Annotated in this window: 35 protein-coding genes and 1 pseudogene; 15 read left to right on the top strand and 21 right to left on the bottom strand. The window is 67.1% G+C overall.

What is annotated here, in order from left to right; genetic code table 11:
- Nucleotides 1–92: 92 nt before the first annotated feature.
- The 8 genes and pseudogenes from ABIC70_RS27045 to ABIC70_RS27010 all read right to left on the bottom strand — a co-directional run bounded on the left by ABIC70_RS27045 (nt 93) and on the right by ABIC70_RS27010 (nt 6376).
- Nucleotides 93–248, bottom strand: a complete 156-nt coding sequence (locus ABIC70_RS27045) for a transposase (RefSeq protein WP_502916048.1) — start codon at nt 246–248, stop codon at nt 93–95.
- A 50-nt stretch (nt 249–298) separates the two neighbouring features.
- Nucleotides 299–655 (bottom strand): annotated as a pseudogene (locus ABIC70_RS27040) (helix-turn-helix domain-containing protein); the annotation flags it as partial.
- A 133-nt stretch (nt 656–788) separates the two neighbouring features.
- Nucleotides 789–1712 (bottom strand): NAD-dependent epimerase/dehydratase family protein, encoded by a 924-nt coding sequence (locus ABIC70_RS27035; protein WP_502916047.1) that lies wholly within the window; start codon nt 1710–1712, stop codon nt 789–791.
- Nucleotides 1709–2254, bottom strand: coding sequence for a dTDP-4-dehydrorhamnose 3,5-epimerase family protein (locus tag ABIC70_RS27030; RefSeq protein WP_354442154.1), 546 nt, complete (start codon nt 2252–2254; stop codon nt 1709–1711). The genes ABIC70_RS27035 and ABIC70_RS27030 overlap by 4 nt, the downstream gene beginning before the upstream one ends.
- 4 nt (nt 2255–2258) lie before the next feature.
- Complete coding sequence (locus ABIC70_RS27025; protein WP_354442152.1) at nt 2259–3521, bottom strand: methyltransferase domain-containing protein; 1263 nt, start codon at nt 3519–3521, stop codon at nt 2259–2261.
- A complete protein-coding gene (gene rfbG, locus ABIC70_RS27020) occupies nt 3518–4651 on the bottom strand; it encodes a CDP-glucose 4,6-dehydratase (protein WP_354442150.1) in 1134 nt (377 codons plus the stop codon). The genes ABIC70_RS27025 and rfbG overlap by 4 nt, the downstream gene beginning before the upstream one ends.
- Nucleotides 4648–5418: a glucose-1-phosphate cytidylyltransferase gene (rfbF, locus tag ABIC70_RS27015; protein ID WP_354442148.1), complete on the bottom strand. Its 771-nt coding sequence runs from the start codon at nt 5416–5418 to the stop codon at nt 4648–4650. The genes rfbG and rfbF overlap by 4 nt, the downstream gene beginning before the upstream one ends.
- Before the next feature lie 100 nt (nt 5419–5518).
- On the bottom strand, nt 5519–6376 hold the full coding sequence (locus ABIC70_RS27010; protein ID WP_354442146.1) for a hypothetical protein: 858 nt from the start codon (nt 6374–6376) through the stop codon (nt 5519–5521).
- 510 nt (nt 6377–6886) lie between these two features.
- Here ABIC70_RS27010 and ABIC70_RS27005 point away from each other — a divergent pair.
- Together ABIC70_RS27005 and ABIC70_RS27000 are read left to right on the top strand one after the other, a co-directional pair.
- On the top strand, nt 6887–8194 hold the full coding sequence (locus ABIC70_RS27005; RefSeq protein ID WP_354442144.1) for a TylF/MycF/NovP-related O-methyltransferase: 1308 nt from the start codon (nt 6887–6889) through the stop codon (nt 8192–8194).
- Between the two features lie 165 nt (nt 8195–8359).
- Entirely contained in the window at nt 8360–9559 is a 1200-nt protein-coding gene (locus tag ABIC70_RS27000; RefSeq protein ID WP_354442142.1) for a methyltransferase domain-containing protein, read from the top strand.
- Between the two features lie 145 nt (nt 9560–9704).
- On the opposite strand, the gene ABIC70_RS26995 is transcribed toward ABIC70_RS27000, so the two are convergent.
- The 5 genes from ABIC70_RS26995 to ABIC70_RS26975 all read right to left on the bottom strand — a co-directional run bounded on the left by ABIC70_RS26995 (nt 9705) and on the right by ABIC70_RS26975 (nt 15650).
- Nucleotides 9705–10238, bottom strand: coding sequence for a WbuC family cupin fold metalloprotein (locus ABIC70_RS26995; protein WP_354442140.1), 534 nt, complete (start codon nt 10236–10238; stop codon nt 9705–9707).
- 124 nt (nt 10239–10362) lie between these two features.
- Nucleotides 10363–11043, bottom strand: a complete 681-nt coding sequence (locus ABIC70_RS26990) for a class I SAM-dependent methyltransferase (protein ID WP_354442138.1) — start codon at nt 11041–11043, stop codon at nt 10363–10365.
- 37 nt (nt 11044–11080) lie between these two features.
- The gene (locus ABIC70_RS26985; RefSeq protein WP_354442136.1) at nt 11081–12355 is read right to left on the bottom strand and encodes a class I SAM-dependent methyltransferase; all 1275 of its coding nucleotides are present in this window, start codon (nt 12353–12355) and stop codon (nt 11081–11083) included.
- A 139-nt stretch (nt 12356–12494) separates the two neighbouring features.
- Complete coding sequence (locus ABIC70_RS26980; RefSeq protein ID WP_354442134.1) at nt 12495–13382, bottom strand: sugar nucleotide-binding protein; 888 nt, start codon at nt 13380–13382, stop codon at nt 12495–12497.
- Between the two features lie 174 nt (nt 13383–13556).
- Nucleotides 13557–15650: a hypothetical protein gene (locus ABIC70_RS26975; RefSeq protein WP_354442132.1), complete on the bottom strand. Its 2094-nt coding sequence runs from the start codon at nt 15648–15650 to the stop codon at nt 13557–13559.
- A gap of 777 nt (nt 15651–16427) precedes the next feature.
- Between ABIC70_RS26975 and ABIC70_RS26970 the strand changes: the two genes are divergently transcribed.
- Nucleotides 16428–17588, top strand: a complete 1161-nt coding sequence (locus ABIC70_RS26970) for a TIGR04372 family glycosyltransferase (RefSeq protein WP_354442130.1) — start codon at nt 16428–16430, stop codon at nt 17586–17588.
- A gap of 295 nt (nt 17589–17883) precedes the next feature.
- Here ABIC70_RS26970 and ABIC70_RS26965 read toward each other — a convergent pair whose 3' ends face one another.
- Nucleotides 17884–18456: a D-glycero-alpha-D-manno-heptose-1,7-bisphosphate 7-phosphatase gene (locus tag ABIC70_RS26965; RefSeq protein ID WP_354442127.1), complete on the bottom strand. Its 573-nt coding sequence runs from the start codon at nt 18454–18456 to the stop codon at nt 17884–17886.
- 85 nt (nt 18457–18541) lie between these two features.
- On the opposite strand from ABIC70_RS26965, the gene ABIC70_RS26960 reads away from it, so the two are divergent.
- The 11 genes from ABIC70_RS26960 to ABIC70_RS26910 all read left to right on the top strand — a co-directional run bounded on the left by ABIC70_RS26960 (nt 18542) and on the right by ABIC70_RS26910 (nt 28976).
- A complete protein-coding gene (locus ABIC70_RS26960; protein ID WP_354442125.1) occupies nt 18542–20323 on the top strand; it encodes a PfkB family carbohydrate kinase in 1782 nt (593 codons plus the stop codon).
- A gap of 21 nt (nt 20324–20344) precedes the next feature.
- Nucleotides 20345–21088, top strand: a complete 744-nt coding sequence (locus tag ABIC70_RS26955) for a nucleotidyltransferase family protein (protein ID WP_354442123.1) — start codon at nt 20345–20347, stop codon at nt 21086–21088.
- Nucleotides 21089–21181: 93 nt separating this feature from the next.
- Complete coding sequence (locus ABIC70_RS26950) at nt 21182–22120, top strand: NAD-dependent epimerase/dehydratase family protein (protein WP_354442121.1); 939 nt, start codon at nt 21182–21184, stop codon at nt 22118–22120.
- A complete protein-coding gene (locus ABIC70_RS26945; RefSeq protein ID WP_354442119.1) occupies nt 22117–22716 on the top strand; it encodes an SIS domain-containing protein in 600 nt (199 codons plus the stop codon). Before ABIC70_RS26950 ends, ABIC70_RS26945 begins: the two co-directional genes overlap by 4 nt.
- Nucleotides 22713–23708 (top strand): dTDP-glucose 4,6-dehydratase, encoded by a 996-nt coding sequence (locus ABIC70_RS26940; protein ID WP_354442117.1) that lies wholly within the window; start codon nt 22713–22715, stop codon nt 23706–23708. The genes ABIC70_RS26945 and ABIC70_RS26940 overlap by 4 nt, the downstream gene beginning before the upstream one ends.
- A 44-nt stretch (nt 23709–23752) precedes the next feature.
- Nucleotides 23753–24595: a transketolase gene (locus ABIC70_RS26935; RefSeq protein WP_354442115.1), complete on the top strand. Its 843-nt coding sequence runs from the start codon at nt 23753–23755 to the stop codon at nt 24593–24595.
- Entirely contained in the window at nt 24592–25512 is a 921-nt protein-coding gene (locus tag ABIC70_RS26930) for a transketolase family protein (RefSeq protein WP_354442113.1), read from the top strand. Before ABIC70_RS26935 ends, ABIC70_RS26930 begins: the two co-directional genes overlap by 4 nt.
- 50 nt (nt 25513–25562) lie before the next feature.
- Complete coding sequence (locus ABIC70_RS26925; RefSeq protein ID WP_354442111.1) at nt 25563–26603, top strand: zinc-binding dehydrogenase; 1041 nt, start codon at nt 25563–25565, stop codon at nt 26601–26603.
- Between the two features lie 4 nt (nt 26604–26607).
- Nucleotides 26608–27231, top strand: coding sequence for a hypothetical protein (locus ABIC70_RS26920; protein WP_354442109.1), 624 nt, complete (start codon nt 26608–26610; stop codon nt 27229–27231).
- Nucleotides 27228–28256, top strand: coding sequence for a phosphotransferase (locus ABIC70_RS26915; protein WP_354442107.1), 1029 nt, complete (start codon nt 27228–27230; stop codon nt 28254–28256). Before ABIC70_RS26920 ends, ABIC70_RS26915 begins: the two co-directional genes overlap by 4 nt.
- Nucleotides 28257–28313: 57 nt before the next feature.
- Nucleotides 28314–28976: a class I SAM-dependent methyltransferase gene (locus tag ABIC70_RS26910; protein WP_354442105.1), complete on the top strand. Its 663-nt coding sequence runs from the start codon at nt 28314–28316 to the stop codon at nt 28974–28976.
- 46 nt (nt 28977–29022) lie between these two features.
- Here the strand turns inward: ABIC70_RS26910 and ABIC70_RS26905 are convergent, their stop codons facing one another.
- Nucleotides 29023–29907, bottom strand: a complete 885-nt coding sequence (locus tag ABIC70_RS26905) for a class I SAM-dependent methyltransferase (RefSeq protein ID WP_354442103.1) — start codon at nt 29905–29907, stop codon at nt 29023–29025.
- A gap of 206 nt (nt 29908–30113) precedes the next feature.
- Nucleotides 30114–31529, bottom strand: a complete 1416-nt coding sequence (locus ABIC70_RS26900) for a coagulation factor 5 8 type domain-containing protein (RefSeq protein ID WP_354442101.1) — start codon at nt 31527–31529, stop codon at nt 30114–30116.
- A 171-nt stretch (nt 31530–31700) separates the two neighbouring features.
- Here ABIC70_RS26900 and ABIC70_RS26895 point away from each other — a divergent pair, with 171 nt between their 5' ends.
- A complete protein-coding gene (locus tag ABIC70_RS26895) occupies nt 31701–33152 on the top strand; it encodes a discoidin domain-containing protein (RefSeq protein ID WP_354442099.1) in 1452 nt (483 codons plus the stop codon).
- Here the strand turns inward: ABIC70_RS26895 and ABIC70_RS26890 are convergent, their stop codons facing one another.
- The 5 genes from ABIC70_RS26890 to gmd all read right to left on the bottom strand — a co-directional run bounded on the left by ABIC70_RS26890 (nt 33153) and on the right by gmd (nt 42959).
- Complete coding sequence (locus ABIC70_RS26890) at nt 33153–33872, bottom strand: CatB-related O-acetyltransferase (protein ID WP_354442097.1); 720 nt, start codon at nt 33870–33872, stop codon at nt 33153–33155. It lies immediately after the preceding gene.
- Nucleotides 33869–37831, bottom strand: a complete 3963-nt coding sequence (locus ABIC70_RS26885) for a glycosyltransferase (protein WP_354442095.1) — start codon at nt 37829–37831, stop codon at nt 33869–33871. The genes ABIC70_RS26890 and ABIC70_RS26885 overlap by 4 nt, the downstream gene beginning before the upstream one ends.
- A gap of 177 nt (nt 37832–38008) precedes the next feature.
- Nucleotides 38009–41230, bottom strand: a complete 3222-nt coding sequence (locus ABIC70_RS26880; protein ID WP_354442093.1) for a hypothetical protein — start codon at nt 41228–41230, stop codon at nt 38009–38011.
- Between the two features lie 250 nt (nt 41231–41480).
- Nucleotides 41481–41837 (bottom strand): hypothetical protein, encoded by a 357-nt coding sequence (locus tag ABIC70_RS26875; RefSeq protein WP_354442091.1) that lies wholly within the window; start codon nt 41835–41837, stop codon nt 41481–41483.
- Between the two features lie 138 nt (nt 41838–41975).
- Complete coding sequence (gene gmd / locus ABIC70_RS26870; protein ID WP_354442089.1) at nt 41976–42959, bottom strand: GDP-mannose 4,6-dehydratase; 984 nt, start codon at nt 42957–42959, stop codon at nt 41976–41978.
- Nucleotides 42960–43248 lie beyond the last annotated feature (289 nt).

Genomic DNA, 43248 nt, shown 5'->3' with positions numbered 1-43248 from the left:
CCGCTCGCGAACCTCAGGGGAAAAGGGTGGGGTATGCTTCGTCATGGCTCCAGTCTCTCAAGAGTTGGAGCCTCCGAAAATCCCGGCGCGATTCACTCACCGCGGTCGGCTTGAGCGACCCAGTTGCGGATGGCCTGGGCGGAGGGCTCGAACTCGCGGGCGAGATCGGCCGGGTCGCGTCCGGCGCGGACCAATTCGACCATCTGGCGGCGGAACTCGGGGGCGTAGGGCGGGCGTGTATGAGGCATGGAGCGCACCTCGTGCGGAAAGTCTGAAGGGCTCCACGAGACCGGGTCAACTCCAGCGCCATCGTGCGGGTGCTCCAGTGCGTGGCGTTGGCCGGTGCCTCTTCCAGAGTGAGGGCGACCAGGCGCTCGACGGCCTCATCGTCGATGCTGCGGGGCGCGCCGGAGCGTAGTGCATCGACCAGCCCCTCCAGCCGATGCGCGGCGAAGCGGGCCCGCCACAGCGCCACCGTCTGGCGGCTGACACCCAGCACCGTAGCCACGCCCAGGTTGGTCGCGCCCGGTTCGGCACAGGCCAGGATGATACGCAGGCGCGAAACCAGCGCCTGCCCGGTCCCGTGTCGCCGCAGCAGGCGCTTTATCTCACCCTGCTCCTGCTCGCTGAGATCGAGAGAGGGCCTTTGGGCCACGCGACATGGCGCACCTCCATCAGGAAGCACCTAACGATCGGCCCATTCGGCTAAACTGTCAAACCTCTTTTAACTCAAACCACTAGCTGAGCTTCAGACAGCCGAAATCTCGGCCGGGACCGGACGGCTAACCTTAGAAGTGTCCGCCATTCCCGCCGCAGCGTCTGGCAGTCGCATTGAGTGTATGAGCGAGGCCGGAGTTGAGGTCGTAGTAAGGGGCGAAGCCCACCTCTTGGTGGAGGCGCTCGACGTCGGCCTCAATGCTAGCCGGCTCGCTTGCCGAGAGGGGGCGGGCACCGAAGTCTATCAGGTCCGGTCGTCCAGTCAGGAGGGCGATTCGTTCTAGGATCACGCGTATTGGGGCCGCAGACCCGGAGCCAATATTGACCGTCCCGACGACCGGCGAGTCGACCAGGGCCGCGAATGCCGCGGCCGCGTCTGCCACGTGGCTGAAGTCCCGACGTTGGTAGCCGGGGCTGGTCCGAAAGCGGGCCCCCGCCGTCAGCAAGCGGATCGCGTCGCCGACCAGCCGGCCCGGCTTTTCGCCCGGTCCGTAAAGGAAGAACAGCCGCCCCCAGGCGAAGGACAGCCCGGTCTCGCCTGCATAGGCCTCTAGGATGCGCCGCGTTCCGTCTTTGGCGGCCCCGTACAGGGTGGCGGGGGCGCACGGCGCGTCCTCGCGTAAGCGGTCGGGGCCCCAGGCGTACTCGGCGCAGGTGCCAGCTGCCACCGCACGAACGCCGCCGGCCTCCCGGAAGGCGCGGACCAAGGCGATGCTCGCCGCGACCCACTCGAGGTTGACGGCCGAGCGCCAGTATAGGCCCGGCTCGGCGTACCAGGCCAAGTGCAACAGATGACTCGCCCGAACGGCGTCGAGGACGTCTCGGACAGACGCCGCGTCCAGCAGGTCGACCGGGTGGAAGGCGACCTCCGCGGCCGGCGGCCGGCGGCCGAGGGCGTGGATCTCGAAGCCGCGGGCCTGGAGCGCCGGGATTGCGTGGGCGCCGACGAACCCGGTCGCGCCGGTGAGCACGATGCGCGGCACGCCCGAACTCACACGACCGGATCCGCGCCGGTCCAGGCCGGGAAGGTGAGGTCGCGCTCACTGATCACCGTCACTGGCTCCGGCCAGACCACGTTGAACGCCGGGTCGTCCCAGCGCAGGCCGCGGGCTGCCTCGGCTACGTAGGTACAGTCGATCATGTAGAGCACCTCCGTCTCGTCGCGCAGCGTCTGGAACCCGTGCGCGATCCCCGCCGGGATGTAGAGCGCGGCCCGGTTCTCGGCGGACAGCTCGACGCTGACGGCCTGTCGGTAGGTCGGCGAGTCCCGGCGCAGGTCGACGATCACGTCGTGGATCGCCCCCATCGTGCAGCGCACGAGCTTGGTCTCGGCGTGTGGCGCCACTGCGTAGTGCATCCCCCGCACCGTGCCGCGCCGCAGGTTGAACGACACGCTCGACTGCCGGAACCGGCCCACCAGCCCGCGCGCAGCCAGTATGTCCTCGCACACCGTCCGTGCGAAGAAGCCGCGCTCGTCCCTATGCGGGCTGAGCCCGATCCGGTAGGCGCCCACGAGCGGCAGCTCATCGAAGGTCACGGGTTCACTCCACCGCGAGACCCGGGATGCAGGTCACGAACTGCCCACCCCAGGCGCGGATCGCCCCCATCTCCTGCGTAATCTCGGCCTTCAGGTTCCAGGGCAGGATCAGCACGTAGTCCGGGCGCATCGCCAGCAGCGCATCCGGCGAGACCACCGGGATCCGGCTGCCGGGCAGAAGCGTGCCCTGCTTGTGCGGTGAGCGGTCGGCCACCGCCTTGACCAGCTCCGGGCCGATCCCACAATAGTTCAGGAAGGTGTTGCCCTTGGCCGCCGCCCCGTAGCCGCAGACCTTCTTGCCCGCCCGACGCTGCTCAATCAGGAACTTGAGGCTCGCGCATTTGATCTCGACCACGGCCTCGGCGAAGCGCCCGTAGCCGTCGGCCGAGAACAGCCCGCCGTTCCGCTCGTCGGCCAGAACCCGCGCCACCGCAGGCGTCGGCGCGTGCGGGCCGTCCGCGTGGCAGAAGAACACGCGCAGCGAGCCGCCGTGGGTCGGCAGCTCTTCCACGTCGAATGCCCGAAGCCCCGACCCTTCGAGGAGCCCCGAGACCACGCCGAGCGACAGGTACGAGAAGTGCTCGTGGTAGATCGTATCGAACTGATTGTGCTCGATCATCCGCAGGAGGTGAGGGAACTCGAAGGTGGCGGCGCCGTCACGCTTGAGCAGCACCTGGAAGCCGGCGATGAAATCGAGGATATCGGGCACGTGGGCGAGCACATTGTTGGCCGTCATCAGGTCGGCGCCGTGCCCCTCGGCGAGCAGCCGCGCGGCGGTGGCGCGGCCGAAGAACGCGACCTCGCTCGGCACGCCATTCTCGCGCGCCACGGCCGCGACGTTGGCCGCGGGTTCGACGCCTAGCACCGGAACGCCCCGGGCTACGAAGTATTGCAGGAGGTATCCGTCGTTGCTGGCGACCTCCACCACCTTGCTGTGCGGCCCCAAGCCGAAGCGCTCGGTCATGGCGACAACGTAGCGCTCCGCGTGGCGCAGCCAGCCGGTCGAGAAGCCCGAGAAGTAGGCATAGTCCGAGAAGATGTGCTCCGGGCTCTCGAACGCCTCGAGTTGGACCAGCCAGCAGCGCTCACAGACATAGGCGTGGAGCGGATAGGCCATCTCCCCCTGCCCCGCCCGCGCGGGCGGCACGTAGGAATTTGCGAGCGGCGACAGGCCGAGATCGGCCACGGTGCGCGCGAGTGGAGCGCCGCAGGCCCGGCAGCAGGCCCGGTTCGGGGCGGCCGGAACCGTATCCATCGCTGCGCTCATGCCCGGTCCCCTGCCCCCGCTCCTGCCAGCGCCTCGTAGCGCGCGATCTGGTCGAGTGTCAGCGCGGCCGCGTTCGCGCCATCGCCTTGGGCCCGGTACCACGCCCCAGTCCAGTCCAGCGCCTCGGCGAGCCGTAGCCGCCGGTCCCAACCGAGATGCGCGCGCGCCTTCGAGGCGTCGACCTTGAGGAAGGTCGCCTCGTGCGGGTGCGTGCCGCCGGTGAGGCGCCACGTTGCTTCGGCACCCCAGCCCCGGGCGAGGCCGGCGACCACCTCGGAGACCGGTTGGCAATCTGCGTCAGCCGGCCCGAAATTCCAGCCTTCGGCGTAGCGCGCACCGTCCTCGCCGCACAGGACCTCAGCCAGGCGAAGGTAACCCGAGAGCGGCTCCAGCACGTGCTGCCAGGGCCGCACCGCGCCCGGCGCGCGGATCTCCACCGGCTCGCCGCGGCCGAAGGCGCGCACCACGTCCGGGACGAGGCGATTCAGCGACCAGTCGCCGCCGCCGATGACGTTGCCGGCCCGTGCGCTCGCGATCCGCGCCGGGTGTCCGCCGTCGCCGAAGAACGAGGCGCGATAGGCGCTGGTCACGAGCTCGGCGCAACCCTTCGAGTTGGAATAGGGATCGCGCCCGCCCATCGGCTCGTCCTCGCGGTAGGCCCAGACCCACTCGCGGTTCTCGTAGGCCTTGTCGCTGGTGACGATCACAACCGCCCGCACCGATGGGCAGGCGCGCACCGCCTCTAAGAGGTGCACCGTACCCATGACATTGCTGGCATAGGTGCCGACCGGGTCGGCGTAGGACGGCCGCACCAGAGCCTGGGCGGCGAGGTGGAGAATGATCTCGGGCCGTACCTCAGCCATGCAGGCGGAGAGTGCCGCGAAATCGCGAACGTCCCCGATCCGGCTGTCGACGCGAGCAGGCAATTCGGCCAGCGCGCACAGGCTCGGGTCGGTCTCCGGTATCCGCGCGAACCCAGTAACCCGCGCGCCGAGGCGAGCGAGCCATAGGCTGAGCCACGCACCCTTGAAGCCGGTGTGCCCGGTGAGCAGCACCCGGCGCCCCGCCCAGAACCCTGGATCGGGGTTGGCTGCGCGCGGTGTCGTCGGGCTCGGGACGACGGTGCTCATGCCCAGATCATCCAGGGAGCGGCCTTGCTCGCCCAGAGCGCCTCAAGCTGGTTCTTATCGCGCAGCGTGTCCATCGCCTGCCAGAATCCGGTGTGGCGGTAAGCCTGGAGCTGACCCTCGCGCGCGAGCCGCTCCAGTGGCTCATCCTCCCACACGGTGGCGTCGCCCGCGACGTAGTCGAGTACCTGCGGGTCGAGGACGAAGAAGCCGCCGTTGATTACGGCGCCGTCGCCTGCCGGCTTCTCGCGGAAATTGCGGATCGCGTCTCCATCAAGCTCCAGGGCGCCGAAGCGGCCAGGGGGCGCCACGGCGGTGAGCGTCGCCAGCCGCCCGTGCGCCGTGTGGAAGGCGGCGAGCGCGGTCAGGTCCACGTCGGAGACGCCGTCGCCGTAGGTCATGAAGAACGGTTCGGTCCCGAGATAGGAGCGCACGCGCCGGAGCCGGCCGCCGGTCATGGTCTCAGGTCCAGTCTCGATCAGCGACACGCTCCAATCTTCCGCGCCGCTGCGGTGGAACTCAATTGCCCCCGTACCGGTCTCGACGGTCACGTCGGACAGGTGGAGGCGGTAGTTGAGAAAGAACTCCTTGATCATGTACCCGCGGTAACCGAGGCAGATCACGAACTCGCGTACGCCATGGGCCGCAAATCCCTTCATGATGTGCCATAGGATCGGTTGGCCGCCGATTTCGACCATCGGCTTCGGGCGCGTCCCTGTCTCCTCTGAGAGGCGCGTCCCGAGTCCGCCCGCCAAGATCACTGCCTTCATTGCGAAAACCCTTGGCCCGCCGGCGCATTCTGCGAGGAGTGCCGCTCGGTTGCACGCTTCGTCGACGGGTGCAAGGGCGCTGGTCCTGCGCGCGGGTCTGTCAGGGCTGGACCCCGGCGGGAGCCGGTTCCGGGAGGATCGACGGCTCGCGCGCGACGGCCCACGTCTTCGCGATCAGAACGCTCCGCTCGGCCGCATTCATCCGCGCGAAGGCGCGGGTCTGGTTGTCGTGGACGAGCAGATTGGCCTGCTCGCCCTGCCGGAACGTCTCGCTCTCCGCCCAGTGCTGGGGCGGGTAGCCGCGCCCGTCGGCGCCGACGATCAGGCATGTCAGGCCTTGGGCGAGGACGCGGCGGGTTAGGCCGTCGGCGCCGCTCTCGATCTGGAAGGTGTCGAGCTTGCCCGCGATGGTGTAGGAGCCCAGGATCTCGGCCGCCCGATCGCGGCGCATGGCGAACGCGTTCGAGCGCAGGTGCGGGTTGGGAAAGGCCGGGAAGGTCGGATTAATATAGTGCAGGCTCTCGTACGAGCCCGTGGCGCTGACCATCCCCACACCGGGCTGAACGAGATTGCGCGCGAGCTTGGCCAGCCAATGGGGCGAGGCGATCTCGGCGTTGGTGTTGAGGAAGCAGACGACCTCCTCCGACAGGCTCGGCAGAGCGTCGATGTAAGCGCCTATGTCGAAGCGCAGGTCGTCGGTGTCGATCGCCGTGAAGGCGAGACCGTCGAAGCTGCGCGCTGCCGCGACCCTTGAAGCCGCGTCCGGAAAACCCTTGAAGATGACATAGAGCCGGTGTCCGCATCCCGCCGGATGGGCTCGGTACGAAGCCGCGAAGGCGCGGAAGCGCGCCTGGTGATCGGCGTCGTATCCACGCGCGAGGTAAACCACGGCGACGTCGCTCTCGGCCTCGGCGCGCCTGGCCGGCAGGTGGCCGGCGTCGTCCGTTTCACGATCCATGCCGTTCGTTCCTGCCATGCTGTCAGCGCCCGTGAGATATGGCCACCGCTGTCGAGGAGGGGCTCCTATAGCGAAATGACCGTGTGTTCGTCGACCGGCGGCCTCGCAGCCGACGGGCGGCCGGCTCGCAGCGCGCCATGCGACTTTGGCCGAACGCACCGGCCGAAATCAGCCATTCCTGCTCGCGGTGCGGACAGGCTCGGCTCCAGGGTCCTGTTCCTGAGCAATTGTCACCGAACCGGCATCTCATCCCGATCATGCGGATCGAAGAGACGCATGGCGCAAGTCTGCCCTCAAGCGGTTACTCGAGCCGACAGGCGGATCCGCTCAGTCCGGAGTTCGCGCCTCACAACACCATCTCTTCTTGATGAAGTTGCCTCGTTTCCGTTAAAGGCGGCAGGGGCGGCTGCATTCGGTGCGTCAAGGCGACCGGGAAGAAATCCGGCCCGCCAGGGGCAACGCCGGGTCGGCATCGCGAGCAACATAATGCAATCATTTGGAGCGCCGTTGATGGAGGGTGAACCAGTCCCGGCAAACGGCGAAGAAGCGAAGATTCTTCAAGACTTCACGGAGATCCGAGCTGACCAGCTCCGCCGAGTGTTGTCGCCAGATGGCAGCTTCGACGAAGCCTTCGATCTCTACAGCTCTGTCGTGGAGCGGGGCCACGTGTTTCCGGCCCGGTGGGCGGCTCGCCTGCTGGAACTCGGCGCGGCATTATCGGAGCGGGCCGACATCCGCGAGAAGATGGCCGCGGTCCGGGCTGGGCTCGATCGGCAGGAGGCGCGCTCGGCGGCGCTCGCGCGGATCTTTGACCAACTCTCCGAGACGGAGATGGCGCTGGCCCAGGCTCTGATCGCGGAAACCGCAACGATTGGGCAGGGGCTGGAACTGTACGCGTCGATGACGGCGCGCGGGATCGGATTTCCTCTGGACTGGGAAGAGAAGCAACTGCGGGCTTGCCTGAAAGCGGAGCCGGAACGGATCGATCTGAATAGCCGCTACCGCACTGTCTTGGTCACGCTCGGCATGCGAGTTCCGCCCGAGATTGAGCAGGCCGTCGCGGAGGCTGCCAAGCGGGAAGAATACGACGTCGACCACCAGCTCGCGGCGAAGAACTACCATCTCAAGACCGGCCTCGACGACGTAGAGGCCGCCTTTCGGGTGATGGTTGAGGAGATCAGACCTTTCACGATGACGTCGATGGAGCGGCTGTACGCCCTGTATAAGGCCGTCCATTACGTGGTCGCCGCGCAAGTCCCGGGTGCGTTCGTCGAATGTGGAGTCTGGCGCGGCGGCAGCATGATGCTCATCGCGCGCGTGCTCGCGAGCCTGAACCGGATGGACCGCGACCTGTTCCTGTTCGACACCTTCGAGGGACTGCCCAGGCCGGATTCCGAGATGGACGTCGACATCTGGGGCAACCGCGCGATCGACGGCTGGCTGCCCAAGCAGGTGAGCGAGACGAGCAGCCACTGGGCAGAGGCCGGATTGGACGAGGTCCGGGCAAACATTGCCTCAACCGGTTATCCGGCTGACCGCGTGCATTTCGTCAAGGGCATGGTCGAGGCGACGATCCCGGATGCGGCGCCCCGGGAGATCGCTCTCCTGCGGCTCGATACAGACTGGTATGCCTCGACCAAGCACGAGATGGTGCATCTGTATCCCCGGCTGTCCCGATCGGGGGTGCTGATCATCGACGATTACGGCCATTTCGAAGGCGCGCGAAGAGCCATTGACGAGTACATTCAAGACAACAGCTTGAATCTGCTGCTTAACCGCGTCGACTACTCTGGCCGCATGGCGTTGAAGACTATGTGACCGCCGTGCCCGGTCGAGGGCCGGGCACGCCAGGTCGCTGCTGGCCTGGCGGGCACTCCGTAGGCATCAGACGGTGGCTCCCCGACCCAGCGCCCTCCTTCCGGCGTCCGGTGAGACATGCTAGACGCGTCCCGAATAACCACCTCCGATCCGGGAAAGATTTGCGTGCTTTGTCTTGTTTGTGAAAGTGACTCCGTCACGACTCAGCTCGACGTAGGAAGTCACCCGGTGTCTTCGTTTTTCCTGGCCGAGCGTTCGGCCGAGGAGCGGACATTCCGACTCACGCTCGGACAATGCGCCGCCTGCGGCACGATCCAGAGCACGGGGATTGTGCCGCACGACGCGCTGGTGCCACCCTACGATTGGCTGTTCGCCCGCGAGCCGGAGGACCATCTCGATACCGTCGTCGAGCAGATCGTCGCCTTGCCGGGCGTCCATCCCGATTGCGTGGTCGGCGCGCTGACCTACAAGGATGACACGACTGTCGACAGGTTCCGGAAACGCGGTTTCTCGAACACGTGGCGGGTCCGGCTGGACGAGGATCTCGGCATCGCCGATCCGGCCGCGAACATTGAGACCGTCCAGAGACTGACGACCCCGGATCGCATGGCCCGCATCGCGGAACGCCGCGGGCCCGCCGACATCCTGATCGTCCGCCACATCCTCGAGCACGCCGAAGATGTGCCCGCCTTCGTCGCCGGCATCGCGGCTCTGGTGAAGCCGGGGGGCCTGATCATGGTCGAGGTACCAGACTGCACGACGAGCCTCAGGCTTCATGATTATTGCATGGTCTGGGAAGAGCACTCGCTCTACCTGACGCCGGCGAGCTTCGAGCCGCTGCTCGCGCTCGGCGGCTTTGAACCCGTTCGAACAGACATCTATCCAATCCCGTTCGAGAACTCGATGGTGCAGATCGCCCGCAAGGTCGGGAGATTCGGTTCGGCCCGGGTGAGCGCGGACGCGCGCGCCGAGCGCGCGCTGTTTTCGAGCTACTGTGAGGACTTCGAACCAACGCGGCGCACGATACGGGACAAGCTCACGCGGCTGCGCGCCGAGAAGGGGCCCATCGCGCTCTTCGGAGCGGGGCACCTAGCGTGCGCCTTCGTCAACTTCCTCGGCGTGGACGATCTCGTCGAATTCGTCGCGGACGACACACCTCAGAAGCAGAACAAGTTCCTGCCCGGCGCGCGGCTCCCGATCCTGCCCTCCTCCGCGTTGGTCGAGCATGGGATCGCCGTCTGCCTCCTCGCGCTCTCGATCAAGAACGAGGACGCCGTCATCGCAAAGAACAGCCCCTTCGTCGAGCGGGGCGGCTTATTCCGTTCGATCTTCAGGGCCAGTCCGCGCTCCATCTTCGCCGGGTAAGGCCGGCCGTTCCGCTGCCCGGGGAGCCGTCCGGTCTCTCCGGCCGTGCAAAACGGGGCGCCGCCGCCTGCGGGGAGTGCCGGCGCCGGCGGGGTCAGGCGCGGCGGCCCCCGACCGATCGGTGACGGGGGCCGGGACGTCGGCCTCATCCACCCTGGCAGGACTGGAGGAGGCGGGCGAGGAAGGCGTGGCCCGCGTCCGGGTCGCTTTCCGGCGGCGCCCAAGCGGCGCCCTCGGTATCGGTCGGATCGAACGGCCCCGTGGTCGTCTCGAGGAAGATGAGCCAATCCGATGAAAACGACAGGGTGTGGAACAGGCCCGCCGGCATCCGGTAGAAGAACGCGCCGCCCGCTTGCGGTGCGGACATGGGGATGCGGTCGGTCAGCGTACCCCGCTCGTCGAACAGCAGGGTCTCGCACCGGCCTTCGAAGATGGCCAGCGTTTCCAGGCGCGACCGGTGGCGATGGGGACGAACGTAGGATGTCCGGTGCATCGCGATGAGCATCTCCTGCTGCCGGTCGGAGGGCTCGGCGTGGAAGCAGAGCCGGCACCGCCGCCGTGGAGAGAGCGCCGCCTGGGCCTTCAGAACGTCGCAGGTCTCAGCCCCGACAGCCCGGAACTGGCCATCCGAGTAGAAGACCTCCGGCGAGACCTGCCTGATGTTCGCGAGTTCGGTCACGTCGCGCTGCCCCTTCGCTCATCGGCTGGGATGGCCGTTCGCAGGGATGGCCCGAGCCTGAACCCCGGCCATGGGCGAGCGGCGCTCGTCCCAGAGCCAGCGCCGCATGCGAGGGATGCGACGGTCAGGACTTCCGACCGGCGCACAGCGCGATGACGTAGTGGGCCATGCGGTGATATCCGGTATGAACGACCTCGTCATTCATGCTGAACATGAAGACATTATGAAAATACTCGGACATCAGCTTCTTCAGGTCGGGGGCGCTCTTGCAGTTCACGTGGCCTTCCTTCGACTGCTGCGAAGCGTAGACCTGGCTTTCAAGGGACGGCATTCCGACGATGGCGGCGCCGTTGGGATCGAGGTTCGCGAAGCAGTTGGTCAGGAACGCACGCTCCTGCGCCGGGTCGATATGTTCCAGGACGTCGAGGGCGTAGACAGCGTCGAAGGCGCCCGGTACCGGACCGTCGAGCATGTCGTGGACGAAGGCATCGAAGCGCCACGGGTCGATCATCCGGTCGTTGACGTCGTCGATGAAGACGGGATCGAAATCGATGGCGGTGAGTTTGCCGACCTCGGCCTGAACGATGCGTGTTCCGAACGCGTCGCCGCAGCCGATCTCCAGCACGCTGCTACGGCCGGACAGCATCTTGGCGGCGAACTTGTAGCGGGCCATCCGGAAGACGATGTGCTTCGGGTCTTCGCACCAGCTCTCACTGCTGCGCAGCCCCATGCGCTCGACGCCGCGCTCACTGGCGGCTTTCACGATGACCTGATACTGCGCTTCTCTGGTCTTTCGCTCGCTCATCGTTCAGCATCCAATTATCGCGTGTGATGGAATTGGCTTAGATCTGGACGTCGCCGTCTTTGTCGACGACTCGCGTCGAGGGGCAAAGGACCACAAAGTGGCCGCCGCGCTCCAAATAGTTTCTGTTGTTCTTGATGATCAATTCCGAGTGAACCCAGGCCAAGATGATGGTGTAATCCGGCATCCGCTTGATCAGTTCGGCCGTGGGTACAACGGGGATGCCGTCGCCGGACTCGTAGGTGCCGACCTTCTGGGGATGGTCGTCGACAATGAAGTCCAGCTTGGACTTGAGGCCGAACTGCGTGATCAGGGTTGGGCCGCTCCGGGCAGCACCGTAACCGGCGACGGTCTTCCCCTCGGCGCGCCACTGCGCGACGAGGGACGAGGCCCGTTCCCGCAGCTGAGTGACCTTGGCCCCGAACGCCCGCAAGGTCTCGACTTGGTCCAGACGGCGCTCGTCTTCGTTGGCGAGAAGGTCGCGCACGGAGGCGTCGATCGGATGCGGGCCGCCCTTCACCTGCACGGTTCCGACCAGAGACCCGTGCTGGATGCGCGCGCGCTCGACCGCGATCAGCTCCAGTCCGTGCCGGTCCAGGAAGGCGATCAGAGGCTTTACGGAGTGATGACTCAGATGTTCGTGGAACAGTGTCGCCACGAGAACGCCGTCGATGATGTCCTGAAGGTACTGGGCCTCGAAGAAGAACAATCCGTCCGGTGCCAGGAGGGTCCTGATGCAGTCGACCATGGAACTGAGATCGTCCGCATGGGCGAAGACATTGAATGCGCAGACCACCTTGGCAGGTCCATGCTCGGCGCGGATCCGCTCGGCGAGGGCCGGGCTCATGTAATCCTGCAGCGTGGGAATACCGGCCGCGTTCGCGCGTTGGACGGCATCGACTGCGGGGTCGATGCCGAGCACCCGGCATTTCGCCTGCTTGAAGGGCTTGAGCAACGAGCCGTCATTGCTGCCGATGTCCACGACGAGGGTGCCTTCGGCGAGGTCGATCTTGCGGGATACCTTCTCGAAGATCTGAGCGAAGTGCTCGGGCATGCCCTTAGCGTCACCCGAGTAGTACGTGTAGGAGCTCCAGAGATAGTCCGGATCGATGACGTCGAGCTGCTGGACGTGGCCGCAGGCGCGGCACATGTAGACATCGATGGGAAACCGCGGCAGAGCCGCAGCCGCCTTCGGATCCGTGCTGTAGCGTTCGGAGAGCGGGATCGGATCCAGATCTACGACGCGCTCAACCTCAGAGGCGTTGCACAGGCGGCAGGTGGTTCGATGCGTAACGCGCGTGTCGGCTGCGCTCATGAAGGGAACTCCTCTCGGTAACCGTCGCACACGCTCAGGCCGTGGCGAATGATCGGACACTCACAGAGCGGGGTCGTGAAGCGGGCCCGCGCTGCGAGCTTCGACGTCCATGAACCCGTCCCCTGTCTCAGGGCAATGTTCAAGCGCGAGGCAAATCGAGATCAGCCAGGACTTCGGCGAAGGGTTGTGGCGCCACGCCGGTCAGATCGGTCGTTCTCGCCATCCCCAGGCCGCTGAACGTCGGCTTGAACGGGATGTTGACTCCCTTCTCGACTGAGGTCGTCGGCTCGATCAGCCGAGGATCGATCCCGCGATGGGCCGCGAGCGCGCGCGCGAAGCTGACGTAATCGATATTTTCCGCACCCGACAGGTGAAGGTTACCAGCCACGCGCGCCTCCCCCACCCGGGCGAGCGCCTCCCCGACGAACCTGACGGAAAGGGGCGCGAAGGTGAGATCAGAGAAGGGCTGGATCGCTTCGTTCCTTGTCCAGGCGGCTGTCCAGGCGGGCAGCGGGGACACGCCGCCGTCGAGGATCTTGGTCAGCCGAACGATGTTGAGCCGGTCGGCCCATCCCATGGCTGACGCCAACGCCCGCACGCGGGCCTCGCCCTCCGATTTCTGGCGCGCATACGGGATACGGGGATCATGCGGATCGTCCTCGTGCGGCCAGGCCCGCTCTCCGCCGAACACGGAATTCGTCGAGATGAACGTTACGAACAACCCTTGGCTCAGCAGTGAAGCGACTGTCCGAGGAATTAATTCCGTATTGATGACTTGCGCGGCTGGATCCTTCTCGCAGCGCTCATAATTAGTCGCGGCGGCGATGACGAAGGCGTAATCAATGCCTTCAGGCGCTCGAAACGCCTCGGGATCTTCGAAGTCGAGAAAGACGCGCTCGTCCGAGATTGTTGAAGGGCGCCGCGTGCTGGCAATAACTCGGTCACCGCGACGCTTCAGCGCCGCAAATGTGCTGCCTCCGACCAGGCTGTCTCCGCCCACGACGAGATAGCCTCTGCCGCTTGCCATATGACTCCTCGTTCCTCGCCGCCGCGTGGCTTAAATCAACGCATCCGAACACTCAAGCGGCCGTCCCGGGCGGCCGGGATGTCGGCCTCTGCCGGCTCAGGTGCCGGTGCGGCTGACCTCGGGCTCACCCCGGGCACGGGCGGGAGCCCGCGCCGCGCGAAGCCGGGACCGGCTTCATCGCTGCCATCCGTTTCGGCCCTCCGCCAGGCCGTAATCGCGGAAGTGCGTGAGCGGGTTGATCTGAGCGGCGGCGACGTCCGGGTTCGCGCTCAGATAGCCGCTGACGCTGAAGTAGGCCGATGGGTCGCGCTTCTCTCGCCAGCCATGCTCGAAGAAATGCGTTTCCGGGTCGATCCGGGCCTGAGCCACGTCGGTGTTGATCCGGTTGTAATAGGCCGTGTCGAACTGCAGGGCGCGTTCGGCCATCGCCCGGGTCTTGCTCTCCCACGGGCCGCGGAGCCAGATCGTGGCGCTCGTACAGACTCCCGGATCGGCGGAGGTGGCCGGCTTGCGCCGCAGATTGGCCTTGAGGAGCGATAGGTAGGCCGGAAGGGCGACGATGACGGCCCCGAGCCAAGCGCTGAGCCTACGGCTGCCGGTGATCTCTTTTGCCTGGAACAGCAGGTAGGCCGGCACGAAGCGCGCCGGGGCCGTGACCAGCGCGAAGCTCTCGACCCTGGCGGCGGGCGGCAGTTCGCTTCCCATCAGTTCGATCATGTCGCCGTAGACCGCATAGCGGCTCTGGAAGATGACCGCGTGGATGGCGTCGACGCAAATCAGGATCGGGGCGTCGTCCCTGCACTGGGCGGCGACGAGGCGGAGAAGCCGGGGCAGATCCTGGAGCATGTGATCCGACAGGGTGATAATCGCCCCGTCGAAGCGCGGTGTGTCGGAACGGCGCTTGTCGATGTCCGTCAGTTTGACGATGGCGCAGGGAGCCCCGCCCTGGACATAGGTATCGAGGGGGCTCGCATGGTCCCGGACGTATATTGGGTGGCGGCTCTGCGCCCGAAAGGATCGAATCTGCTTCGAGAAGTTCGCGTAGTCGAGGTAGCCGTAGTGGAACGGGCTCACGTTCGGCGGTGTGCCGACGAGCCGTCTGACGAGCCGCGCTCCGAGCCTTTCGGCCCTGTTCGCGCGGTCGAAACGGTGGCGGACGGCCTCCAATGGGCGGGGCACGTAGCGCGGCAGTTCCGGCGGTGTCGCGTTCGCCGGGATGTTGTCCTGAAAGTGAAGCAACCCGGACGTCCAGTAAGGGTGACGCAGGTGCGAGGTAGGCGGCTGCGACAGGTGACCGAACAGTTCTGTCATGTAGCGGTCGGCCTCGGACGCGACCGCGTCAAACTGGTCCGGAAGCCGGCCCGTGTGGAAGGTGATCGACCGTGTCGCGTAGTCACGGTGCTGCGCCGTCGTCCAGAAGGACAGGCGCGGAGCATAATCCTTCGGCGCGATGCGGCCGGACCGGATGTAGTGCAGCTCGCCTCGGCGAGCCTGCATCTCAAGGATGAAGCCCTCGTCCGAGTCCGTGATGACGTCGTAGTTCCCCGACGGTACGAGCTCGGGGATGAAGGTGTAGTCGCACCATCCGACGCAGGTGGTGAACGGGCGCTCTGGACGGATGCAGAGCATGAACAAGAGGAAGAATCGGCCGATCAGCGTGTCGTCGTCGACACGCCAGAAGAACTGGTTGGCGGCGCTGTGATGCGACAGCTCTTGGTTGACGAGACTCGCGCGCGCGGTGAGGTGCAGGGCGTCGAGCGTGAGCCTCACGAGCTCCGCCGGCGAAGCGTCGAGCGTCCCCGTCACGCCCGAGACGCGCTTCTGAAGTTCGTCGACTACATCCTCCTGCTTGGAGCGGAGGCTGGCCGACATCACCGCGTTGTAGCCCTTTCCGAGGCGGTCGATGACGGTGCTCAGGATGCCGTTCGACAGAACGAAATCTGCATTCAGAAAGATGAAGGACGTGCTGGTCTGGAAGCTGCCCATCGAGGCGATCCCCCGGCCATAGGCGACCGTGAGGATGATGCCGTAGCTCTCCAGAGGTAGAAGGTCGTCGATGAACACGAAGGAATAAGGGCAGAAATCCTTGATCCGGTTGATGCCGTCCGAGTTCAGAAAGTAGTCAACGCTCGATCTGACGGTCAAAAAGATGATTTCGCAATCGCCTGCGCGGGTGAGCGCCGGAAGATTGCCCTCAGCCAGGAGGGCTGGAAGTGAAATCGCGCAAAAATCGCGGATGTAACGCTCGCCCCACACCGGGACCAGCACGCGGAAACGCGGACTCGCTGCGTCAGCCTGAGACATATGGAAGGGCTGCCCAATGGTCTTTGTTGGTCGATTGCGGAGGCGTGATCGTGCCGTGCCACTGTCATGATCCCGCGCCTGAGAAGCTCGGTCACGCGGAAGCGCGCCACGGGCGTGTCGCGAGCGCCACTAAAGCGCCCCCTGGGGCGATGCAAGCCGCTCAGTGTCTAATGTGCGGTGCAGCAACAACCGCCGCTCTGATCTGGCCGGTATCGCGAGGCCGCGTGCAGCCCGGCTGCAGGCTGCGCGGGACGGCCGCGACGGCAACGCAGCGTGCGTCGGCCGGCGATTCGGTGACTGAGCTTCCCGCGCGGCGGCCCTCCGGTCGGTTCGTGAGATGATAGATCCGTCGCCACGTGTCCCGTCGCGCGGCGATCCCGACGTCGATCCACGCAGGCCCAGGCGGTCCGGTTGGTGCTTGGTCGCGGCAGGAGGACGGCTCAGGGGGCGTCTTCAGCACGCCGACCGGTCGCCGGATGCTCGACGGTTGCGAAGGCCGAGCCGTGATTGACAGAAAGACGAGCTTGTGTCCCCTATGCGCAAAAATTCGCCACGTGCGATTTTTCTTGGTGGCGGAAATACATATCGCAAGGGCGAAAATTCATTGCAGTCGCAAAAATCCACAACACTATCGACCACATACTTATAATTAAAAATGCGACACAATCCCTGATCACAGGACGACATCAAGCGTTCAAGCTTCGCACGAGTTGGATGAGAATGGCTGTCCCAAGCCGTCACATGGCGGGTATCCTGGCGAAGCTGCTCGCTGATGCACGTTACGCCAAGGCGGCCGGCTGGCTGGCGCGCTGGTTGGATCTGAAGGTCGTCCAGGTCGCGGTTCCTCAGCGAATCGGCCATCTCGCCCTGGAAGGCGACAGCTTCCTGAAGGACTACCGGCTGCGCTGCGGTCGCTTCCCCGTGGCCATCATGATCGAGCCCGACCATGGTGGCTTCGCGAATCCCGTCCTCGCGCAGTACCTGGATCGCTACATCCACGTTATCCCACGAACTGCCGAGGCGATCGCGCTTGAGGCTCGGCTCCGGACGGAGGGCTTCGTCGAAGAGACGGCCCCTTACGCCGTCGCGATGTACGAGACAGCCCGCTGCTTCGACGTCTATCGTCGCTGGGGTGCGCGCGGCCCTCTCTTCTGCCTGACCGCGGCTCATCGGAAGGCGACCGCTGCGGCGCTCGCGCAGATGGGCGTTCCCGACGGCGCTTGGTTCGTCTGCCTGCACGCGCGCGGCGGCGGCTATTCCCCGAGCGACGAGCATTGGCATCTCCATCGCAACGTCGACATCGCCGACTACGATGAGGCCATTGGCCTGATCACCAAGCGAGGCGGCTGGTGCATCCGCATGGGCGATCCGACCATGCCGCCGATGGTTCCGCGACCGAACGTGGTGGACTATGCGCTATGCCCGCTCAAATCGCCGCTCCTGGACATCGGACTGTCGGCGAGTTGCCGGTTCTTCCTGGGCTGTGCGTCTGGCCTCTACAATGTGGCGGCGATGTTCGGCCGCCCGTCGATCCTCGTCAACACCACGCCGCTCTCGGGCTCCTACGCCCTCAACGCGGGCGATCTCGCCCTGCCGCAGGCCGTGCAGACCCGCGAGGGCCGGACACTGTCCTTCGGCGAGGTTTTCGCGTCGAAGGTCGCCGACTTCCGCCTCGCCGAAGAATTCGTCGCTGCCGGTCTGGTCGCCCGGAACGTGACGCCCGCGGAGATTAGGGAGGTTACCGAGGAGATGCTCGACCGGCTCGACGGCACGGCATCCTACACAGACGACGATGCATCGCGGCAGGCCTTGTTCCGGAACTATCTGCGCCCGGGCCACTACTCTTTCGGTGGTGACTCTCGGATCGGGCGCGACTTCCTGCGCAGAAACTTACCGCTCTGAATCGGTGTGGCGCCGAACCGGAGACCGGAACTAAACGGGAGGTTCGCCATTGAATGGAGGGATCACAGTGTAATTTAGGCGCGGTTATGAACACGACCCAGCGCGCTTTGGCGCGTGCGACTCGGCGTCTCGAAATGCTCCAGGCGAGCCCCATGGGGGCGCAGTCCCGGGAGGCTCTGCTTCTGCGCGGGGAGATCGAGGGCCTCCGCAAGCAGACGGCTTATATCACTGGTGCATCCTCCTGATCGAACGCGCCGGGGCCGCCTCACGCCCCCGGCCGGACAAGGCTGATGAATCAGGCTTGATCCGTGAAACCCGCCGCCGCGGCAGTCCGACCGTTGAGGAACGTCTCGACGCACGACAGTAGGCTGTCTCCGGGCCGGAGAAGTATGCCTGGCACGCCAGCGGCGTGCCCCGCCTCGACGTCGCGCGGGTGATCTCCGATCATGATTGAAAGGCGCACATTAACGTTCCACGTGGCGATCAGGTCCAGCAGCATGCCCGGTTTCGGTTTCCGGCATGTGCAGGCGCGCCGGTACGCCGCCTGCGTCCCATCCTCGTGATGCGGGCAATACCGGAGATCGTCGATGCGAGCGCCGATACGAGCGAGATCGGCCTGCATCTGCGCGTGGATCTGACGGACGGCCACCTCGTCGTAGAAGCCGCGGGCCACACCTGACTGGTTGGTCACGACGAAGGCGAGAAATCCCGCGCGGTTGATGCGCAGGATCGCCTCTGGCGCGCCGGCGAGCCAAGCGAATCGCTCCAGCTCGCCGACATAGCTCCGGTCCTCATTGAGAACGCCGTCCCGATCCAAAAACACGGCCCCGCGTGGCGGATGCCGGCCGGCCCCTGTGTGCTTCCCCATTGAGTTCCCCACCACCAGCATGAGCGTCGGGCCGATCGCGGGAACCGCGAGGCGCCTAGTCGTTCGCGTCGCACCACGATACCCGATGCTGCGGCCCGCTCAGAGTCCGTCGTTCGGGAGCAGCCGTCGCGATGCGGGATCGCCGCCGCGCGTCGATCTGAGGCATTTTGCCTTGCGGAAGCCGCATTCCGATTACACCCCGCACGGATGTCGTCCGCGTGCCTTCGGGGCGGCTGCCGCCTGCCGCGCGCGTGTCCCTGAGCCGAGGAAGGCTCAGTCGGAAAACGTTCCGGCGATCGGGTCCCGCCGGAGGTCCGACCATGCTCAAGACCATTGCGGCCGCGACGCGGACGAGAAGAGAGGGATGGACGTGAACTTGGGATCCAAGGAAACTGCATCGCTCGTCGAGATCCGCGAGTCGGTCGGTGCCGGACGAAGCATCGTGTTCGTCTCCGGCAACTTCAACGTCGTCCATCCGGGCCACCTCCGTTTGTTCAAGTTCGCCGCGGAGATCGGCGATTACTTGGTCGTTGGAGTCCTGCCCGATTCATCGCCCGGTGTGACGGTTCCCGCGGAGATGCGGCTCGAGGGGCTGCGCGCCAACATCCATATCGATCACGCTCTGCTGCTGACTTCGCCGGTTGAGGATGTCATTTCGCGTCTTCGGCCCGAGATCGTCATCAAGGGCAAGGAGTTCGAGAATCGCGAGAACCCGGAGCAGGCGATCGTCTCCGCGTATGGGGGCAAACTGATCTTCGCGTCCGGCGAGGTCCGCTTCTCGTCGCTCCAGCTCCTGCGCAACGAATACCTGCAGACCAAGCTCTCTACCATCATCAAATCATCGGACATGCCCGCCCGGCGCGGCTTCGGGATGGAGGATCTAAAGCCGATCCTGTCTCAGTTCGCCGGGAAGCGGGTGCTCGTCGTCGGTGATCTCATCATCGACACGTACATCGACTGCGAGGCCCTCGGCATGTCGCAGGAGGAGCCGACCATCGTCCTGTCCCCGATCGAGCAGCGCACCTTCGTCGGCGGCGCGGGGATCGTCAGCCTGCACGCGCGGGGTCTCGGAGCGCAGGTGAACTTCGTCACGGTGGTGGGGGACGACACCCTCTCGCAGTTCGCGCGGGACAATTTCGAGCGCTACGGTGTCGGCTCGGAGCTGATCACCGACGACACGCGCCCAACGACCCACAAGACGCGGTACCGCGCGGCGGGGAAATCACTGCTGCGGGTCAACGACCTTCGCCAGCACGCGATCGATCCCGTCGTCATGCGCCAATTCCTGCGCAAGGTCGAGGAACTGCTTCCACGCACCGACCTGCTGCTGTTCTCGGACTTCAACTACGGCTGCCTGCCGCAGCTTCTGGTGGATGCCGTCGTCGCCCGCGCGAAGGAGCACGGCGTGATGACGATGGCCGACAGTCAGGCCTCGTCCCAGCTCGCCGATATCTCGCGGTACCGTGGCATGACGCTGATCACGCCGACCGAGCGCGAGGCGCGGCTTGCCACCCAGGACTTCGAATCCGGCCTGATCGCGGTGGCCGAGCGGCTGAAATCCGTGTCGGGCACGCAGCACCTGTTCGTGACGCTGGGCGCCGAAGGCCTGCTGATCTATGGGGACGACCAGGGCGTGACGCGCACGGATCGCCTGCCGGCCTTCAACACCGCGCCGCGCGACGTCGCCGGCGCCGGGGACTCGCTGTTCACGACCGCCTCGCTGGCGCTGTGCTGCGGTGCCGACATCTGGCGCAGCGCCTATCTTGGGTCGCTCGCGGCGGCCTGCCAGACATCCCGGGTGGGCAACCTCCCGCTCACGGTCGCCGACATCGTGGCCGAGATCGACCACCCCGACGATTTTGCCTGAGGTCCGCCAGGACGCACGATCATGCGCGCACTCCTACTCGCCGCCGGTCATGGCACGCGCCTGCGTCCGCTGACCGAGCGGGTTCCGAAATGCCTCGTGCCGATTGCCGGCCGCCCCCTGCTCGATTACTGGCTTGAGCGCCTGTTCGCCTGTCCGGACATCGAGCGCGTCCTGATCAACACGCACTGGCTCGCGGAACAGGTTGCGGCGCATGTCGGTGCATCGGCTTGGCGGTCGCGGATCGACCTCGTCCACGAACCGGAATTGCTCGGGACCGGTGGCACGATCCTGGCTAATGCCGGCTACTTCAGATCCGAGCCGTTCCTCACGGCCCACGCCGACAACCTGACCGCGTTCGACCTCGACGATTTCCTGGCCCGGCACCGCGGTCGCCCGGCGGGAGCGGCCATGTCAATGCTGAGCTTCCGCACGGACGATCCGCGCTCCTGCGGCATCCTCGAACTCGACGAGCGGGCCATCGTCCGGCGCTTCCACGAGAAGGTGGCGGAGCCGCCGGGCAACCTCGCCAACGCCGCCGTCTACATCCTTGAGCCGGAGGTGGTCGACTTCGCCGCGAGTCTCGGCCGGCCTGTCGTCGACCTCAGCACCGAAGTGATCCCGCACTTCGTGGGCCGGATCTACAGCGTGGAAACCCCCTCCTACCATCGGGATATCGGCACGCCCGAGAGCCTCGCGCACGCCGAGCGCGACTTCGCCCTCGGGCTGCGCGGCAACGGTTTGTCGGGCGGTTCCTCGCTTGTGTAAGCGGGGAACGGGTGTTATCGCACCTCGCGCCGCGAGCGCGTGATGGCTCGGATGCCGTTGATCGAAAGTCAGCGGCCTGAATACAGGTGATTCATGAAAGTCCTCGTCACCGGCTCGTGCGGCTACAAGGGTTCCGTCTTGGTCCCTAAACTTCTGGCGGCCGGACACTCGGTTCGTGCTTTCGACATTCAGTGGTTCGGCAACGAGCTGCGGCCGCATCCAAATCTTGAAATCACGCGCGGCGACGTCCGGAATCCTGACGAAATCGACCTCGACGGGATCGACGCGATCATCCATCTCTCGAGCGTCGCCAACGATCCCTGCGGAGACCTCGATCCGAAGCTGACCTGGGAGATCAGCTGCCTCGCCACGATGCAGCTCGCGGACGCGGCGCACCGGCGGGGCATCAAGCGCTTCATCTACGCGTCGTCCGGCAGCGTGTACGGCGTCAAGGACGAGGAGCAGGTCACCGAGGATCTGACCCTGCTGCCAATCTCCGAGTACAACAAGACGAAGATGTGCGGCGAGCGCATCGTGTTGTCGTACAAGGACGACATGGTCGTTCAGATCGTCCGGCCGGCCACGGTCTGCGGGTTCTCGCCGCGCATGCGCCTCGATGTCTCGGTCAACATGCTGACCATGCAGGCGTTGACGAAAGGCAAGATCACGGTCTTCGGAGGCGACCAGACCCGCCCTAATATTCATATTGATGACATCACGGACCTGTACCTGTTCCTGCTCGATCATCCGGAGCACACGGGTGTCTACAATGCCGGCTTCGAAAACATCTCGATCCTCGACATCGCCAAGATGGTCGTCGACCATGTTTCCGCCGAGCTGGTCGTGACGCCCTCGAACGACCCCCGGTCCTACCGGGTCAATTCCGACCGCCTCCTGGCCACCGGCTTTCGTCCGAAGAAGACTGTCGAGGACGCGATCAAGGAAATCGTCGGGCTCTACCGCCAAGGCGCACTCAAGGATGAGGATCGCTGGTACAATCTTCGCTGGATGGAGCGGGAGATCGTGCGATGATGCTCACGGGCGGCACGGAGTTTTATCGGGATTACGGGCGCCGTCTGTCGGCGGCCCTGGACCGCGTCGAGTGGGACATGGTCGAGCGCCTGGCAGAAGATCTGTACGATTGCTGGAAGACCGGCCGCCAAGTCTTCATCGCCGGAAACGGCGGAAGCGGCGGCAACGCCATCCATCTCGCCAACGACTTCCTCTACGCCCTGTCGAAGATGGCCGGCTCGGGCCTGCGCGTCCACGCCCTGCCAGCCAACCCGGCGGTGCTCACCTGCCTCGCCAATGACGAGGGCTACGAGACCGTGTTCGCCCTGCAACTCGCGGTTTTCGCCCGACCGGACGACCTGCTGATCGTCTTCTCGGGCTCGGGCAACTCGCCCAACATCCTGACTGCGCTGGAGGCGGCCCGCGAGATCGGCATGCGGAGCTACGCCGTGCTGGCATTCTCGGGCGGGAAGGCCAAGGCGCTCACGGATCGGCCGATCCACGTCGCGGTCGACGACATGCAGATCGCTGAGGACGTGCAGCTCATCATCGGCCACATGCTGATGCAGAAGCTCTCGGCCCACCGTCACCTCGTCCGGGAGGACGCGCCGCAATGAGCAACGAGCGATTCCTCGTCCTGGGCTCCAACTCCTTTTCGGGCGCCACCTTCTGTGACTACTTGGCCGAGCAGGGGCACGACGTCGTGGCCACGAGCCGCTCGAACGAGCCCCACGACGCTCTGCTGCCCTATCGCTGGGAGAAGCGATCCGGCACGGTCCGGTTCGAGCGGGTGGACATCAACCATGACCTCGAGGCGCTTAAGCGCCTGCTCGCCGAGACGCGCCCGACGCATGTCGTCAACTTCGCCGCCCAGAGCATGGTCGGCGAATCGTGGGCGAACCCCGATCACTGGATGATGACGAACGTCGTCTCCACGGTGCGCCTCCACGAGCTGCTGCGCCGCTACGACGGGCTGGAGCGCTACGTCCACGTCACGACCCCCGAGGTCTACGGGTCCACGGAAGGCTGGGTGCGGGAGGATCATCCCTTCAATCCCTCGACGCCCTACGCGGTCTCGCGGGCGGCCGGCGACATGTCGCTGCGCAGCTACTTCCAGACCTACGACTTCCCGGTGCTCTACACCCGCGCGGCCAACGTCTACGGTCCCGGCCAGCAGCTTTACCGGATCGTGCCGCGGACCGTGCTGGCGGCGCTGTCGGGGCAGAAGCTGAAGCTCGACGGCGGCGGCAAGTCTGTACGCGTCTTCATCCATATGCGCGACGTCTCCGACGCCACCCTGAAGGTCGCGCGCGCCGGCCGGCTCGGCGAGAGCTACCACATCTCCGGCTACCGCCTGGTCTCCATCCGCGAACTCGTCGAGATGATCTTGGCGGCGCTCGGCAAGTCCTTCGAGGAGTGCGTCGAGATCGGGCCTGATCGGCCGGGGAAGGACTCCGCCTACACGCTCGACAGCGTGAAGATCCGCACGGCTCTGGGCTGGCAGGACCGCATCACCCTTGAGGAAGGCATCGAGGACGTTATCCGCTGGGCGCAGCGCTTCGGCCCCGCCCTCTCCGATCTACCGATCCGCTACGAGCACAAGCCTTGACGCGGCGGGCCGAGTAGGAACGGGCAACAGGGATCTGGGCTGACATGACTGTGGACCGGGATCAACCGCCGCCGGACGTTCCGGCACTGAAGGCGATGGCCGCGCAGCTGCGCGGGCGCGTCGTCGAAATGTCGCACAAGGCGCAGAGCGCGCATCTCGCCTCCTCGCTGTCGTGCTGCGACGTCCTGGCGGCCGCCTACTGGCACGCCCTGGACATCGACCCGGACGCGCCGCGGGCGCCCGACCGGGATCGCTTCATCCTGTCCAAGGGCCATGCGGCGAGTGCGCTCTACGCGGCCCTGGCCTACCGGGGGTTCTTCCCGCGGGAGACGCTCGACACCTATTGCCAGGACGGTGCGCTGCTGGCCGAGCATCCCCCGGCCAATCTGCTGGCGGGCGTCGAGGCCGCCACCGGCTCCCTCGGACACGGCCTGCCCCTTGGGCTCGGGATGGCGGTCGCGGCCCGGATCGCCGATCGGCAGCACCGGGTGTTCGTGCTCCTCTCGGACGGCGAGAACAACGAGGGTTCGGTGTGGGAAGCGGCCATGTTCGCGGGCGGGCAGCGCCTGGAGAATGTGTGCGTGATCGTCGACTACAACAAGTGGCAGGCGACGGCCCGCTCGAACGAGACCCTGGCCCTCGCGCCGCTGCGCGAGAAATGGGCCGCCTTCGGCTGGGACGCGCACGAGATCGACGGCCACGACGTCGAGGCTTTGGCCCGCCTGATGCGCGCCGTGCCCAACGGCTCCGGCAAGCCGGTGGCGCTGATCGCCCACACGGTGAAGGGCAAGGGCGTGTCGTTCATGGAAGACGACAACAACTGGCACTACCGCGCGCCCTCGGCTGCGGAGGTCGCCCAGGCGTTCGCGGAGCTCGGCCTGTCATGAGGAATGCGTTCGCTGACGAGCTGACCAAGCTCAGCCGCGATCCCCGGGTCGTCATGCTCTCGGGCGATATCGGCAATCGCCTGTTCGACAAGTTCCGAGCGGCCGCCCCGGAGCGCTTTCTCAACTGCGGTGTCGCCGAGCAGAACATGATGGGCGTCGCCGCCGGCTTGGCGATGTCGGGATTCCGCCCGTTCGCCTACACCATCGCGCCGTTCGTCACGACCCGCTGCCTGGAGCAGATCCGCACCGACGCCTGCTACCACGAGGCGCCGGTCACGATCGTGGCGGTCGGTGCGGGTCTGGCCTACGCGGGTCTCGGCCCGACGCACCATTCCTGCGAGGACATCGCGTTCCTGCGTGCCATCCCCAACCTGGTGGTGATCTGTCCGGGCGACGCGTTCGAGGTGCGGGCTGCCATGCGGGCCGTGCTGCAGCAGGACCGGCCGGCCTATATCCGCCTCGGGAAAAAGGGCGAGCCGCTGGTTCACAAGGACGTTCCGGAGACCTTCCGCATCGGCGAGGCGCTGACGGTGCGCGAAGGGACCGACGTCTGTCTTCTGTCGACCGGCAACATGCTGCCCGAGGCGGTCCATGCGGCGGAGAGCTTGGCCGAGAAGGGCCTCTCCAGCCGCGTGGTCAGCTTCCACACCGTCAAGCCCCTGGACGAGCAGTGCCTGCGGGAGGCCTTCGGCCGCTTCCGCCTGGTCGCGACGATCGAGGAGCACTCGGTGCTGGGCGGCTTCGGGTCCGCGGTGGCCGAATGGCTCATCGACAGCTGCACCCAGCCCAAGCCCTTCATCCGGATCGGCACGCCGGACAAGTTCTACAAGCTGGCCGGCGAGCAGGAATATGCCCGGGAACAGCTCGGGCTGACCGGCGGCCAGATCGCCAAGCGGATCGCCGCGGCACTCGCCTAGCGGTCGGTCACCCTGAAAACGCGCAACGAAACGGCGAGACCTGGAAGAGCATGAAGACGCAAGCGGCGATCCTGGTCCAGACCGGCCAACCCCTCGTCATCGCGGACTTGGACATCCCGGCGCTCAAGCCCGGCCAAGCTCTGGTGGAGATCGCCTATTCCGGAGCCTGCGGGACGCAGGTCATGGAATGGCGCGGGGACAAGGGTGAGGACAAATGGGTTCCGCACTGCCTCGGCCACGAGGGCACCGGCACCGTCCTAGAGACCGGCGCCGCGGTCACCAAGGTGAAGGCCGGCGACAAGGTCGTGCTGTCCTGGATCAAGGGGCACGGGGTTGAGGCGGGCGGCGCGGTCTACGGCTGGGAAGGCCGGAACGTGAACGCCGGCGGCGTGACCACCTTCCAACGCCACGCCGTGGTCAGCGAGAACCGCCTCACGCACCTTCCGGCGGGGCTCGACATGGATCTCGCCGTCCTCCTCGGGTGCGCGGCGCCGACCGGCATGGGGGCGCTGTTCAACACACTGAAGGTTCAGGCCGGCGACGCCGTCGCCGTGTTCGGCAGCGGCGGCATCGGTCTCAACGCGATCATGGCCGCGACCTTCGCGGGCGGCTTCCCGGTCATCGCCGTCGATCCGAGCCCCGGTCGCCGCGCGCTCGCCAAGCTCTACGGCGCCACGCACGTGATCGATCCGGGCGAGGGCGACGTGCTCGCAGCGATCAAGGCCATCGTCCCGACCGGCGTCGACGTCGCGGTCGAGGCGTCCGGGCAGCCGTCCGTGATGGATCAGGCGGTCAACGCGACCCGCCAGCAGGGTGGCCGGGCCGTGGTCATCGGCAACGCGAAGGCGGGCGCTGTCCTCACCCTGAATCCGGCCGTGTTCAACCAGGGCAAGAGCCTGTTCGGGACCTGGGGCGGAGACAGCCATCCCGATCGCGACTATGGCCGCTTCGCCAAGATCCTCGGCTCGGGTCGCTTCCCCGTCCGCGATCTGCTCTCGAAGCCCTACGCCCTGACGCAGACCGAGCAGGCCTTGACGGATCTGGCTGCCGGCAAGGTGGGGCGGCCGCTGATCGACATGTCGATCCACTAAACCGATGCGCATCGGGATCGACTTCGACAACACGATCGCGTGCTACGACGGCGTGTTCTACGCGGCCGCGCTGCAGCGTGAGCTGATCGCCCCCGACCTTCCGCGCGACAAGAACAGCGTTCGCGACTTCCTCAACGGCTCGGGCCAGGCGGATGCGTTCACCGAGCTTCAGGGCTACGTCTATGGCGCGCGCATGGACCTCGCCGCGCCCTACAGCGGGGTGGTCGATTTCGTGCGAGCGGCTCGCGCGGCGGGCCACGCCGTTTTCATCGTCAGTCACAAGACGCGGCACCCGATGATGGGGCCGCGCTACGACCTCCACGCGGCGGCGCGGGGCTTCCTCGCCGGGCACGGTCTGGTCGGACCGGGCGGCCTGCTGCCCGACGAGAACGCCTGTTTCGAGCTGACCAAAGAGGAGAAGCTCGCCCGGGCCGTACAGCTGCAGGTCGACGTCTTCATCGACGATCTGCCGGAGATCCTCGGGATGCCCGGTTGGCCCGACCGCGTGCGCCGGGTGCTGTTCGACCCGGACGGCCGCCGCCCCGACGGCGTCTGGAAGGCGGACATTTTCGAGTGCTACCGGACGTGGGCGTCGCTTCGCGCCGCGATCCTCGGCCCGGCCGCGTGAGCGAGCCTGCCGCGGATCTCGATCGTCCGGCGGTCGGGCAGCTCGTCCGGCGTGCCGGACGCGCCGATCCCATCGAGCTCGTTCCGCTGCCGGGCGGCAAGAACAACCGGGTCTTCCAAGTCCGGCTGGCCGATGGCAGCAGCCTCGTCCTCAAATCGTACTTCTCGCACCCGCACGACACCCGCGACCGCCTCGGGGCCGAATGGGCCTTCCTGACCTATGCCTGGGGGCGCGGCGTGCGAAGCATCCCGGAACCCTTGGCGAGCGACCGCGACCGCCGGCTCGGCCTCTACGCGCACCTCCCGGGCCGCAAGATCGAGCCGGGGGCCGTCCGGCCGGGTCACGTCGAGGCCGCCCTGGACTTCGTGCTCGCGATCAACGCGCCGCCGCGCGCCGATGCGGCCGCCCTGCCGGCGGCCTCCGAAGCCTGCTTCTCCGTCGCCGCGCATCTTGCCACCGTCGATCGGCGGGTCCGCCTGCTCGCGTCCCTCGATCCGGAGGCGCCGCTGCGCGCGGAGGCCGACCAATTCGTGGCCGCGCGCCTCGCTCCCGCCTGGGACCGGGTCCGCACCCGCGTGGCCGCCTTCGCCGCGCGCGACGCCGGGTCCCTTGAGAAGCCCATCGTGCCGGAGGCGACGATCGTGTCCCCGTCCGATTTCGGCTTCCACAACGCGCTCCTCGAGGGCAGCCGGCTCGGCTTCCTCGACTTCGAGTATGCGGGCCGCGACGACCCGGCGAAGCTCGTCTGCGACTTCTTCTGCCAGCCGGAGATCCCCGTGCCGGTGACGCTGTTTCCGCGCGCCGTGGAGCGGATCGTCACGGGACTCGGATTGCCGGACTTGCATCGGGAGCGCTGTGCGGCTCTTCTCGATGTCTACCGCATCAAGTGGGTTTGCATCATTCTCAACCAGTTCCTGCCGGTCGGCGCCGCGCGGCGCTCCTTCGCCACCTCAGAGGCGCGTGCCGCGCGCTGCGCCGAGCAGCTCGCCAAGGCGGCCGCCAAGCTTGACGACGTCGAGAGCTGAGGCAGGACACACGGGCTCCCGGACATATCCGCGACGGGACAGATCAGGAAAACACGCATGGCCTACCGCGACTTCGTAAGCCTCATCCACAAATCGACCCCACGCGATTACCTGGCTCGCGTCACGCAACGCGACAAGGCCGAGGTCGCCGAACTGGCGATCCAGTGGGACTACGACTACTGGGATGGCAGCCGCGAGACCGGCTACGGCGGCTACAAGTACGATGGCCGCTGGCGGAAGGTGGCCGACGCCATGATCGCGGCCTACGGGCTCAAGCCCGGCTCGCGCGTCCTCGACGTGGGCTCCGGCAAGGGCTTCCTGCTCCACGACTTCAAGGAGGCCTGTCCCGGGATCGAGGTGGCAGGAATCGACGTGTCACCCTACGCGGTCGAGCACACGATGGAGTCGGTCAAGGCGGATTGCCGCGTGGGCCACGCCCGTAAGCTGCCCTGGCCGGATGATCACTTCGATCTCGTGATCTCGATCACGACGCTGCACAACCTCTACATCCAGGATCTGTTTCCGGCCCTCTCGGAGATCGAGCGGGTCAGCCGCGGCGGCAAGTACATCTGCGTGGAGGGGTACCGCAACGAGCGCGAGAAGGTGAACCTGATGTACTGGCAGCTGACCTGCCGGGCCTTCCACACGCCCGAGGAGTGGCAGTTCATCTTTGAGAGGGCCGGTTATACCGGCGACCACGAATTCATCTTCTTTGAATAAGGACGCGCGCACCGGCCGCCTCGCCGGGCGCGTGGCGGCCGGTCGTTCACGGCGCCTGCCGGGTGTGGTATCCGTGCACGATGCCGTCGACCGCCGCGGCGAAGGCGGCGTTCGGGAAGCGCCCTTCCAGTCGCCCGTAGGTCACGTAGTGCTCGAGCGGATCGCAGCCGGCCTCGATGACGTCGGGATTGACCTGCGTGTAGTAATCCGCGTCGAAGACTGCCAGGGACCTGCTGAGGGCGCTCCGCTCGGCGGTGAGCCGATGGCGCTCCTCGTGCAACTGGATCCGGCATCGCACAATCTCGGCGCACGCGCTCAGGAACGCGGCGCCGGGCGTCTCCGCATCCTTCCGAAAGACGAGGGTGTGCGGGGTGATCGACGGGAGCGCCACATCGATGACGGGCCGGAACCTGTGCTCGGCGAAGGCCTTCATCCAGTAGAGCGGCGGCTGCACGTTGAGGTGGGTCGGCTCCTCGAAATCGCTGGGCGAGGAGGACATGACGATCGTCGACGACGCCCGGGTTAGGTTCGCGATGGCCTGCATGCCATCGTCTTCCGTCAGGTGCTCCAAGACCTCGATGCAGGTCAACAGGTCGTAGTAACCCTCGATGGGCGCGACGAGGCTGCCGGCGGCGCAGTAGCGCCGCACGTCCGGCCGGACCTGTTCGATCGCGTAAGCGGAGATGTCGCGGCCGTGGGTCTCCACCCCCCGGTCCCACAGAGCCTCCACCAGGAAGCCATGGGCGCAGCCGGCATCGAATGCCTTGTGTGGGCGGAACGCGCGGATGAGTTCGTCCGCCACGTTGCCGAAGAAGCTCGCCCATTCCGGCCGGGAGCGGTCGTAGGCGACCGGGCCGCAATGCGAGGCGTAATACTCGGCTCCGTAGAGCAGAGCCGCATCCTCCTGGCTCGGCGCCTCGCTCTCACCCATGACGCTCTCCGATGGACCGGTTTCGGTCAGCGGCGAGCGGGCAGTGCAGGTTGCGTGCGCTCTCATAGACTGACCAAGATGGGCAGGCCTCTAGCACCAGTCCGACCGCGGCGTCCATTAGATCCGCCCTCCGCCGCGCGCCGACGTGGCCAACCGAGCTCGGGCGCGGCCGGATCGGACGGAGAGCGGGCCGCGAAAGGCTCCCTTCACAGCCGGTCGTCGAAGGCCAGCTTCTCGGCCGGATACTCGATCATCATGCGGCGCTGGGCCTCGGAATTCGCCCACTCCCCGATCTTCATGTACCCGCCGCCGACATCCCGGACTTCGATGGCTTGGCCCACCGTCTCGATCATCTGGAAGCCCTGCGGCCAGTTGCACGAGAAGTAGAACACCTGCTCCACCCGTTCCGAGACGTGGCAGACACCGGGTCCGAATGAGCCGAACCCGAAGACGAGGTAGCGGCCGTTGGCGATCGCCGCGACGTCGTCGGCCAGCGTGCCGCTCTGGGTCCTCAGCGGCAGGCCGATGCGCGCGACATGGTCCTCCAGCGCCGGGATCACCGGGTTCGCCCGGTTCTCGAACACCATCTTGACGGATCGGATGCGGCCTTCCGCCATCAGGCGCTCGATGACCATCCGGTAGAACGCCAGCGGCGGCTGCGGGTAGTTCGGGTCGATCCAGGTGCTGAAGATGTCGCCTGAACGGATGTGGATGATCAGCTCGTCCTCAGGCTTGGCCGGAAACACCGCCGGCAGGCCGTTGAACAGGGGCCGGATGTACGTGTGGACGATCGCCCGCATGGGCAGCGGATCGCGCGCATCCACCACGGGTTGGAACGGCGTGTCGAAGAACATCCCGGACAGGAAGTAGCCGTCGTCCGGCAGCGGCTCGTCGGCGGGGATGAAGGTGATCCCCGCGCAGGTCAGACGCTCCTTAAGGAAGATCACTTGGCTCCGGTCGATCTTCGGGATCTTGACGTAGGTCAGCCGGAGCGCGCGCGCGACCGCGATGGCGATTGCGTACTGCACGAGGCAATTGCCGAAGGCACCGTTCTCGAGGAGCGCGATGCCGACCAGCGCCTTCGAGCGCGGCGGCTCCGCGCTCACTAGACTGTAGGAGGTGTGCAGCACCGCTCCGGCATGCTCGTGGAGGATGTTGAAGGCGACGCCGAGTTGGGCGCGGAATACGATCAGATCGAGCGTCGTCGCTTCGCACCAGACGTGCAGCCGCGCGCGGGCCGAGGCGCTCCCGGCGGGGACGACGGCGCGGACATGGCGCGCCCATCGCCCCTCCCCGGCCGCGAGCACTGCACGGATCTCCCGGTCCGCCGCGGACCGAGCCGCGATCGGCGGCTCCGACCAAGCGCTGCCGTCCTTTGAGAACGCGAGCCGCAGATCGGTTTCGACCTCCGATCGACGCGCTCCGTCCAGGCTGACCGAGACGGCGCGGATCGGGAACCTCACGCCGAGATCGACCACGAGCGTGAGCGACTCACCAGCTCGATCCGGTTCGGCCGGGCCTCCAGCGGCGGGCGCCGGCGGGGCCCCCTCCACCGTCCGGGTGATCTCCCGGGGGGCCGCGAGATCGACGAGGTCTTCGATCCGGTCGGCAGCTTCGGCCATGCGATGCACTCGTTCGCCCCTTTGTCGGTCGGCGGGTGGCGTCACGCCGGGCCCGATCGCCTAGCTGGATGTCGCGCGGCAAGGCAAGCCGGGGCCGCCCCGATCGGACGGCCGCCGCGGCGGGAGACAAGGCGGTTGACCGCGCGCGCGCCAGCTGCTCAGACCTCGACGATGACCGCGCCCTTCGACAACCCGGACCTCTACGTCAACGTCGCCCTCGGCAAGCCGGCGACGCAGAGCTCCCGGCCAGCTTGGTGCCCGCTGGGTCCGGACGGACTGGTCAACGGCGATTTCAGCCAGGAGTACAACGCCCATACGGACGTCGACCAACCGGCCTGGTGGCAGGTCGACCTGGGGCAGCGCCTCCCGCTGTCGGCGATCGTCGTCCACAACCGGCGCGAGATGGCGCGGGAGGCCGCCCGCTCCCTCCGCGTCGAGGTTTCGGACGACGGGGCAGCCTGGACCCTGATCCACGCGGGGCTGACGCATTTCCGGGCGCGGGGGCAGGCTATCCCCCTGCAGCTTCCGCTCGCCGGGCTCGTCTGGGCTCGGTTCGTCAAGCTGTCGCTCGACGAGCCCCAGCCGCTGGTGCTGACCCAGGTTGAGGTGTTCGTCGAGCGCCCGGCCCTCGAACTGATCCGTCTGCGGGAAGAGCACGACCTCGATATCCCGCTCCTGGCCGAGACGCCCGGCGCGGTCGAGCAGATGAGCTACGCTCTGGTCGGCGCGCCTGGCACCCGCGACCGTCCGCTGATTGGCGTGTCGCTCGTGCTCAACGCCGCCCTCGGCAACGGCTTGATGCAGCACACCATGGCGATCGCCGTCGCCCGCCGGCTCGGTCTACGCTACTTCAAGCTTGCCACGCGGGAGAGCAGCGGGGTGATCGCGCGCACCGAGCCGGTGGATCTCGGCGGTCTCACCTTCCTGCCGGGCCCCCATCCCCTGCCCGAGGGCGGCTGGTTCCTGGAGGGCTATTTCTGGGAGCTGGAGCACCACGCGCGCTTCGCCCGGGACCTGCTGACGCCGCACGACAAGCGCGAGATGGTCCGTACCATCATCCACCCGCTCTACAATCTGCTGCCGCCGGTGTTCGCGCCGAAGCCGGACGACGAGCTGATCATCCATATCCGCTCGGGCGACGTGTTCAGCACCTGGGTCAACGCCGCCTACATCCAGCCGCCGCTGGCCTTCTACACCCTGGTGATCGACCGCTTCCGGCAGGCGGGCCGGATCACGCGCGTCAAGCTCGTCTACGAGAACCGCCTCAACCCGGTGATCGACGCGCTTGAGGCGCATCTCAGCGCGCATGTGATCCCGTTCACCGTCCAGAGCGGGAGCATCGTCGAGGACACCGCCGCCCTCGTGAACGGGCGTCACCTCGTCTTCGGGTTCGGAACCCTGGGGCCGGCGATCTGCTACCTGTCCGACTCGGTCGAGACCGTGGTCTCGTTCGCGAACGGCTACGATCACAAATTCCGAGAGATCCCGACGGTCAAGAACGTCGTCGAGGTGACCGACGCGGGGGATTACATCCGGCCCGGCGGCTGGAACAACTCGCCCAAGCAGCGCCGGGTGATGATCGAGTATCCGGAGTCGAACCTGCGCCTCGAGGGGACGATCTGATCATGCGCCCGGTATCAGCGACTGGATCGGGATCCGCTCCGGACGGTATTCCTGCATGCCCCCGGCGATCCGCTCCTCGACGGCGTCGAGGAATTTCTCCGGGTCGGTGATCGAGCACTGGCGCAGGTCCCAGAAGGCGTAGCGCCACCATTGCACCTTCAGGTAGCGCTCGATCAGCGCGTCGGGGAAGCGCATCTTCACGATCCGGGCGGGGCTGCCGGCCACGATCGCGTAGGGCGGCACGTCCTTGGTCACCACCGCCATGGCGCCGATGATCGCCCCGTCGCCGATCGTGATGTCGGGCATCAGGAAGGCGCCGTGGCCGATATAGACGTCGTTGCCGATGCGCACGCGCTTGGGCCAGAGATCCGGTCCGGAGATCTCGTAATCCTCCGCCCGCGGGTCCAGGCGGTCGAACACCGCCGAGTGGTGCGTGTAGAACAGCGGCGAGGTCGAGCCGCACTGGACCGGGTGGCTGCCGCGCCCGACCTGGACGCTCTCGCCGATCGAGCAGTAGCGGGCGATGTCCGCGCCGAAATAGTAGCCGCTGACCGCGTACGAGAACGCCCCCATGGTGAGGCAGTAATCGACGCCCATCCACTTGATGCTGCACGGCGGCTCGAAGACGCAATCCTCCGGCAGGCCGAACGGGGCCGGGTGCAGCACCGAGATGCCGCGGCGCAGCATCTCCTGCTTCATGTCCTCGTTGACGGAGATCATGCGGCGTCCTCGTCGACGGGATGTCGGGTTGCGGCCGGCGCCGGGTCCAGGCCGTAATAGTCGCGCATCAGGTCGTCGTATTCGGCCGCCCGGATGGGGCCGCGAATCCGCCCGCGTGGCGAGATGTCGACGTCCAAGAGCCGGTCGTTGAACGCGGCCGGATCGTGGATCAGGGCATAGGGCAGCACGTGTCCGTGGGCGTAGCCACGCAGCCGCTCGCTCTGCGCGCCGAGGTCGAAGGCCACCACCGGCAGGCCGGTACGCAGCGCCAGGGTCAGCGCGTACGAGTAGGTCTCGGGCCAGATCGCCGGCAGCAGCACGAGATCGGCGAACGATCGCGCCGTCAGGTCGAGAGCCTCGTCGTCGCTCATGTAGCGGCCGGTCTCAGTGATGCCGACGGCCGCGAGCGCCGGACGCAGAGCCGGGTCGGAGAAGCCCACGATGGTGATGTCGATCGGTAGGGCCCGATTCCGCGCGTCGGTGGCCAGCGCCTGAAGGAAGCGCGCACCCTTCATCATGTTGATGGCGCCGAGCACCGCCACCCGGCGCCTTCCCTCCCCGCGCTTGCGGATCGCCGGCCGGATTCGGCGGTCCGCCTCGAAGTGAGGCCGGACGGTGATCGCCAAGTCCGGATAGACTGCGTTGAGCCGCCGGGCCGTGTCCGACGAGGGCGCGAACACCTGCGCGGCGCCGGCCAGGAAGGCGCCGAACGTCGTCCGCCGCTTCTCCGGATCCGGCTCCTCACGGGCCTCCCCATCCGCGGTCATGCAGCCCCGGCAGACCGGAACGGGTGCGAGCCCGCAATAGGTGCCGTCGGGCTGGACTAGATGGTTGCGATGGCAGACCGGCGAGAAGTCGTGCAGCGTCCAGGCATAGGGGCGCCCCGCCTCGGTGACCAGCCGCATCATCGTCCGCACCGCCGACCAGCGCAGGCCCGCCAGCGAGTGCACATGGATCAGGACCGGCGCCAGCCAATCGAGGAACTCGGCGACCTGAGCCTCGTCCCGGATCAGGGACAGGCTCTCGATCGTTGGCAGGTAGAGGTACTCGGCGCTGCGGTACGAGACGTTGATCTGGATGTTGCGGTCGCGGTCGACCGAGAGGAGCACCACGCTGACCCCCTCGCCCTGCAGGCGCGCGATCATGTCCTCGATGTGCCGCTGGATGCCACCGCCCCAGCTGTGGGTCACGAACAGGACCGCTCGGCTCCGGAAGTGTCGGGCCAGCCGGTACAGATCGATCCGTGCCCGGGTCTGCCGGCCGGGATCGGCGGCCACGAACTGGCCGACCACGGCCGGGTAGTCGGGGTGCTTGGCCAGCAGCGCCGCCTGACCCTGGTCGTACTCGCCGCCCTCGTCGAGTCCGAACGAGATCTGGCCGGCGTGGTAGACGAACACGTCCTCCGCGAGCAGGTTGACGAAGCCCGCCTTGATGGCGCGCATGCACCAGTCGTTCTCCTCGCCGTAGCCCTTGCCGAAGGCGACCTCGTCGAGCACGCCCACGGCCTCGAGGGCTTCCTCGGTCATGTACATGCAGAAGCCGACGCCGGTGGGCACCGCGACGGCGCGGCCTAGGTTGATCCGCGACACGACCGCGTCGAGCTCGGGCCGCTCGATCTCGAGCCGCATGCCGTTGTTGGCGTTGAATTTCGGGTAGCTGCAGATCGTGGCGTTGTTGGAGAGCGGGGTCACGCTGCCGATTTGCGGACGGGCGCGCGTGTGGGCGACGAGCCGGTCGAGCCAGTCGCCGAAGACTTGCGCATCGGAGTTGAGCAGGACCACGGCCTTGCCCTGGCGGAGGCCGAGGCCGCGATTGACCGATCGCACGAAGCCGAGGTTGTGCTCGTTCTCGACGAGGTGGAACAGGCCGCGGCCGGCGAGGTCGGCGAGGTCTGCGGACAGCTCCGGGTCGGGCGAGCGGTCGTTGATCGCGAGCAGCGTGAACCGGGTCTGCTGCCGGGCGACGAGGCAGGCGTGAATGGCGCGCAGGGTCTCGCCGCGACCCTTGTAGACCGGCATGATCACGACGACGTCGGCCTGCGCGATCGGCAGGGCTTGCGGCAATCCGTTCCAATCGGCCGGCTCGGGGGCGAGCATGGGCGGCCAAGTGCCGAGATCCTCCGGACAGGCCATCAGCCCGGCGGCCCGGCCGGTCCGGACGTAGTGCAGGAACGGCGACTCGCCCGCGGCGAGCAGGTGACCGTAAGCCTTGCCGTAGAAGTCGTACGAGAAGGTCTTGTTCGGAAGCCGACCCTCGTGCTGGCCGTGGGCGACGAAGTGGGCGAGCGGGCCGCCCTGCGCGCCGGCCACGTCCGGATAGCGCTTGGCGTAGAAGGCGGCGTCGAAATACGGCTCCATCAAAAGAGCCTCGTCCATCATCGCCTCGTCCGCGTCTGAGGGCGGCGTACCATAGCGCGGGTCGAAGCCGGTGCCGATGTCGACGCCGAGCATCAGCGCGGTGGCGAGATGGTGGATGAACGGCGCGACCCCGGTCTCCAGCACGTATCCGTGCTGGTCGAGATAATCCCGCCCGTTGAAATCCGCGCGCGGGTTGCGTCCCATCCGCCAGCCGCGCTCGCAATAATCGCGGATCGCGTCGACCTCGTCGGGCACGCCGTAGCGCCGCCTGTAGAAGGCGTGATCGAAGTGCAGGGCCGCCAACGCCGCCTGCAGCCGCAGGTAGGCCTCGCGGTCCACCGGTTCGCGGCCGATCTCGGCGATCCAGCCGGTATCCTCGACCGGCGGCGTGTCCGGGCGGAACCCGCATACGCGCAGCAGCGTGTACAGCGTCGCGTGCTCCGGTCTCGGGTCGCGCCCCTCGCGCCAGCCCACGCTAGCGAAATGCACGTAGGGCCGGATGCCGCTGCCGCGGACGTCGGCATAGGTCGTCCGGTACCAGTCGTCGTCGACCGCGGGGAAGCTGATCCGGCCGGGGCTCTCGAACGGCGTCTCGGCGGAGATAAGCGTCTCCGCGATGTAGCGGAAGAATGGATCGCCGCGAACCGCGCGACTCTCCGCGCGCTCCTGCACGAAGCCCGCCGGGTCGAACTCCTGGCGGGGGCTGCGCATCTGGCGCCACTCGCCGGCCGCGTAGGCGCGCAGCAGCTTTTCGTCGGAACGCTGATCGGTCCGGCCGCGATAATAGGCGGCGTCGAAGTAGGGCGCGATCGTCTCGAGCTGGAACGAGACCGCCTCGTCCTCGCTCAGCGGCCGCGCCTTACCGCCATGCATTACGTAATGCAGCAGCGGATTGTCCGTCGTGTAGCTGAGGCCGCGGGTCAAGCAGTAGTACAGGATGTCGAAATGGGGCGATGGGTCACGGCCCTCGCGCCAGCCCGAGTTCATGTAGTGATCGCTCGGCTCGACGCCCGCCGCCCGGAGATCGGGATTGCCGGCGAGATAGTAGTCCGGGTCGATCAGCCGACGCGCGAGGCGGGCGGCGCGACGGGCGTCGGGCCGCGGGATTGCATCGACCCCGTGGCCGAGCCGGGTCTGCAGGTAGTGCAGGAAGGGATTGATGTCGGTGTGACGCAGGAAGGGATGCGCGGCGAGGTACTCCGCCGTTGAGAAATCGGGGCGGGGGTCGCGGCCCTGGCGCCAGCCGGTGCGCAGATAGTCGCGCAGCGCCGATGCTCCTCCGATCCCGTACCAGCTCTCGTAGAACGCCGCATCGAAATGCGGGGCGAGGGCTGCGAGCTGCTCGGCCTCGGACGTTGGGTCGGTCGAGGGCGGAAGGCCGCCGCGGGCGGCGAGGCGCACCAGCGGATTGCGGCTCGCGCGCGTGTCCGGTGCGCCAGCCCAGCGGTGATAGAGCCCGTCGAGGCCGCTCAGTGCTCCCTCGCCGCGATGCCAGCCCGCGCGCAGAACGCGCGCGGTGCCGCTGCGCAGGATCTCCTTGCCGATACGGCGGCCGATGCCGGTCAGGCCCTTGCGACGGCTCCATGTAAAGTTGAGCGCCATTACGGCACCTCTCGGCTCAGGGGTGACGTGCCCGCGCTCATGGGCCTCGCGAGCGCGATCGGGTCGATTCGACTCATGGCGTCTTGGCGTTGAGAAAGCGCTCGGCGGCCGCGCGGATTTGATCTCGGTGAGCGCACTAATTGAAGCGGCCTGTTCCGTAAACTCGAGCCCACGCCGTCAGGGCAGCCCTCGCCCGTCGTAGTTCGGCGGTCCGAGCCTGAAGGCGGCCTCGTTGTAGAAGGGGTCGTGGACGACCCGCGCGCCCCAGCGGCGCACGAAGTGCTCAACCTCAACGGCACGCGGCCGCGGCGCCTGCCAAGGGCCGGTATCGGCCAGGATCGCGCCCGGCTCGTAGACGATCTGGGAGCCGGCCGCCCATCGGCCGAGGCAGTAATCGACATCCCAAAGTGCCCCGCCGAGCGCCTCGTCGAAACCCCCGGCTTCGGCGAACGTGGCGGCCCGGGTCATCAGGCATTCCCCGCTCACGGCCAGGAAATTCCGGGCGGCGGCGGCGCTGAAGAAATAGCCCTCTGCCCCACCGTTGCCCTCGCGTACGGGCTCGGGCAGGCCTGCATGCATAACGAGGCCGGCGTGCCGGAACTGGCCGTCACCGCCGACCAAGCGCGCGCCGACGGCGCCGACCGCAGGTTTGTCGAGATGGATCAGCATACGCTCGATCCAGTGACGCTCGGTCGGCTCCAGCTCAGGGGCGAGGAATAGCAGCACGTCGCCCCTCGCCTCGCGAGCCCCGTGATTGAGCCGGCCCGCGGCGCTGATCGCGCCCGCGGGCGCGACGACCGGTCGGCACCCGGCCGCGCGAAGGGCGGCCTGTTCGACGGAACCGGCCTCCCGATCGAGGACGGCCGTCACGTCTAGACGGGCGTGGCTCGATTCCTCCCGGATCGCGGCGATCCGACTGATAAAGGTTTCAACCGATCGCGCCTCTTCGCCGACGGGACCGAGCGTCAGCGAGGCGATCACCGAGACGGTTTCGGTCCGCGGGCCGGGCGCCACGGCGTAGCGGCGGGCCCGAGAAGCGGCGTCGATGCGCGCGCCCGTGCGGCCGGTACGCGCCAGCCGCTCCCCGATCAGCGCGCGCTCGGTCGCGTCCTCCCCGTACCGCCGGTCCGGGCCGCGCAGGAGGATCCGGCGCAGATGCCGGATCCGGGCGCCGGCCTCGCCGAGGCGCAGGGTAAGATCGAAAGCGCTACGCGCCTCGACCAGCAGGCTGGCGACCGCGGCACCCCGATAGCAGGCCGCCCGGCCGACGTAGTCGAAGCTCTCGAGGTAGTCCGGACTCCAGCCCGGTTTGAAGAACGGCAGGATGCCGTACCGGCCCGGGACCTCCTCGTCGCCGTAGATCAGGTCGGTGTCGGGCGCGCGGTTGATGTCGCAGGCGAGATCGTAGAGGGCGCGCGGAGGCAGCTCGTCGCCGGCCTCCAGCCACAGCAGGTAGGCGTTTTCCAGGTCCCGGAGGGCGTCGGCTGCCGCCGACGGCGTCTGGCAGCGGAGCGCGCGGGTGTAGATCTGCCGGTCGAGGGAGGCCCGCGTGGACTCGGCCGCCTCGACGTCCGCGCTGCCGACCAGCACTACGAAGGTGGGCTGCACCACCATCAGCCCGATATGCCGGTGGATGTCCTGGACCTCCGTGGCGAGCGTCAGAAGCGCCGCGGTGCTGCGCCGCTCGTGGAGCGTCTCGAGCGGCAGCGGCGCCCGGCCCTCGGTCCGGCCGGCGGTGGCGAAATGGGCCAGCGGATTGAGGCCGGCGCGGGCTACGTCCGGGTGGCGTTCCAGGTACCAGCGCGTCGAGAAATTCGGGCTCGGATCCCGGCCTTCCGCGGCGCCGAGATGCAGGTAATGGTGCAGCGGTGTCTCGAAGGTGTCGACCAGGTCCGGATAGGTCCGAAGGTACCAGCCGCCGTCGAACAGCGGGTGTGGCTCGGATCCGATGTGGACCCCGCGCTCGATGTAATCGACGAGGGGATCTTGGTCCCGCCCGAGCTCCGGATGGTGCGCACGGTACCACGCGGCGTCGAACAGGGGGTTCGGGTTCGTGCAGGCTCGGATGCCGTGTACGAGGTAATGGACCAGGGGGTTGGCGTCCTCGATGTCCGGGACGCGGGAGCGGTACCAGCCGATGTCGAACAGCGGGTGCGGGTCGCGCCCCTCTCGGCCGCCATCGCCGAGGAAGTGGACCAGGGGATTCTGCCCGGAGCCGGCCACGTCCGGATTGCGCTCCAAGTACCAAGATGTGTCGAACAGCAGACACGGATCGCGCCCCTCCGCGGCGCCCCCCTCGATGAAATGCGCGAGCGGGCTGCGGCCGGTCCCGACAAGATCCGCGTTGCGGGACAGGTAGAAGGCGGCGTCGAATAGCGGATGTGGATCGAGCGCGGCGCCGCGCGTCCTGTAATGGAGCAGCGGATTCAGGCCCCGTGCCCCGGGCGTGCGCGCTAGGTACCAAGCGACGTCGAACAGCGGGTGCGGGCTCGCCGTGCCGCTGTCCCTCAGGTAATGCAGCAAGGGATTGGCGCGAGCGTCGACGGCATCCGGGACCTGCCGGAGGTAATGGGCCGGATCGAAGAGGGGATGCGGGCTGAGGCCCGCGCGTGCCCCGTCGGTTAGGTAGTGAATCGCGGGATTCATCCCCGCCTCGGCCACGTCGGGCGCTTGCTCGAGATACCAGGGGGAGTCGAATAGCGGGTGCGGCTCGGCGCCGTCCGCGGCATCGCGGCCGAGATAGTCGAGCAGCGCGTTCTCGCCCGCGTCCGGGAAGGTCTGGCGGTACCATTGCGTGTCGAACAGCGGATGCGGATCGTAGCCGAGCTGCGCCCCGAGGCGCATGTAGTGGACGAGAGGGTTCTCGCCGGTCGCAGCAACGTCCCGGTAGCGGGCGAGATACCACGCGCTGTCGAACAGAGGGTGAGGGTCTACCCCCTCCCGGCTCCCGTCTGCGAGGAAGTGCAGCAACGGGTTGAGACCCGCATCGCGCACGTCCGGACGCTGCCGGAGGTAGAAGCCGGTGTCGAACAGCGGATGGACGTTGCGGCCTTCGCGGCCGCCCTCGGCGAGATAGTGCTGCAGCGGGTTCGCGCCCGCGCCGGCGACATCGCTGTTGCAGGCGAGATACCAAGAGGTGTCGAAGAGCGGATGCGGATCGAGGCCACCGACCGCGCCGTCTGTAACGTAGTGTAGGAGCGGGCTCTCCCCCGCACTCGGGGCCTCGGCCCGGTACCAAGCGGTGCTGAACAGGGGGTTCGGATCGAACCCATCCGCGTTCTGATGCGCGATGTAGTGCGCCAGGGGTGCGTCGGCCGCCTCCGGATGGCGCAGGGTGTACCAGGTCGCGTCGAACAGCCCCGATTGCACGATGGCCTGCGCCAAGGCATCGGATCCCATCGTCATCCCGCGCGCGGACGCCAAACCGGGAGCGGACAAGTCGGATTGCGGCGGGGCGTCCATATTATCTCGGATTTTCGAGCGGGCCGAACTGATAACCAGCGTCCTGGGATGCTGCAATGTTGCAATGTCCTGATCCAGAAGGGCGTCGTCGAGATCGGAGCCCCGCCGTTCGCCGGCCGCGACGGACCTCCCGGATCCGGCCCGCGCCGCAGCCCGGCCCGGGGCGGGTGGATCGCGGGCGGGTGCCTCAACCGTCGACCGGCCGCAGCGTCGGCAGGCCGGATGGAGGCGAACGCAGTCCCTGGCGTTGAGCTGGGTTCAACCCATCCCAGGTCGTGCGCAGACGCTGATAGGCACCCCGATAGCACTCCAGAGTGCGGTGGATGTCGAGGGAGCCCGGCAACCCGGGACCGTCGATCACCGGAGTGTCGCCGGGCTGCGGCGCGAGGCCGACGCCGGCAACCGTGACTTCATTCGTGTGCTCGCGCAGCAATGCGGCCGCATCGGAGAGGCGAACGACGTAGTCGGCGAGGCGACGCCGGTAGGTGTAGAACTCGGACTCCGCAAAGGCGTAATCTTCGAGCGAGTATTTGAAAGTCGTCATGCGGCGTGCTTCCACTGATGTCCGCCGGACGGTAGACGAGGCATCTGTCCGGTGTCGGTCCGCGCCGCCCGGCGCGCCGGGGAAAGGGTGTTCCGGCCCGTGCCGTCCTCGGCTATGCCTCCCGATGGGCCGCCCCGGTCAGGCGTTGGCGCTGAGGCGCTTGATGTCGGCGTCGACCATCTCGGTGATCAGCGCCTCGAGGCTGGTCTCGGCCTCCCAGCCGAACGTCGCCTTGGCCTTGGTGGGGTTGCCCAGCAGCACCTCGACCTCCGCCGGCCGGAACAGCGCCGGGTCGACGATCAGGTGGTCGTCCACCTTCAGGCCGACATGCTTGAACGCGATCTCGCACATGTCCCGCACCGTCGTGGTCCGGCCGGTCGCGATCACGTAGTCGTCTGGGCGATCCTGCTGCAGCATCAGCCACATCGCCTTCACGTAGTCCCGGGCGTGGCCCCAGTCGCGCTTGGCGTCGATGTTGCCGAGCCGCAGCTCCTTCTGCTTCCCAAGCTTGATCCGCGCCACAGCGTCGGTGACCTTGCGGGTCACGAACTCGACGCCGCGCAGCGGGCTCTCGTGGTTGAACAGGATCCCGTTCGACGCGTGCAGCCCGAAGCTCTCGCGGTAGTTGATGGTCATCCAGTGCGCGTAGAGCTTGGCCACGCCGTAGGGCGAGCGCGGGTAGAACGGCGTCGACTCGCTCTGCTTGGCCTCCTGGATCAGGCCGAACATCTCCGAGGTCGAGGCTTGGTAGTAGCGCGCCTGGGGCGCCGCCGAGCGCAGGCATTCCAGCATGTGCGCGGCGCCGAGGCCGGTCACCTGCCCGGTCAGCAGCGGCTGCTGCCAGGACGAGGTCACGAACGACTGGGCCGCGAGGTTGTAGATCTCGTCGGGCTTGGCCGCCTGGACGATGCGCAGCAGGGCGGACTGGTCCAGCAGATTGCCGTCGACCAGCTCGACATCGTCGAGGATGCCGAGCCACTTCAACCGATGGTCGAACACGCCGGCATGGCTGGAGCGCCGCACGATGCCGGTGACGGCGTAGCCCTTCTGCAGGAGCAGCTGCGCCAGATACGCGCCGTCCTGGCCCGTCACACCCGTGATCAGTGCTCGCTTGGCCGTCATGAACCCGTCCCGTCCCGAAGATGCCCGGCTGCTAGGACCGTGGCGATGACGAAGTCAAGGGAGCGCCGGACGGCGGTAAGGCGGCGCCGATGCCGCGATTGACCCCAAGCCCGAGCGAAACAAAGGTCGAAATAACTCGCGATTCCTGGCCGCCGCCCCTCACTGGTGATCTGCGTGTCAAGCGTTTCCGGCGGCTTAGGGTGTGAACCGAACCAAGGCGTTGCAGGGTTTGTCGTTTTGTGATTCCAGGCGGCCGTTTTGCGGCCTGGAGGTAGCGATGGCGGACCTG

Source organism: Methylobacterium sp. 1973 (assembly GCF_040545035.1).
In the GTDB taxonomy this organism is placed as follows: Bacteria; Pseudomonadota; Alphaproteobacteria; order Rhizobiales; family Beijerinckiaceae; genus Methylobacterium; species Methylobacterium fujisawaense.
The sequence above is the reverse complement of the archived record's forward strand: the minus strand, read 5'-3'. Positions and strand labels throughout refer to the sequence as shown.

Excerpts from the sequence above, each read along its gene's own strand:
- ABIC70_RS27045 (WP_502916048.1), bottom strand. The coding sequence starts at position 248 with ATGCCTCATACACGCCCGCCCTACGCCCCCGAGTTCCGCCGCCAGATG.
- ABIC70_RS27025 (WP_354442152.1), bottom strand. The coding sequence starts at position 3,521 with ATGAGCGCAGCGATGGATACGGTTCCGGCCGCCCCGAACCGGGCCTGC.
- rfbG (WP_354442150.1), bottom strand. The coding sequence starts at position 4,651 with ATGAGCACCGTCGTCCCGAGCCCGACGACACCGCGCGCAGCCAACCCC.
- rfbF (WP_354442148.1), bottom strand. The coding sequence starts at position 5,418 with ATGAAGGCAGTGATCTTGGCGGGCGGACTCGGGACGCGCCTCTCAGAG.
- ABIC70_RS27010 (WP_354442146.1), bottom strand. The coding sequence starts at position 6,376 with ATGGATCGTGAAACGGACGACGCCGGCCACCTGCCGGCCAGGCGCGCC.
- ABIC70_RS27005 (WP_354442144.1), top strand. The coding sequence starts at position 6,887 with ATGGAGGGTGAACCAGTCCCGGCAAACGGCGAAGAAGCGAAGATTCTT.
- ABIC70_RS26990 (WP_354442138.1), bottom strand. The coding sequence starts at position 11,043 with ATGAGCGAGCGAAAGACCAGAGAAGCGCAGTATCAGGTCATCGTGAAA.
- ABIC70_RS26985 (WP_354442136.1), bottom strand. The coding sequence starts at position 12,355 with ATGAGCGCAGCCGACACGCGCGTTACGCATCGAACCACCTGCCGCCTG.
- ABIC70_RS26980 (WP_354442134.1), bottom strand. The coding sequence starts at position 13,382 with ATGGCAAGCGGCAGAGGCTATCTCGTCGTGGGCGGAGACAGCCTGGTC.
- ABIC70_RS26970 (WP_354442130.1), top strand. The coding sequence starts at position 16,428 with ATGGCGGGTATCCTGGCGAAGCTGCTCGCTGATGCACGTTACGCCAAG.
- ABIC70_RS26965 (WP_354442127.1), bottom strand. The coding sequence starts at position 18,456 with ATGGGGAAGCACACAGGGGCCGGCCGGCATCCGCCACGCGGGGCCGTG.
- ABIC70_RS26960 (WP_354442125.1), top strand. The coding sequence starts at position 18,542 with ATGCTGCGGCCCGCTCAGAGTCCGTCGTTCGGGAGCAGCCGTCGCGAT.
- ABIC70_RS26955 (WP_354442123.1), top strand. The coding sequence starts at position 20,345 with ATGCGCGCACTCCTACTCGCCGCCGGTCATGGCACGCGCCTGCGTCCG.
- ABIC70_RS26950 (WP_354442121.1), top strand. The coding sequence starts at position 21,182 with ATGAAAGTCCTCGTCACCGGCTCGTGCGGCTACAAGGGTTCCGTCTTG.
- ABIC70_RS26945 (WP_354442119.1), top strand. The coding sequence starts at position 22,117 with ATGATGCTCACGGGCGGCACGGAGTTTTATCGGGATTACGGGCGCCGT.
- ABIC70_RS26940 (WP_354442117.1), top strand. The coding sequence starts at position 22,713 with ATGAGCAACGAGCGATTCCTCGTCCTGGGCTCCAACTCCTTTTCGGGC.
- ABIC70_RS26935 (WP_354442115.1), top strand. The coding sequence starts at position 23,753 with ATGACTGTGGACCGGGATCAACCGCCGCCGGACGTTCCGGCACTGAAG.
- ABIC70_RS26930 (WP_354442113.1), top strand. The coding sequence starts at position 24,592 with ATGAGGAATGCGTTCGCTGACGAGCTGACCAAGCTCAGCCGCGATCCC.
- ABIC70_RS26925 (WP_354442111.1), top strand. The coding sequence starts at position 25,563 with ATGAAGACGCAAGCGGCGATCCTGGTCCAGACCGGCCAACCCCTCGTC.
- ABIC70_RS26920 (WP_354442109.1), top strand. The coding sequence starts at position 26,608 with ATGCGCATCGGGATCGACTTCGACAACACGATCGCGTGCTACGACGGC.
- ABIC70_RS26910 (WP_354442105.1), top strand. The coding sequence starts at position 28,314 with ATGGCCTACCGCGACTTCGTAAGCCTCATCCACAAATCGACCCCACGC.
- ABIC70_RS26905 (WP_354442103.1), bottom strand. The coding sequence starts at position 29,907 with ATGGGTGAGAGCGAGGCGCCGAGCCAGGAGGATGCGGCTCTGCTCTAC.
- ABIC70_RS26900 (WP_354442101.1), bottom strand. The coding sequence starts at position 31,529 with ATGGCCGAAGCTGCCGACCGGATCGAAGACCTCGTCGATCTCGCGGCC.
- ABIC70_RS26895 (WP_354442099.1), top strand. The coding sequence starts at position 31,701 with ATGACCGCGCCCTTCGACAACCCGGACCTCTACGTCAACGTCGCCCTC.
- ABIC70_RS26890 (WP_354442097.1), bottom strand. The coding sequence starts at position 33,872 with ATGATCTCCGTCAACGAGGACATGAAGCAGGAGATGCTGCGCCGCGGC.
- ABIC70_RS26885 (WP_354442095.1), bottom strand. The coding sequence starts at position 37,831 with ATGGCGCTCAACTTTACATGGAGCCGTCGCAAGGGCCTGACCGGCATC.
- ABIC70_RS26880 (WP_354442093.1), bottom strand. The coding sequence starts at position 41,230 with ATGGGATCCGATGCCTTGGCGCAGGCCATCGTGCAATCGGGGCTGTTC.
- ABIC70_RS26875 (WP_354442091.1), bottom strand. The coding sequence starts at position 41,837 with ATGACGACTTTCAAATACTCGCTCGAAGATTACGCCTTTGCGGAGTCC.
- gmd (WP_354442089.1), bottom strand. The coding sequence starts at position 42,959 with ATGACGGCCAAGCGAGCACTGATCACGGGTGTGACGGGCCAGGACGGC.